This window comes from Nonomuraea terrae (assembly GCF_004348995.1).
Classification (GTDB): domain Bacteria; phylum Actinomycetota; class Actinomycetes; order Streptosporangiales; family Streptosporangiaceae; genus Nonomuraea; species Nonomuraea terrae.
In genome coordinates this window covers 1-41,394 of the sequence record NZ_SMKQ01000064.1, presented here as the reverse complement: position 1 = coordinate 41,394, position 41,394 = coordinate 1, and the positions used below count along the sequence as shown (strand labels likewise).

Here is a 41,394-nt window from a genome sequence, read left to right as displayed (position 1 = left end):
GATCTACACTTATGCGATCGTCGGCAGCGTCAGAGGTGTATAAGTCAAAGGGCTGTTCGCGGACCGGGCGTCCGCCGTGCGGCCGGGCTTCGCGCTCGGCCCGCGCAACCTCGACGCGGTGCTGCGCATCTGCGCGTCGCTCGACGGCCTGCCGCTGGCCATCGAGCTGGCCGCCGCGCGGGTGCGGACGTTCGGGGTGGCGGAGATCGCCGCCCGGCTGGCCGAGCACGGCAGGTTCCGGCTGCTGTCGCGCGGCGACCGTACGGCCGCCGCCCGGCACCGGACGCTGCACGCCGTCGTGGAGTGGAGCTGGGACCTGCTGGACGCGGCGGAGCAGGCGCTGGCCAGGGGGTTCGCGGTGTTCACCGGGGGCGCGAGCCTGGAGGCGGTCGAACGGGTCTGCGGCCCAGGCAGCGCCGAGTCGCTGGTCGGCCTGGTGGACAAGTCGCTGGTGGAGACCGACGGCGAGCGCTACCAGATGCTCGACACCATCCGGCTGTTCTGCCTGGAACGCCTGGCGGAGGCGGGCGAGGAGGAGCGGCTCCGTGCCTCGCACGCCGCCTGGTTCCTGGAGCTCGCGCGGCGCGCCGACGACCACCTCTACCGCGAGGAGCAGCTCACGTGGCTGGCCCGGCTGTCGGCCGACAACGCCAACCTCCAGGCGGCACTGCGCTGGAGCGTCGAGCACGACCGGCCGACGGCGTGGCGGCTGGTGGCGGCGCTGGCGATGTACTGGTGGCTGAGCGGGCGGCGCGGCCAGGCCACCCTCCACACCGTACGTCTCCTCGACGCGACCGGACCCGAGCCGCCCGACGGGCTGGCCGAGGAGTACGTGATGGCCGTGCTGCACGCCGTACCGGACGCGGGATCGCCGCACTGGGAGCGGGCACGGGAGATCATGGCCTCGCTCGACCGGCCGATGCGGTACCGGTTCGGCGTGGCCCTGTGGGGCATGCTCGCCGGGCCGCCCGAGCGATGGCCGTCGTCCGGGCACGAGCCGCCCGTGCTCGGCTCCGAGCCGTGGAGCCGGGCGCTCGGACGGCTCAGCGTCGCCCTGATGCTGCTGCTCGGCGGCTCGGCCGCCGACGGGGAACGGGAGCTGGAGCGGGTGCTCGCCGACTTCGGCGCGGTGGGCGAACGCTGGGGGACGGCCCAGGCGCTCGACTGGCTGGCGCTGGTGGCGAGCTGGCGCGGCGAGTGGGCGCGGGCGTTCCGGCTGTGGGAGGACGCGCTCGGGCTGCTGGAGGAGCTGGGCGCGCTCGACGAGCTGGCCGACGTGCTCGGCAGGCGGGCCGAAGCGCGGCTGCGGGCGGGCGACGTCCGGGCGGCCCGCGCCGACCACGAACGGGTGGGTGAGCTGGAACGGCGGCTGGGGAGACCGGAACTGATGGCGTGGGTACACCTCCAGCTCGGTGAACTGGCCCGGTACGAAGGCGACCTGCCCGAGGCGGACCGGCGGCTGGAGGCGGCGCTGGCCGGGTCCCGGACCGGCGCGTTCACCGCGGGCGGCACCCGTTCGCGGGTGTACACCGCGCTGGGCCGGCTCGCCACGGCGAAGGGCACGATGATGGGCACGGCGCAGGAGCCGGCACAGGAGGCGGAACGCTTTCACGCCATGGCGGTGGCGGCCGCACTGGACTCCCCCATGTCCACCGACCTCGCCGATGCCGCCGAGGGACTGGCCGGCCTCGTCGCGGGAGCACAGGTCGGCTCGGACGCGACACGAACCCGGGACGCGGCCGAGCGGGCGGCGGTGTTGCTCGGTGTCGGGGTGGCGTTGCGCGGGCTGGCCGTGGCCGGTGACCGCGACGTCGCGGCGGTCGCCGCCAAGGCCACGCGGGTGCTGGGGCCGGAGGGCTTCGCGGCCGCGTACGCCAGTGGTGCGGCGATGGACCGCGCCGAGGCGCGGGCCCTGCTGGAGAGTGCGGCCGCCGGGCAGCCGCCCCCGCTGCTCGGGCCCGAGGTCGCGCCGTCACCCGGCGACCGCTGACAGGGCCGGAGCGGTCTGTCAGCCGGTGGTCGCCGGGTTGTCAGCGGTGGTCGCGACGCTGCTGGGCATGCGAAACCGCAACATCCTCATCTCGGGCGCCGGCATCGGCGGCCCGGCACTCGCCCACTGGCTCGTCCGCGCCGGTCGCACCGTCACCGTCGTCGAGAAGGCCCCGGCCCTCCGCCCTGGCGGTCAGGCGGTGGACTTCAAGGGCGAGACCCACCTCACCGTCCTGACGCGCATGGGCATCCTGGACGACGTACGCCGCCTGCAGACCGGCGGACCCGACCAGGAGATCGTGGACGCGCACGGCCGCAGGCTCGCGGTCCTGCCCGGCGCGTTCACCGGCGGCGACCTGGAGATCAGGCGCGGCGACCTGTCCCGCATCCTGTACGAACGCACGTCCTCCCACTGCGAGTACGTCTTCGGCGACTCGATCACCTCGCTCACCGACACCCCGGGCGGCGTCCACGTCACCTTCGAACGCTCCGCGCCCCGCACGTTCGACCTGGTGGTGGGAGCGGACGGCATCCACTCGGCCGTGCGCCGCCTGGCGTTCGGCCCGGAGACGGAGTTCGTCAGGTTCCTCGGCTACTACTACGCCCTGGCCGAGGTCGAGAAGGGCTTGGGGGAGGTGCCGTGGATGTACAACGAGCCGGGGCGGCTGGTCGCCGCGGGCGGCCCGAAGGCGCAGGCGTTCTTCGTCTTCGCCTCAGCAGCGGAGCTCGACTACGACCGCTACGACACCGGACGGCAGAAGGATCTCCTGGCGCGCGCGTACGCGGGCATGGGCTGGCGGACCCCCGAGGTCATCGACGCGGTGCGCCGCTCCGGCGACGTCTACCTCGACTCGATCAGCCAGGTCAGGATCGACCGCTACAGCGCGGGCCGGGTGGTGCTGCTCGGCGACGCCGCGTACGGCAACACGCTGGGCGGATTCGGCACCGGCCTGGCCGTGGTGGGCGCGTACGTGCTGGCGGGCGAGCTGGCCGAGGCGGGCGGCGACCACCGCGCGGCCTTCGCCGCCTACGAACGGCAGATGCGCGCCTACGCCAGGATCGCGAGGAACGGCAACACCGGCCCCTTCCTCGCCCCCGCGACTCCGGCCAGGATCCGCATGCGCAACTGGACCTTCAAGTACGGCTTCCTGCTCGGCCTGATGCTCAAGATGAGCGACAAGTTCGCGACCGACATCGCGCTCAAGGACTACGCGGCTCTGACCGGCCGAGTTCAGAGATAGAGGCCGGCGGCGAACCCGGCCACGCCCTGCCACCGCTCCGCGTACCCGGCCGCCGCCCTCCTCTGGCGCCGCGTCTGAGGAGTCAGGCGGGCAGCCGGCCGACGCCGCCGTCGATGCGGAGCTGCGGCAGGCCGTCCAGCATTGGGACCTCGGGCTCGGCGGGGTCGATGCGCCATTCGTGCACCGGCACCAGGCCGGGGCCGATCAGCTCGAAGCCGTCGAACAGCCGTAGCACCCGCTCCCGCGTGCGGAAGGTGGGCTGCGCGGGCGAGCCGGCCGTCGCCATCGTGAGCTGGGCGATCGCCTGAGGGGAGCTCTCGGCCATCGCGTGGGAGAGCACCAGGTGGCCGCCCGGGGACATGCGTTCCCCGAAGGCGGCCACGATGCCCGCCGGGTCTTCCTCGTCGGTGACGAAGTGGAGCACGCCGACCATCAGCACGCACACCGGCTGGTCGAAGTCGATCAGCCCGGTGACGTGCGGGTCGGCGAGGATGTCCGCGGGACGGCGCAGGTCGGCCTGGATGCTCGCGACGCCCGGGGCATCGGCCAGCAGCACCTGGGCGTGCATCCGGACCACGGGGTCGTAGTCGACGTAGACCACCCGGCACGCGGGGTGCACGGCGCGGGCGGTCTCGTGGACGCTGGGCGAGGTCGGGATGCCGGTGCCGAGATCGATGAACTGCCTGACGCCCTGCTCGGCCAGGTGGCGCACCGCCTCGACCTGGAAGCGGCGGTTGGCCCTGGCCACCCGGCGGGTGTCGGGGGCGACCGCGAGGAGCCGCTCGGCCACCGCACGGTCGACCGCCAGGTGGTCCTTGCCGCCGAGCAGGTAGTCGTACACCCGGGCGGAGCTCGGGACACTCGGGTCGACACCGGGCGGAACGCGTTCTAGTTCGGTCACGGTGGGCCGTCTCCTCCTGCGCGCGCGACGTGGGCCTCATCATAGACGGAGCCCATGGATCACCGCGGGAAGATCACAGAGCCCGAATCAGAACACGTTCCGCCACGCTGTCCCCGGGTGTGTCCGCACGTACGAGCCGCCGTCCTGTCCCAGGACCAGAACAGGGCCAGGAAGACCAGCACCAGCACGCTGCCTCGGCCCGCCCCAGGGGCGGAACGTACGGTTTCCTGCTGCGGCGGGGACAACGTTTCGTCAGTCAATGAGAAAGAAGGCTCGCAGCAACTCCCACGAGTCCGGCTAGAACATGTTCTCGATTACCGGGGTGGCTGGCGCTCACCCTGTGAGTTCGGCGATTATGAGGGCCTTCGAGTTGATGCACCCTCCTCCGGGGGGACCGGAAATACAGCCTCACGACCGATGCGCTCAGGGCGCGAGCCTGTGCATCCTGGTGGGGACGGGTCCGGCGCGGGGGCTCGTACCGGACCTGAGAGGAGCCACGAGGGCATGGACCACACGGAAGACCGGCCGACCGTGATCTTGGACAACGGGGTCGTCGGCAGGGTCATGCTGGCCCACTCGTCCAGGCACGACCTCGTGCTCGTACTCGGCATGGACGGCACCCTGCTCAGCTGCCAGCTCGACGACATCGTCTGCGTGGTCGGCGGCGCCCCGCTCTGCCGCGACGGCTGACCCCCCTGGGTCAGCCCCGGGAGACGATGCCGGCGATCAGCTCGGCAGCGGCGAAGTCGTTGGTCAGCCGGTTCTTGGTGAGCGCGAAGGCGGTGCCGGTGGCGGTGTCGGCCCAGGCGGCGCTGCCGCCGGCGCCCGGCACCCCGAAGACCGTCGGGCTCAGCTCCGCCGTCGAGGTCGGCCCGCCGATGCCGTAGCCGAGCCCCCAGGTCGTCGGCATGCCGAAGACCTCGTCGATCCCGCCCGACACCACGGACGTCGCCTCGCGCAGCCGTTCGGCCGAGATCAGCCGCACGCCGTCGACCTCGCCGAGCAGCGCCGCGTACATCCGGGCGATGGCCCGCGCCGAGGTCTTGCCGCCGGCGGGGATGTCGGCGGCGAGATAGTCGGGCCGGTTGCCGAGGGCGGCGTTCGGCATCAGCGACATCGGCCCGGCCTTGAACATCGGCAGGTCGGCCGGCATCTCGCCGAACGCCGACATGTCCATCGGGGCGTCCTCCAGCCGGGCCAGCCGGTGGTGCTCCTTCTCCGGCATGCCGAAGTAGAGCTCCTCGGCCACGCCCAGCGGCCCCGCGACGTCCTCGCGCAGTACCTGCGAGATCGGCTTGCCGGTGACCCGCCGGACGATCTCACCGACCAGGAAGCCGAACGTGTAGGCGTGGTAGCCCATCTTCGTGCCCGGCTCCCACCAGAGCTCGGCTTCCTCAAGCGCGGCGGTCATCTTCTCCCAGGCGCAGACGTCCTCGGGTGTGGTGTCGAGCGGGACGCCGGGCACGCCCGCCGTGTGCGAGAGCACGTGGCGCACGGTGACGCCCTGCTTGCCGTGCCGGGCGAACTCCGGCCAGAGCTCCGCGACAGGTGTGTCGTAGTCGAACAGGCCGCGCTCGGCCAGCACGTGCGCGACCGTGGCGGTGGCGCCCTTGCCGATCGAGAAGTTGTAGAAGGGCGTGTCGTGAGTGACGGGCCGCCCGGTCTCCGGGTCGGCGACGCCGGCGACCACGTCCACGACCTGCACGCCGCCGCGGTAGACGGCCACCTGGAGCCCGCGCTCCTCGCCTGACTCGACCAGCCCGTCGGCCGCTTCCTGCACCTGCTTCTGGAGGTCGCTCATGACCCGTCCTCTCGTCTGGGGGAACTAGACGGTACAGTACTGACAATAGTACGGAACTGTCTAGTACTGTTCTCCGCAGGGACGACGAGAGGGCGGTCCATGGAAGAGAACGGCCGTACGGCACGCAAGCGCGCGCAGATCCTGGAGGCGGCGCGGCCGGTGTTCCTGCGCAACGGCTACGTCGGCGCCAGCATGGACGAGGTGGCCGCGCTGGCCTCGGTGTCGAAGCAGACGGTCTACAAGCACTTCACCGACAAGGAACAGCTCTTCACCAGCATCATCATGGACACCACCGCCCAGGTGGAGGGCCTGACGAAGATGATCACGGCGACCCTCGACGACGACGGCGACCTGGCCGAAGACCTCCGCGCGCTGGCCCGCGGCTTCCTCGGCGCCATCATGGAGCCCGAGCTGCTGCGCCTGCGCCGGCTGGTCATGGCCGAGGCCGAACGTTTCCCCGACCTCGGCCGCACCTGGTACGAGCAGGGCTTCGAACGCTCGTTGAAGACCCTCACCACGGCCTTCGGCCGGCTCGCCGAACGCGGCGTGCTCCGCCTCGACGACCCCGAGCTCGCCGCCGAGCACTTCGTCGGCCTGCTGCTGTGGATCCCCGTGAACAAGGCCATGTTCCGCGGCGGCAACGACCTCTACGCCGAGGCCGACCTCGACCGCCTGGCCGAGGCCGCGGCCAGGGCGTTCCTGCGCGCGTACGCTAGTCCAGATACCGCCTGAGCCCGTCGGCCAGTGCCTTGGCCATCCGCTCGCGGAAATCGGGGTCGGACATCTTGGCGGCGTCGCCCTTGTTGCGCATGTTGCCCGCCTCCAGGAAGACCGCCGGGCGCTTGGACAGATTGAGCCCGCCCAGGTCCGTACGGCTCTGCAGGCCGTTCGTCGCCGTGTAGTTCGCGTACGGCATCCCCGTGCCGGCGCGGTAGGCCGCGCGGATGTCCCGGCCGAGCCGGCGTGACGGCCCCACCACGTCGTCGTTGTGCCCGGGCAGCAACCCCGGCGTGATCACGTGGAAGCCGTGGCCGCTCGCCCTGGCCCCGTCGGCGTGGATCGACAGCATGGCGTCGGCCTCGGCCTCGTTGCCGATGGCGGCCCGCTCGGTGATGCAGGGCCCGACGCCATTGTCATCGGGGCGGGTGAGCACGACCTTGGCGCCCATGCCCTCCAGGATCGGCTTGAGTCTGCCCGCGACGTCCCAGGTGAAGGCGTGCTCCTGGTAGCCGGAGGCGGTGGAGGTGCCGACGGTGTTGCACGGTTTGCGGCCGGTGATGATGTCGACCTGACGGTTGATCACCTCGGGATGGGCGGCGTTGCGGCCGTTGTGGCCGGGATCGATCACCACGACCTTCCCGTCCAGCGGAAGCGCGGGCGCCGGTGAGGCGGGCAGCGCCATCTCCTGGGCGGCCGATACGCCGCACCCCGCTGTCAGCACCGCCAGCGCGGCGAGCGCCACGGCTCCGGCTCGGTTGGCGGCCATGCCACCGTCCGTACCCGCCACGGCGCGCAAGGAACCGGCTTGACCTGCACTTACGTATCCAGCCGCGGCTCGTCGCGCCTGCGGATCAGGTACGGCGGCATCGCCAGCGCGTGCAGGCCGGTCGTGCGCAGCAGCTCGACTGCGTGCTCCGGCGTCTCGGCCAACGGCTCGCCGGGCCCACTCAGCGAGGTGTTGACCAGCACCGGCACCCCCGTGCGCCGCTGCCAGGCGGCCAGCAGGGCGTACAGGAACGGCGTGGTCCCGCGTTCCGCAGTCTGGAGCGCGGCCGTGCCGTCCGCGTGCGTGACCGCGGGCAGCAACTCCCGGTACGCGGGACGCACCAGCGCGGCGTACTGGCGGAACGGCGCGGGCCTGTCGATCTCGAAGTAGCGCCCGGCCTGGTCGGCCGGCACCACCGGGGCCAGCGGCCGGAACCACTCGCGGCCCTTGACCTCCCGGTTGACGTAGTCGCGCATGCCGGGCCTGCGCGGATCGGCGAGGATGCTGCGGTGGCCCAGCCCGCGCGGCCCCGACTCGCCGCGCCCTTGGTGCAGCCCGACCACGCGCCCGCTCGCCAGCAGCGCCGCCACCTCCTCCACCAGGTCGCCGGGCCGCTCGGCGTACAGGCCGTCCGGCAGGGCGCGTACGGCCGCCTCGACCGCGCCGGCGTCGGGGTCGGGGCCGAGGAAGTCGTCGGTCCACCGGAACCGGCTCTCCACGCCGAGGCACGTGATGAGCCCGTACAGGGCGCAGCCGATGGCCGTGCCGCCCGCGTGCGGGCTGGGCGGGACGAACACCTCGCGGAACGGCGACTCTCGCAGCAGCCGGCCGTTGGCCGGGACGTTGAGCGCCGCGCCGCCCGCGAACACCAGCGCGTCCAGGCCGGTCCTGTCGTGCAGCCACCCGGCCAGGCGGGTCAGGGCCCGCTCGAAGGCGCGCTGGCCGGCCGCGGCCAGGTTCGCCGCCCGCCGGAACTCCTCACCACCCGGCTCGTAGCCGGTCGCGGCGCCGAACGCCTCCATCCAGGCGGCCGGGATGTGCACCTCGTGGCTTCGGACGTCGAGGTCGGGCAGGCCGAGCGCGTCCGCGTCGCCGTACGCGGCGAGGCCCATGACCTTCTCCTCGTCACCCTCGCCGGGCCACAGCGCCGACGTCAGCAGCGCGTAGAAGGCGCCGAGGCCGGCCGGGCGGGCCCAGTCGCCGTCCCAGAGCTGCTTGGCCACGCACTCGATCCGGCCGCGCGCGCACCGGTAGAACGAGGCGACCTCCAGCAGCTCGCCGTCGGTCCCGGGCGGCAGCTCGACGCGCTCGGTGAAGTCCCGCACGCGGCTGCCCTGCGCGTCGATGACCAGGCCCGCCGCGTGCCCGAACGGCGAGGGGTAGAAGGCGCCGTAGAGGTGCGCGAGGTGGTGCGAGATCAGCGCGACCGGGGCCCCGCGCCCGAGGCTGAGCGTCTCGCGCATCTCCCCGTGGTACGCGCTCGCGTGCTCCATCTCGGTGTCGCAGGAGTAGCTCTCCACGACCAGGTCGACGGGCTCCTTGAGCTGCGGGAGAGCCGGCAGGTAGCTGTCGGGCAGGTCGCCGAGCCGCCCCCAGTGACCCTTACGGCGGGTGACGCGGTCCTTCTGCAGGCCGTACATGCCCGACTCGCCCACGGCGACGGCGAGCGAGCCGTCCTGGGTGCGATTGATACCGACAACGATGGGAACGTCCGCCATCTTCGGTGCCTCCTGGTCGCGATCATGGGCACCATTACCCCTGGCTGGCGAAAGACGATCTCCCAACCGCGTAAGGGACCCGTCAGCAGCTCTCCACGCGGCGGCCTTACGCTCGGAAGACGGATGGAGGCTGCGGCGTCCATCCGCCCAGGACACCGCACCGACGAGAGGAGACCTGGGCCATGGGGGAACGATTCACGATGAGACCGGCCGTCCGCCACGCGACGGCCGACGACGCCAAGCGGGTGGCGGAGCTGGTCGCCACCGCGTTCTCGGGGTTGCGGGCCGTGGCGTACCTGGTGCCGGAGCGCCGGGAGCGGCAGCGGGTCCTGACGGCCGCCTTCCTGATCACGGTGGAGCACGCGCTGGAGCACGGTGAGGTCCACGTGTTCGACGACGGGCAGGCGGCCGCCGTGTGGATGCCGCACACGGCGCCGCAGCCGCGTGACTACGAGCTGCGGATGGCCGACGCCACGGGCGAGTGGGCCGACCGGTTCCGGCTGTTGGACGAGCTGTTCGAGGCGAACCGGCCGGAGCCGCCGTACCACAGCCTGGCGTTCCTCGCCGTCCGTCCCGACCGGCAGAACCAGGGGCTCGGCACGGCGCTGCTGCGGTACGGGCACGACCGGCTGGCGGGCGCGCCCGCGTACCTGGAGGCCAGCGACCCGCGCAACCGCGACCTGTACGCCCGGCACGGCTACCGGCAGCGCGAGCCGTTCGCGCTGCCGGACGGCGCGCTGTTCTGGCCGATGTTGCGGACGGCGTGAAAGTCCCACCGCGCCGTTGACGTGACGTTCGGCTTCACCGCCGCCACCACGGCGGGGCCCAACCTCGCTCCGGAGGTCTTCCACCTGAACGGTGACCGCTGCCGTTAGCCTCGGCCCACGGCCGGCGCTCGCCGCGCCGGCCCCGGGCTGCCGCGCGGGTCTCCATCAAGTGATTGACCGGCGACCACTGACCGAATTATCTTCGGTGCCATGGCTTCCGCCGACGGCACGCAGGCCGACCTCATTCTCAAGGTCGCGACGCAGCTCTTCGCCGCTCTCGGCTACGACGGCACCTCGACGCGCCAGATCGCCGACGCCGCCGGGCTGAACATCGCCACCGTCAACTACCACGTGGGCGGCAAGCGCGAGCTGTACCTCGCGGTCATGGCGCGCGCCCACCTGGCAGAGAAGGCCGCCCTCGACGCGGCGCTCGCCCGGCTGCCCGGCGACGACCCCGTGGCCGCCATCCACCGGCTGATCGACGACTACCTCGGCTTCTGCGTGGACAACCCCGAGGTGCCCGCCCTGTGGATGCACCGCTGGCTCTCCGACGCCCGCGACATCACCGAGCTGGAACGAGAGTACGTCCAGCCGCTGGTCACCGCGGTCGGCGCCGCGCTGCGGCCGACCGTCGAGTCGGGCCTGATCGACGAGCAGGCCGACCTCGAATACACCATGTGGACGGTCATCTGGTCGGTGCACGGCTTCGCCAAGGGCGGCGTGCTCGACTCCGACGGCCGGCGCAGGGCCGCCGGCGACCGGGCCGCGCTGCGCCGCTTCCGCGCCCACCTCCACCTGTCGACCCACCGCGCCCTCGGCCTGCCCGGCGATCCCCCTTGAGGAGTTCCGCGTGACCCTTCCCCCGGCCGGAGAGACGACCGGCGACCTGCTTGCGGAGCTGTCCCGGCTCAAGCGGCACGACCTGCCCGTCCGCGGCGGCCAGGTGACCGCGTACGTCTACGACACCGGCAGACCCGAGGTCAACGACGCGGCGACTCGGGCGTACCTGGAGATGCTGGAGGTCAACTGCCTCGACCCGACCGCGTTCCCCAGCGTGGTGGAGATGGAGCGGCAGGTCGTCGGCGCGGTCGCCGACGTGCTCGGCGGCGGCCACGGCATCTTCACCAGCGGCGGCACCGAGTCGATCATGCTGGCCGTCAAGGCCGCCCGCGACGCGGCGTCGGCGGCCCGGCCGAAGCTGGTGCTGCCGGTGACCGCGCACCCCGCCTTCCACAAGGCCGCCCACTACCTCGGGGTGGAGGTCGTGGCGGTGCCGGTGGACCTGAAGACGTACAAGGTGCGGCCGGGCGACGTCGAGGCGGCCCTCGACGCGGACACGATCCTGGTCGCCGTCTCCGCGCCGTCCTACCCGCAAGGGGTCGTCGACCCGGTCGCGGAGGTGGCGGCCGTGGCCGCGGGGGCGGGCGTGCCCTGCCACGTGGACGCGTGCGTGGGCGGGTGGCTGCTGCCGTGGCTGCGCGAGGCGGGCGCGGCGATCCCGCCGTTCGACCTGTCGGTGCCCGGGGTGACCTCGATCTCCTGCGACCTGCACAAGTTCGGCTATGCGCCCAAGGGCGCCTCCGTCGTGCTCTTCGCCGATCCCGCGATGCGGCGGGCGGCGTACTTCGCCTCGGCGGCCTGGCCCGGCTACACGATCATCAACGCGACCGTGCAGAGCTCCAGGTCGGCGGGCCCGCTCGGCGGCGCCTGGGCGACCTTACGGGCGCTCGGCCGCGAGGGGTACGTCGAGCTCGGCCGCGCCACGCTGGCGGCCACGGCGCGGTTACGCGAGGGCATCGCCGCGATCCCCGGCCTGCGGGTGCTCGGGGAGCCTGAGTCGTCGCTGGTGGCGTTCACCGGGGCCGGGATCGACGTGTTCGTGCTGGCCGACGAGGCGCGGGCCAGGGGCTGGTTCCTGCAGCCGCAGCTCTCCTACGCCGGCATCCCGGCCAACCTGCACATCACGGTCACGGGGGTCACGCTTGCCGGGGTCGAGGCCATGCTGAAGGTCATCGCCGAGTCGGCTGCCACCGCCCGCGCCCGCGGCCCCGTCGAACTGCCGGAGGGACTGGTCGACCTGGTGGCGGGCCTGGACCTCGACACGATGGACGACACGAGCTTCGCCGAACTCGCCGCCGCGGTAGGTGTGGACCTGCGCCCGGGCACGGGCCAGCCGGAGATGGCCGCGGTCAACACCATCCTGGACGCTCTGCCCGCACCGACGAGAGAAGCGGTCCTCCTGCGCTTCCTGTCCGTCATCTACGGCCCCTGAGCGGAGGCCGGCACGGCCGGAAGCCGATCGTCCCCGGCGGCCCGGTGGATCCCACCACGGGCGAGCAGCGCTGCCAGGCAGACCGGGCTCTCGTACCAGGACCGCGCGTCATCAACGCTCGCGAAGCGGTGGATCAGCACAACCGTCGGACGCCGCGCCCTCCAGGGTAATCCGACGACCGGTGTCACCCTCGTGGCCTACCGGGCCGCCCGGGCCGGCGTGGAGAGCCGGCTCGGCCCGGGCGGTCACGCGCTCACATGCTGCCCTTGTTGACCAGCTCGATCAGGGCGTCGGCCGCGGGGGCCGAGGAGGCCGGGTTCTGCCCGGTGATCAGCAGGCCGTCCCGCAGGACGTAGGGCTGCCAGTCGCCGGCCTTGGAGTAGACGCCTCCGAGCTTGACGAGCTCGTCCTCCACCAGGAAGGGGACGACGTCGGTGAGCTGGACGGCGTCCTCCTCGGAGTTGGCGAATCCGGTGACCTTCCTGCCGGAGACCAGCGGGGTGCCGTCCTCGTTGACGGTGTGCCGCAGCACGCCGGGGGCATGGCACACCGGTGCCACCGGCTTGCCGGAGCGCAGGGTCGACTCGATCAGCCGCGCGGAGACGGTGTCCTCGGCCAGGTCCCGCATCGGTCCGTGCCCGCCGGGGTAGAAGACCGTGTCGAAGTCGTCGGCCGAGACCGAGTCCAGGCGCACGGTGTTCGCCAGTGCCTCGGTGGCCTCGGGGTCTTGCGGCCGGTGTCGCCCAGACGTCACGAGAAAGTGCTGGAGTCGGCCGGGGATCCGGCGTTCGCGTTCGATCCGCTCGGCGCGTTCGACCGGCTCGCTCCGGAGCGGTTCCCCTGACTGCCATGCGGCGGCCGTACACGGCGAACGCGACCGAGGCTCATGCCACTTTGCTGATCCGGACGGCGTCGGCGACCACGTATCCGGCGGTGGAGGTCCAGCGGCTCACGCCGACCACGTCGTACGTGCCGGCGGCGAGGGTGAACGTGCCGAGGGCGCGCCAGGCCCCGCCGCCGGTGCGCTGGTCGACGGTCACCGTCCGGTTGCCGCCGGAGGCCGCCACGACGTACGGCGTCGCGCTGTTGTAGCCCGCGTCGGCCGGATGCCAGACCTCCACGCGGTAGCTGCCCGCGCTCGGGATGGCCGCGCGGTACCAGGCCGGGTCGCTGGCCGCGACCGGGTCGGCGAAGCGGTAGTCGGCGCCGTGGCGCTGCCCGGAGAAGGCGGAGGTGCCCCAGTTCGCACCCGCGGTGAACCCGGCGTCGGCGTTGTCGACCACCACACTGAAACCGCCGGAGCCTTCGGCGGCCCGGCCCGCGCTCGGCGGGCCCTCCTGGTGGGTGCGGGACAGCGCGCTCACGTAGTAGGTGTACGCGGTCCCGGCGGCGGCCGAGGTGTCGGTGAACGTGGTCTGGCGGGTCGTCCCGACGAGGTTGCGGGCGTCGGCGAAGAAGCACGGGTCGGCCGCCGACGGCGAACCGGTCACCCGGTAGACGGCGTACGAGGTGCCCGAGCCCGTCCATGCGAGCTGGACGCCGTTCGACGCGCGGGCGGCCGAGGTGATCGAGGGGGCGGCCGGCGCGGCGCCGGAGCCACGGGCGGGCAACAGCGCGGGACGGGTGTAGTGGGTGTTCGCCAGGCGGGTGATGGCGCCGATGCGATCGGCCCTGACGTCCTTGGCGCTGAAGAACACGTCGCCGACGATCTCGGGGTGACGGCGGTTGTCCGTCAGGTGGTCGCTCAGCTCGGCCGCGTCCCGCCAGGCGGCGTCCTCGCCGGAGGCGCCCGCGCGATAGGCGGCCTGGCCGATGACGAGCTGCACGCCGGTGCCTCTGACCTGGTCGGACCACCAGGCCGTGAGCACCTCGTACGCCGCCGTGGAGAAGCCGATGTGCCAGTAGACCTGCGGCGCGAGGTAGTCGACCCAGCCCTCCTTCACCCACCGCCGGCTGTCGGCGTAGATCGCGTCGTACGACTGCAGCCCCGAGGTGCGCGAGCCGAGCGGGTCGGTGCCGGCGTTGCGCCAGATGCCGAACGGGCTGATCCCGAACGACACGTGCGGCTTGGCGGCGTGGATGCGCTGGTCGAGCTCGCGGACGAGCAGGTTGACGTTCTCGCGCCGCCAGTCGCCGATGGTGTCGAACGCGCCGCCGTAACGCTCGTACGTGGCCGCGTCGGGGATGGTCTGGCCGCTGACCGGATACGGGTAGAAGTAGTCGTCCAGGTGGACGCCGTCCAGGTCGTAGCGGGTGACCGCGTCCATGATCGCGTCCTCGATGAAGTCGCGGACCTCCGGGATGCCCGGGTCGTAGTAGAGCTTGCCGCCGTAGGCGAAGCGCCAGCCGGGGTTGCGCCGCGCGGGGTGCGAGGACAACAGCCGCGACGCGTCGTCGTGGTTGGCGATCCGGTACGGGTTGAACCAGGCGTGGAACTCCAGGTTGCGGGCGTGGGCCTCCCTGACCATGAACGCCAGCGGGTCGTACCCCGGATTGCCGCCCTGGGTGCCGGTCAGCCACTGCGACCACGGCTCGTACGTCGAGGGCCAGAACGCGTCCGCCGTCGGCCTGACCTGCACGACCACCGCGTTCATCCGCCTGGAGACGGCGAGGTCGAGCCAGGCGCGGAACTCGGCCTGCTGGGCCGACGCGCTCAGCCCGGTGCGGCTGGGCCAGTCGATGTTGGCGACCGAGGAGATCCACATGGCCCGCAGCTGGCGCTTGGGGGTGGCCGGATCGACGACGCAGGCGGTCGCGGAGGAGGACGAGACGGGGACCAGGACGATGGCGGCCGTGAGCGCCGCGAGGACGGTACGCAGAAGCGCGGTCACGAAGGGAAGTTTCAGCGGATTCACGGGAGGGCGCAATAGTTTTCACAACTTCGAGGGGGCCCAAATCTCACCGGTCCCAGAAGGCGAGGAGTTTCACCTAACTCACGAGTAATGTCAATTGTCGACATCCAGTCAGGAGCTGCCGTAGCGTGCTCCCCGTCCACTCGTGAACGAGGAGCCCCCATGACTCTCGTCCGCACGCGATTAGCAGCCCTCGCCACCTCCCTCCTGGCCGTCCTCCTCATCGCCGCAGGTCAGCCTGCCTGGTCCGAGGCCAAGGACGCGCCACTGCCCGCCGCCTTCGCCAAGGCAGCCGCCGCGTACGACGTGCCCCGCGACCTGCTGGTCGCGCTCGCGTACGCCGAGACCCGCCTCGACGGGCACGGCGGCGAGCCCAGCGCCAGCAACGGCTACGGCGTCATGCATCTGGTCAGCAACCCGGCCAACCGTTCCCTGGAGAAGGCCGCCGAGCTGACCGAATTGCCGGCCGACAAGCTCAAGACCGACGACGAGGCCAACATCCTCGGCGGCGCGGCCGTCCTGCGCTCCCACGCCGACGCCCTCGGCCTGGACGAGACCGCCAGGAAGGACCCCGGCCGCTGGTACCAGGCGGTCGCGAAGTACGGCAACGCCTCCTCGCCCGAGCTGGCCCGCCTGTACGCCGACGCGGTCTACGAGGGCCTCGGCCTCGGCATCAACGCCCGTGGCCTGCAGGTCAAGCCGCAGGAGGTGACCGCCGACCGCGGCGAGTACGCCAAGACCCGCGACCTGACCTCCAGGGCGGGCGACGCCGGGATCCTCAGCACCGACTACGGGCCCGCGGCGTGGGTGCCGGCCAACTCCGGCAACTACCGCGTCTCCAGTCGCGAGACCAGCTACAACATCGACCGGGTCGTCATGCACGTCGCCCAAGGCTCGTACGCGGGCACGATCTCCTGGTTCCAGAATCCCAGCGCCAACGTCTCGGCGCACTACGTGATCAAGTCGTCCAACGGCGCCGTCACCCAGATGGTGCGCGACAAGGACGTCGCCTGGCACGCGGGGAACTCCACCTACAACAACCGTTCCATCGGCATCGAGCTCGAGGGCTACGTCTCCGACGCCTCGTGGTTCACCGACGCGATGTACCGGTCCGCCGCGGCCCTGGTCAGGCATCTGTGCGACAAGTACGCCATCCCGAAGACCAGGACCGGAATCATGGGCCACAACGAGGTCCCCGGCGCCACCCACACCGACCCGGGGCCGCACTTCAACTGGACCACGTTCATGAACCACGTGACCGGTGGCGGCACCACCCCGCCCACGTTCACGACGACCGTGGACAACACCACGGCCGGCCAGTTCACCGCCAGCGCCGACTGGGGCACCTCGACCTACTCCAGCCAGCGCCACGGCGCCGACTACCGCTTCGCCGAGCCCGTCTCGGCCAGCGACCCCGCCTGGTTCTCGGCCACCATCCCGAGCGCCGGCACGTACCGGGTCGAGGTCTGGTATCCGGGCGATCCCGGATACAACAGCTCGGCGCCGTACATCGTGGCGACGTCGAGCGGCAACCAGACCGTCTTCGTCGACCAGCGATCAGGCGGCGGAGCCTGGCGCACGATCGGCACGTTCTCCCTCAACGCCGGCACGTACAACGTGGTCGGCGTGAGCCGCTGGACCTCCGGCACCGGCCTGGTGATCGCCGACGCCGTCCGCATCAGCCGCTGACCTCCTCCTGAGCGAGACCCGCGCCCTCTTCCGGGTGCGGGTCTTCTCTTTTCCCTGCGAGATACGAGGGGTAGACGTAGCATCTCATCCATCCGGACAAGCAGAGGAGGAGCCCCATGGCCCGTCACGAAGACCCCAAGAGCCCGAAGGCCGAGGACTTCGACCCCAAGAAGCACGGAGGTGTAGGGAGCAACGGTGACCAGCAGAAAACGGCGTCCGGCAAGCACGCCGACAAGGGCAAGGGCGACAAGAAGTAATGGACGTCAATGCCCGGATGGATCGCCTCGTCTCAGAACTCGATCCCTGCGGGGAGATCGGGAACGCGGTCAAGAAGGCGGTCCGCGCGGTGCCCCGCCACCAGTTCATCCCAACGGTCGGCCTTGTCGTGCCGACCAAGGCCCCCCCGTACATGATCAACCGTGACGACGACCCAGTCACCTGGTGGGACACCGTCTATTCGGACAGCATCGTCGTCACCCAGCTCATGGACGGCGCCGTCCCGCTGTACGAGACCATCAGCGGGTATACATCGTCGGCCTCAGCCCCCAGTACGGTCGCCGATCTGTTGAACCTGCTGGACCCCGATCCCGGCCAGCGGGTGCTCGAAATCGCCACCGGAACGGGCTGGACCGGCGCCCTGCTGTGTCATCTGGTCGGCGAGCGAGGACAGGTCACCTCGATCGAGATCGACCCGGCCATCGCCGACCAGGCCGCCAAGAACCTCGCGGGCGCGGGCGCCACCCCGACCCTGATCGTCGGTGACGGCGCTCTCGGGTGGCCGCCGGGCGCGCCGTACGACCGGGTGCACGTCACGTGCGGGGTCCGGACCCTGCCGTACACGTGGATCGAGCAGTGCCGGCCCGGCGCGACGATCGTGTTGCCGTACTGTCCCAACTTCGGTGCCAACCATTCGCTGCGGCTCGTGGTCCTCCCGGACGGGGCCGCGGTCGGGCGCTTCCCCGGCTTCGCGTCGTACATGATGCTGCGCTCGCAGCGGCCCGTCTCCCCGCTCGACGCGCGCGGTCCGGAGGAGCGGCACCTGCTGCGGACCCGCGTCGACCCGCGCACGATCGCGTACGCACCGGCCGGCGCCGACCTGGCCATGGCGGCGCTGACCGGCCTCGAAGCGAGTCACAGCAGCGAGTCCGACGAGGACGGCGAGCTGTTCAAGCTGTGGATCTGCGACCCCCGCGACCCGTACTCGTGGGCGACGGCGGTCTGGCGGCCGAACAGCGTCGAGTACGACGTCTACCAGGTCGGTCATCGACCCGTCTGGGACGAGGTCCTGAACGCCTACTTCCAGTGGGTGAGCTGGGGCCGTCCGGGACGCGACCGCTTCGGCATGACGGTCACCCCGCACGGCCAGCGCATCTGGCTCGACTCCCCCGACCGCATCGTGGGCTGACGGTCGGATAGGGTCGCCCGAGAACGGAGTCGATCTTGTCGCGAGCAGCCCTGGCCGCGTGGGTGGCCGCCTTGTGCGCCGCCCTCCTCCCGACGTGGGAGCACTGGAGGCCGTACGTCGGGGAGCTCAGGGGGCACATCTGCTTCGGCTCGTACTTTTCGGACCGAAGCGCATGGCAGGAGGCGGTCGAGGCACTCGTCATGCCCCTTCGCGCGGATGCCGGCATGCTGGTGGGGCTCGGGGTCGCCTGGGGAGTTCCCGCGGTCGTCGTGCTGGCGGCGTTCGGCCGGTGGCAGTCGGCGGTGGCCGGGCGGCGGGCGGCGGCGTTCCTCGCGCTGACCGCGGTGCTCAACCCGCTGGTCGTGCCGTATTTCGACTCCGATGCCTGCGCCGTCGTCCCGCTGTTCAGCGGTCAGTGGTTCGCGGAGGTGGCCGGCCAGGTGGGCAGTGGCCCGGTCCTCGCCCTCCTGGTGGCCGCCGTGCTGGTCCTGCTCGCCACGCAGCTGCGCGACGATCCGCCGGCTGGGCCCGCCGTCCGTCGCGGGCGGGCCGTGCGCCGGGCGGCGGCGGTTCTGATCGACTACTGGGTCATCGCCCTGCCCGTCACCCTGGTCTCCGACCCATGGGAGATGTCCTTCGGGGGGACCGGGCTCCTGGAGCGGGTCCAGCTCTTCGAGCTCGTGAACGAGCCCGCCCAGCTCCTCGTCCCCGTGGTGGCGCTCCTCTACGTGCTGCCCCGGCGGACGCTCGGGATCTGGGTCATGGGGCTGCGCCGGGACAGGACGCTGTGACAGGTCAGGCGGTGGCGCCGCCGTCCACCACGTGGTCCGTGCCGACGACGAAGCTCGACTCCGGCGACGACAACCACAAGGCGGCCGCGGCGATCTCCTCCGGGGCGGCCACGCGGCCGATCGGCAGGCCGGTCTTCATGCGTTCGTCCCGCTCGGCGCGGGTCTCGCCAGGGCGCGTCGACATGGGCGAGTCGATCGGGCCGGGGCTGACGGCGTTGACGCGGACACCGTCGGCGATGTGGTCGCGCGCCGCCGCCCGCGTCAGGTAGCTGACGGCGGCCTTCGAGGCGGCGTACGCGCTCGCCCCGGCCAGGCGCCAGTGCGCGCCCATGTTGGAGGCCACGTTGACGATCGTGCCGCCGCCGTGCGCCCGCATGTGGGCGATCTCGTGCTTCATCGACAGGTAGACGCCCGTGAGGTTGACGGCGAGCACGTCGTCCCAGGTGTCCTCGTCGTAGTCGGCCAGCGGCGCGAGCTTGCCGAAGATCCCGGCGGCGTTGAGGGCGACGTCGAGCCGGCCGTACCGGGAGACGGCGGCCGTCACCATGGCGGCCACGTCGGCCGAGCTGGTGACGTCGACGATGAACGCGCTCGCCTTCCCGCCGCCGTCCTCGATCAGCTTCACCACCTCGGCCAGCCGCGCGGCGTCGCGGCCCGCGACCAGCACGGCGGCGCCCTCCCGCGCGTACGCGAGCGCCGCCGCCCGCCCCACGACCCCGCTCGCACCCGTCACCAGTGCGACCTTGTCGGCAAAACGACCTGTCATAATTCCATACCAATCGTTCTCATATTTGGACGGCATTCATGGCTTGGTCCACGGCGTCGCGCAGCCGGCGGGCGTCGGGGTCGGCCCGGCCGAGCACCCGGACGCCCTGCACCAGCACGAGCAGGAACCTGGCCAGCGCGTGCGGATCCTTGCCCGCCGGGATCTCCCCCTGGGCGCGCGCCCTGACCAGGGCCCCGGCCAGCACGGCCTCCATCTCGGCCCAGCTCGCCACGACCTTGCGTGACACGACGGGGTCGCGCGAGCCGAACTCCACCGCCGTGTTGACCACCATGCAGCCCCGCCGCAGCTCGTCGGCCAGGCATTCGGCGACGTACGCGTCGAGGAAGGCGCGGATCGCGGGCAGCGCGGGCCCCGGCTGGGACAGCGGCTCCACCACGTCGCCCTGCTCCACATAACGCTCCAGCGCCTTCAGGTAAAGGTCGCGCTTGCCGCCGAAGGTCGCGTAGATGCTGGCCCGCGCGATCCCGAGCCGCTCCACGAGATCGGCCATCGAGGTCGCTTCGTACCCGCGCTCCCAGAACAGCTCCAGCGCCTTCTGCAGCGCGGCGTCGGGATCGAACTCCTTGGTCCTTGGCACGCCGCAGACGCTAACACTATCGAGATCGATCGGTCAAAAAAGCTAGCGCGGAGTCAGGATCCAGTGCCAGGAGCCTCCCTTGTTGGTGTCGCGGTTGCGCCCGAGCTGGGTCATCCGCTCGCCGTCCACGCTCACCAGGACAAGACCGTTGTTGAACTCGTTCTCGCACGATCCCGCGCAGCCGAGCGCGATGACGTTGTCGTCGTCGGCCCAGGCGTGCAGTTGCAGCACGTTCTGGCGGCCGGCGATCTCACCGGTCGCGGCATCGGTGATCTTCGTGGGCAGCCCGTCCGGGCCGAGCAGGAGGCGGCCGTCCGGGGAGAGGGCCGAGTGGCGCGAATACCCGACGTAGCGGTCCGCTTCTGGGGCCTCCGCCTGCCGGCCGTCGAGGGTGTAGAACAGCCGGTCCGGACGTGTTCTCGTGGGAGACCAGAGCAAGCTGCCGTCCAGGCTCCAGCCGAGGTCCTGGCGCGGGTTGCCGGTGATCCGCTCTGAGCTGTCGAAGCCGGGCAGCGGCGGCAGCTCGTGGTAGTCGGCGGTGCCGCCCGGCACGTCGATGACGTAGTAGCCGGTACGCGGGTTCTCGCCGAATCGCAGGTGCGCCTGGTCGCCTTCGCCCTGCCTGATCTCCGGGTAGCTGGAGTAGGCGGTGGCCAGGATCTTGGTGCCGTCCGGCGACCAGACGACGGACCCGACGGGGTGCGCGAGGTCGATCCACGTGAGCATCTCGCGGGTGTTCATGTCGAGCACGCCCACCCGCGTGCCGAGCCCGTCGCCGTCCAGCACGGCGGCGACCTGGAGCCCGGGAGCCACATCCACCCACGCGTACGGGGTCCGCTCGTAGCCGCCGGTGCGCGGGTCGTACAACGACCAGCTCCGCAGGACCCGCTGCCCGCTCTTCGCCGGCTGGTACACGTAGTACGCCGAGACGGCCAGGCGCCCCGCGGCGATCAGCTTGGCCGGCGGGCTGTTCCCGGTGTCGGTCCGCACGTCCGTCGGCGCGGGCGACGGCCTGGCCGGCAGGGTGATGCCGGTGGCCGGGAGCACGACCGGCTCGGGCTCACGCTGACCGGCGACGAAGACGGCGATCGCCGCGACCATGGCCGCCGCCAGCATCGCGGCCCCCACGGGCTTCCAGACGCGCCTGCGCAGCGCCCGGTCGGCCAGGTCGTGGGGCACCTGGGCCTGCCCGGCCCATTCCTCCAGTGTGTCGCGCAGCAGGCGGGTCACCTGGCCACCTCCAGTTCCCGTGCCAGTTCGGGGGCGACCTCGCGCAGCCGGGCCAGCGACCGGTGCGCGGTGCTCCTGACCGTGCCGACGGAGCAGCCGAGCACGCTCGCGATCTCCTTCTCCGGCAGGTCCTCGAAATACCGCAGCACCAGCACCGCGCGCTGCCGGGCGGTGAGCCGGGCGAGGGCGGCGCGCAGCAGCATGCGCAGCTCGCTCTGGTGGTGCGCGTCGCGTTCCTCCCGCTCGGGCGGGCTGGCCTGAACCACCTCGCCGCGGCGCACGCTCGTCCGCCACCAGCTCACCTGCTGGCGGTACATGATCTGCCTCGCGTACGCCTCGGGGGCCTCCACGCGCCGCCACCGGCCCGCCAGCCGCGCCAGGGCAGTTTGCACCAGGTCCTCGGCCGCGTGCTGGTCACCGCCGGTGAGCAGGAATCCGAGCCGCATGAGAGCTGGGGAACGCGCGGCCACGAACTCGCGGAACCGTTGCTCGTCCGCGGCGTCCACGGTCACCTCCAGGGGATCGACGTCACCCTTTCAGACGCCGGCGACGCCCCCTGCTATGCGACCTTTCACCGCATGATGTCGGGATCCTCGTCGTCCGGCGGGAGCGAGGCCGGGTTGAGCTGTTCGAGCGGGGCCTCGTCCCGCACCGCCCGCTCGGCCTCGGTCGTCTCCTCCACGGGCCGCGCCTGGCGCGGCACCCGCAGCAGCCCCAGGCTCTCCTGCTCACCCCGCCGCACGATCACCTCGTTGATCGCCTCGATCACCTCCGGTCTGCTGTAGGCGCCTTCGGGCAGCTCATTGAGGTGCGCGAGCAGGTCGGCCGGCAGGTTCACGTGCTCGGACGCGTGCGCGTACACCTCCCGCATCGCCACCCGGTCGCGTCCGCTGAAGGCCTCCTCGATGGCCTGCTGCAGTTGGTCGATCACGGCTCGGTCGGTCATCGTCATCCCCCCAAGGGTCCGGCGAGCAGGTCCAGAGCCTGCTCCGCCACCATCTCCACCGACACGTCGCGCACCCACGACTCCTCATGGGCGCAGCGCACGGCGCCCGGCTCCACGCCGCGGGCGCCGCAGCGCGGGCAGGCCGTGGTCCACGACGTCAGCGGCCGGTGCGCCGTCCTGCTGAGCGGGCCGTAGGTGACCAGGTTGCCGCACCAGTACACGGCCACGGTGGGCGTGCCGACGGCCGCGGCGAGGTGCCGCGGTCCTGTGTCGTTGGCGATCAGCAGGTCGCACCGCTCGTGGAGCGCGGCCAGGCCGCCGAGGCCGAGCGCGCCCACGACCGGCGTGGCGGGCCGGCGCATCGACTCGACCACGCCCATCACCAGGTCCTTCTCCTCCTGCCGCCCGGTCACGACGACGGGACGGCCGGTCATGTCGGCCACCTCGGCGAAGCGCTCCACCGGCCAGCGCCGGCGGGGGTCGTTCGCGCCCGGGTGCACGGCGACGAGCCCCGCGGGCACCTCGCCGAGGACGCGGGCCAGCTCGGCCCGGTCCGCCCCGGTGATCGCGATCCGGGCCTCCAGCCCGTCCGCGACCCCGCCGACCAGCGCGGCGACCTGCAGGAAGCGCAGCGTCTCGTGGTGGTAGTCCGTGTACGGCACCCAGCGGTCGAGTTCCTCGGCCCCCGGCGCGCGCAACCCGGCGGTCACCCCGGCGCCCAGGCCGCGTACGAACGGATTGGAGTAGCGTCCGCCGCCGTGGATCTGCACGGCCAGGTCGAACCCGCGCGCCCGCAGCTCCTCCATGAGCCCGGCGGGCACCGGATGCCCCGGCTCGGACGTGGAGACGCCGGTGATCAGCGGCAGCGCCACCACGTCGTCCACCGGTCCCGGCCGCCCGGTCAGGAAAGCGGCGTGCCAGGCGGTGCCGAGCAGCGTCAGGCGCGCGCCGGGGTAGGCCCGCTTGATCGCGTCCAGCGCGGGGACGGACAGCAGGTAGTCGCCGATCGCGTTGGCCCGCAGCACCGCGATCCTGCGCACCCCGCCGACCAGCCCTCCGGCCGCGTCCCGTCCTGACATAACGGGTTCTGCTACCCCAGAACCCGGCCGCCATAACTTGGACAAAACTGGTTTGATCAGGTCTTTCTCCGGTACTCGCTTCTCATGGGCACAGACAAGATCATCAGCGCCGTGGTCATCGGCGACGTCATGCTCGACTCATGGCTGCGCGGCCCGGCCAAGCGTCTCGCCCAAGAGGCGCCGGTGCCCGTGATGAGCCTGGAGGCGACCGAGGACGCCCCGGGCGGCGCCGCCAACACCGCCGCGAACCTGGTGGCGCTCGGCGCGCGCGTCCGCCTGGTCGGGGTCGTGGGCGACGACGAGTGCGGCGAGAAGCTGGTGCAGTCGCTGCGCCTGCTGGGCGTCCAGGTCGACCTGGTGACCGTGCCGGGACGGCGTACGGCGCACAAGCGGCGGCTGGTCACCAGCGGCCAGCTCACCGCGCGCTACGACGAGGAGGACCGGGACGCGCTGCCCGAGACGGCAGAGCGGGAGCTGCTGCGGCGGCTCGCCGACGCCGGGGCGGGCGCGGACGTGGTGGTCGCCTGCGACTACGGCGGCGGGGTCTGCACGCCCGCCGTGCGCCGCGCGCTGACCGAGGCGCCGCTGCTGGTGGTGGACGCGCACGCGGTGGCGCCGTGGCGGGAGTGCGCGCCGGCCGCGGTGCTGCCCAACTACCTCGAGGTCGTACGCCTGCTCGACGGCGACGGCAGCGGCGGCGGCGACACCGACGACCGGCCCGCGTACCTGATGGCCCGCTCGGGCCGGCTGCTGGAGCTGACCGGGGCCGGGATGGTGGTGACCACCCTCGACGGCGAGGGCACGCTGCTGCACCGGGACGGGCATCCGCCGTACCGGACGTACGCCGAGCCGGCGCCGCAGCACATGGCCACGGGCGCGGGCGACACCTACACGGCGGCGTTCGCGCTCTGGCTGGCGGGCGGCGCGACACCGGAGGAGGCGGCGGAGGCGGGCCAGGCGGCGGCCGGCGTCGTGGTGCGCCGCCCCGGCACCGCGATCTGCACCCGGTACGAGCTGCTGCGCGCCCTGCGCCGCCACGAGGGCACGGTGCAGACGCCCGAGCGGCTGGCCCAGCTGCTGGACGCGCACCGGCGCAGGGGCGAGCGGGTGGTGTTCACCAACGGCTGCTTCGACGTGCTGCACCGGGGCCACGTGACGTACCTGGAGGAGGCGGCGCGGCTGGGCGACGTGCTCGTGGTGGCGGTCAACAGCGACGCGAGCGTGGCCCGGCTGAAGGGCCCAGGCCGGCCGGTGAACCCGTGCGAGGACCGGATGTCGGTGATCGCGGCGCTGAACGACGTGGACTACGTGGCCGAGTTCGACGAGGACACGCCCGAGCGGCTGCTCCGGATGATCCGCCCGGAGATCTACGTCAAGGGCGGCGACTACACCCCCGAGATGTTGCCGGAGGCCCCGCTGGTGCGGGCGCTGGGCGGCGAGGTGCGGGTGCTCGGCTACGTGCCGGACCGCTCGACCACCGCGATCATCGGCCGCATGCGCGCGCTGCCGTGAGGTTTACCGAGGCGCCGTCCGGTAAGCGGCACCGCATGGCACACCAGTACAAGGAGCCCGCCGGTCGCCGGGAAGGCTCGCCTCTCGTACATGCCGCCGCCGGCGGCGTGGTCGCGTCCATGGCGATGTCGGGGATGCGACGGCTCACCACGGCCCTCGGGCTGGTGCCGAAGACGCCGCCGGAGTCGGTGCTGGAGAAGACCGCGCCCCGGGCCTTCTCCCGCGTGCCGGTCGAGCGCCGCCCCGCCGTGGTGGAGCTCGTCCACTGGCTCTACGGCTCCACCGGCGGCGCCGCCTTCGGCCTGCTGCCGCGCGGGGTGCGCGAGCGCCGGTGGGCGGGCCCCGTCTACGGCGTGCTGGCCTGGGCCGCGTTCGAGACCGCCATCGCGCCCGCGCTCGGCCTGCAGCGTAAGCGCAACACCACCGCCGAACGGCTGGCGCTGCTGGCCGACCATCTGCTCTACGGGGCCGTGGTGGCCTCGTCCTGCTGGCGCGCGCGGGAGCGCTGACCGGCCGGCTCATGGAGTGAAGAGCCTCAACGGATTGGGGACGGGCACCCAGCGCATGGCCGCGCCGTCCGCCTCCAGCCAGCGCAGCAGCAGATTGGCCTTGGCCGGGATGTGCGTGGCCGCCAGCAGCTCGCGCAGTTCCGCCGGATCGCCGTGGTCCTTCGCCGCGACGGCGAACACGGCTCTGGCCCGCGCCCACAGCTCGTCGCCCAGCTTCGGGTGGCGCTCCGCGACCGCGCCCGCGATCTCACACAGGTTGTTGGTCACCAGGCAGTAGACCAGCCGCTCCCACGCCTGCGCGCCGCCCAGCACCGGCGCCTCCAGCCCCGGGTGCCGTTCGGCGACGAGCTTGACGCCCTCGTGGTCGCGGAACAGGGCCTGCGCGGGCATGCCGCCCGCGTCCACGCCGACCAGCACGTTCTGCAGGTGGCACTCCAGCACGACGCCGTGCCGCAGGTACGCGTGCAGGACCGGCGGCACCACATGCTCCAGGTAGCGCTCCCACCACAGCAGCGAGCGGTCCTCGTCCAGGTCGTCGAGCGGGTTGCCGGCGAAGCCCTCCCCGATCCCGGCCGCGAGCAGCGCGGTCAGCCCCGGGTGCAGGTGCGCGCGGAGCCCGTCACGGACGATCACCGCGAGCGCCTCCCCGCCGTCGGCGCCGAGGCGAGCGCTGCGGTAGCCGCGGTCGCGCAGCACGGCCGGGCGCGGCACCTGCTCGGGCAGCCCGTCGAAGGCCCGGTCCACCAGGGCGGCGACCAGCGGCAGCCGGCGCAGGTCGTGCAGCCACAGGCGGCGCACGTCGTTCGTGATCCGCACGTCCAGGCTGAACTTGCAGAACAGGTCGGCCTCCGGCACGTACACCGTCCGGACGGACGACGTCGGCACCACCGGCCCCGCCGTGACGCCCAGCCGGCGCAGGTGCCGCAGGCCGCCGAGCAGCCGCACCTGCCAGGGATGGGCGGGCAGCGGGACCAGGCCGCCGTCCGCCGTCCCGCCGAGCCGGTCGAGCCCGCCCGTGTCCCCCACCTCGACCAGATCCTCCACGGGGACGCCGAGCAGCGGCAGCCGGAAGCTCGCGTACGCCTCCGGCGCGTACGCCAGCCACTCCTGCGGCCCCGCTCCCCCACGGGCCTTGGGCGCCGGGTGGAAGCGGTGCCCCGCGAGCAGCGCCTGCTCGGAGCGCAGATAGGGGTCCGCGGGCGGCGTCGCGGATCGCCGGGCGGTCAGCAACGCGGCCGTGACATCCCTGCTGTGCCGGATTTCCGCGGCCAGCACCCGGTTGTCGGCACCCGTGGCCGCGCGCAGTTCGTCCGCCGCGATCGCGATGAGCTCGTCCAGGCTCAGCGGGCGCCGGCCGCCGGGGGTGCACAGCGCGGGCCGGACGGGGTGGCGCGTGCCCGCGGCGCTCACCACGCGCCCGGTCGCGGGCAGCAGGAAGCCGCCGGTCTCGGCGGGCCTGGCCACCTCGCGGATCAGGCAGTTGAGCAGCGCCGTCTGCGCGAGCGCGTCCGCCTGGTGCTCGGGGCCGGGCACGAGATCGTCGGTGGATGCCATGGCGAGCTACTCCCCCCGTGGGTAGCTAGCAGGCATGTTGCCGGAAAAGGTGGGAAATATGCGGCCGGTGGAGGAGGCATTCGCGGCCGAGCTGGCCCGCGTACGTCCCGGTCTGTCCACCCGGTACGCCGAGGCGCTGCCCGGCGCGCGGGCCGCCGTGCTGGGCCGGCTGTGGCGCGGGCTGCTCCACGAGCCGCTGCCCGGCCTGACCGTGACCGGCACCGGCGTCGTCACGACGGCCGGCGGGCGCCTGCTGACGGGCTCGCCGCGGCGCCCGTACGACCTCGGGGAGGAGCCCGCGCTCCGGCTGGACGGACGCCCCCGTTCGCACCCGGCCGAGCTGCTCGCCGCCCTCGGCCTGCCCGGCAGCGACCGGCTGGTCGAGGACCTGGACAACAGCGTCGCCTCGCTGGCGCTCTCCCGCGCCGCGGCCCCGCCCGCGTACGCCGCCAAGACCCTCGAAGACCACGAGCAGAGCGTGGTGGACGGACATCCCTACCATCCGGGGTGCCGCAACCGGCCCGGGGTGTCGGTGGCGGAGCAGCTGGCGTACATGCCGGAGCACCGGCCCACGGTCGCCCTCGACCTGGTGGCGCTGCCGGCCGGAGAATGCCTGGTCACGGGGCCGTGGCCGTTCAGGGAGGGGGACCGGCTGCTGCTGCCCGTCCATCCGTGGCAGACCCGGCACGTCCTGCCCGGTCTGGGGTCGCGCCCGTACGCCGTGGCCGCCGTCCCGGCGCGGCCGCTCATGTCCGTACGGACCCTGGCCCCGCTCGACGGCGGCCCGCACGTCAAGACGGCGTTCAGCACGCGGATGACCTCCGGCGTGCGCGACATCTCGCCCGGCACCGTCCGCGACTGCGTCGCCCTGTCGGACCTGCTTGTTTCCCTCGCGGCGCGGGCCGGGGGCGGTCTGCGGGTGTCCCGCTACCTCGCCGGAGCGGCGGCCCTGGTGAACGGCGAGCCCACCGCCGACCTGTCGGCCCTCCTGCGCGAGCCCGTCACGGGCAACGTGCTGCCCGTCGCCGCGGTCACCCGGGCCACAGCGAACGACCCCGAGGCGTGGCTGGCCGCGTTCGCACGGTCGGCCATGACCGGGACGCTCGGACTGCTGGCACTCGGCGCGGCCCTGGAGGCGCACGGGCAGAACCTGCTGGTCGAGCTCGACGCCGACGGCATGCCGTGCCGGTTGATCTACCGGGACCTGGCCGACGTCCGGCTCAGCCCGGCGCGGCTGGCCCGCCACGGCGTCGAGACGCCGCCGGTCAGCGCCCGGCTGCTCGGCGACGACCCGTCGGTGCTGCACGCCAAGCTGTACGGCTCGCTCGTCGGCACGACGTTCGGCAGCCTGGTCGCGCTGTTCGGCCAGGGCGACCGGGAGGCGGAGGCGCGCCTGTGGCGGCTGGTCGCCGCCGCCGCCCGCGAGGCGTTCGACGCGCTGCCCGAAGGGCCGGACGTGCGGGCGGACCGCGCCGCGCTGTTCGCAGCGCGCCTGCCGGCCAAGGCCCACCTGCTCGCCCGGCTGGACGGTGCCCCGCCCGGCGACAGCTGGACCACCCTGCCGAACCCGCTCCTCACCCGGTGAGCTCGGCGATCGGGACACGCCGGAAGGCGATGCTCTCGTACGGCCCGAAGTCGCCGGTCTCGAACAGCAGGCCGACCGTGCCGGCGTCCAGCCGTACCAGGTCGGAGTAGGCCGCGGGCAGGCCGGACACCGTGTGGGCGACCCGCCAGGTCACCCCGTGGTCGTCGCTGGCGCGCACGGTCATCAGCGCCCGCGCGTCGGGCGCCGCCGGGCCGGAGAACAGCAGCACGTCCGGCGACGCGCACCACAACACGCTGCCCTCCACGACCGGCCCGACCAGCCCGGCCTGCGGGCGGAACGGCAGCTCCAGCGTCTCGCCGCCGTCGGCGGAGTAGGCGTCGGCCCGCGTGCCGGGGGCGGTCGAGTCGGTGCGGGTGTTGAGGTAGAGGCGCCCGCCGGGCAGCTCCGTCGCGGTGGTCTCGTTGACATTGACGTAACCGTCGGGTCTGTCGTCGACGTAGCCGATGCGCCAGGTCTCGCCGCCGTCGTCGCTCAGCAACGCGTGGCCGCCGTTGTACGTGCCCTCGGTGCCGGCGTCCTTGCCCTCAGGCGGCAGGGAGTGGTTGGCGGGCACGACGATCCGGCCCGCGTGCGGGCCCTCGCGGAGCACGACCGCGTGGCCGGGCGTGGTCGCGTACCAGCGCCAGCCTGACCGCTTCACGTCAGTGGTGATCTCACGCGGCTGCGACCAGGTGACCCCGTCGTCCGTGCTGACCTGGACGAACACCCGCCGCCCGTCCTCCTCGGCCACCTGACCGCGGCGGATCTTCTCCTCGGTCGCGGACGGCCCCTGCCGGACGAACACCAGCACGATCCGGCCGTCGTCCAGCACCACCGGGGCGGGGTTGCCCGCCGTGCCCCGGCGCGGCTCCGTCGCCACGACCTCCAGCCCGCCCCATGTCCGCCCGCCGTCGGACGACCGCCTGAGCACCAGGTCGATGTGCCCGGAGTCGGACGCCGACCCGCGCCGCCCCTCCGCGAAGGCCAGCACGGTGCCTGCCGGGGTCAGCACGACCGCCGGGATCCGGAACGTGTGATAGCCGTCCGTCGCCTTCCGGAACGGCACCGACGTCGGGTGATCCGCCATGCGCGCACGTTACGACGCCCAGGTGAACGCAGACCGACGCCGGCCGTACGTGAAGACGAATGCGATCAGCGGTGGAGCAGGGATGCAAGCCACAGAAGGGACAGACCGCACCGCCTACCTGGACCATGACCATCGAGTCGGGCCGGACGAACCGCGAACCCGCCATCCCCAGCGTGCCCTGACCCGGACATGGTTGTGCCGCCGAGGAGGGAAGGAACTCCTCGGCGGCACGTCTATGGGGTGCTTGCCGGTGTGGCCGGGGGTCAACGGGCGAAGACGATCACGTTGTCGCGGTAGCTGTTACGTGATCGGTCGAACGTCCCGCCGCAGGTGATCAGTCGGAGCTCGGCGCCCTTGGCGGTGCCGTAGACCTGCTTGTCGGGGATGCGGCTCTTCGGGTAGCGGGCCAGCCGGCCCACCACGAACGTGACCGTGCTGCCGTCGGCCCGGTCGACGTGGATCTTGGCGCCCTTGCGCAGCTCGCGCAGGCGGTAGAAGACGGCGGGGCCGGTCTTGGAGTCGACGTGGCCCGCGATCACGGCCACGCCCTTCTCGCCCGGCTCCGGGCCCGCCTTGTTCCAGCCCACCCGGGTGAAGCTGGTGGGTGCGACGAGTTGGCCCTTGGCGTCGAGCCGGAGCGCGGACACCCCGGTCGAGACGCCGATGGCCGGGATGCGTAACCGCACCGGGTTGGCCACGTCCGCCGCCGCCCGGCCCCCGCTCTCGGCCGCCGCCGGCTGCGCGACCCCGCCGGCGCCCGCCACGTCGCGGGCTACCGGCCGTGCGATCTCGCCCGTCACCGGACCCGGCGCCTCGGGGGCGGCAGGTCCGGTTCCGGAGGCGCTGGTGGTCTCCGCGTTCATGACGTTCCCGGGGACGCAGGCAGTGGTCGCGGCCAGTGCGCACGCGGCGGCGGCCGCCAGCCTGAGGCGCATGGTCAGCTCTCCGTGAAGAACGTGCGCCGGAGCCAGTACGCCGCCACCGCGAGAATCCCGAGGAAACCCAGGGTCAGCGACACCGCGGACGACGTCCAGGAGGTACCGCTGCTCACGGCGGACTCGTCACTCACCGTGGCCACAGCGGGGCTCCCGTTACCGGCGGTCCCGCCCATGCCGGTCTCCACCCCGCCCCGGGGCGCGTCGTCATCGTCGTCGTCGAGCACCGCGCTGCCACCAGCGCCCGTGTCCACCCCGCCACGCGGAGCGTCGTCGTCGTCATCCCGGGTCACGGCCCCACCCGCACCCGTCTCCACCCCGCCACGCGGAGCGTCGTCATCATCTTCATCCCGGGTCACGGCCCCACCCGCACCCGTCTCCACCCCGCCACGCGGGCCGTCGTCATCGTCGGCGGCGACGGCCGTGAGGTGGATGGACGGCAGGGCGGCGGCCTGGGCGGTCGTCGTGGTGAGGGCGGTCGTGGCGCCCCCCATTCCGAGGGAGATCGCGGTGGCGAGCAGCGCCCGCCGTAGTGCCTGACTCATGTCTGGCCCTTCTGGTGTCGCCGCGGCCCTTCCGCGGCTGTTCCCCAGCGTGTCGACAGGCGGTTGGACCACCATGAGCCCGAGATGAAAGGACTCTCACCCTGCCCACACGCGCAGACGGGGACCCGGCCCACCGGGTGCCCACCCCCGGCGTGAAAGCATCGGAACCGTAGCCGGACATGTGGGGAGGCAGGGGTGGCTGACGAGTTCGACGTCATCGTGATCGGTGGCGGTCCCACAGGTGAGAACGTCGTCGACCGGGCCGTACGCGGCGGCCTGACCGCGGCGATCGTCGAGGAGCGGCTGGCCGGCGGCGAGTGCTCCTACTGGGCGTGCGTGCCGAGCAAGGCGCTGCTGCGCCCGATCGACCTGGCAGGCGAGGTCCGCAGGGTGCCCGGCCTCTCGCTCGGCCCGATCGACGTGGCCGCCGTGCTGGCCAGGCGCGACGAGGCCGTGGCGAACTACGACGACTCCGGCCAGGCGCGCTGGATCGAAAGCGTCCCGGCCGAGCTCGTACGCGGCCACGGCCGCCTCGACGGCCCCCGGCGCGTGCGCGTCACGACCCCGGAGGGCGAGCGGGTGCTGACCGCCCACCACGCGGTCGTGCTGGCGACGGGCAGCGTCCCCGTGGTGCCGCCCGTGCCGGGCCTGACTGAGGCGAACCCGTGGACCAGCCACGAGGTGACCGCCGCCAAGGAGATCCCTGAGCGGCTGGCGGTGGTGGGCGGCGGCGTGGTCGCCTGCGAGATGGCCCAGGCCATGCACGGCCTGGGCGCCCAGACCACCGTCCTGGTACGCGGCGACGGCCTGCTCGGCCGGATGGAGCCGTTCGCGGGCGAGCTGCTCGCCGAGTCGTTCGCCGAGGCCGGCATCGACGTACGCACCCGCACCGGCGTCGTCGGGGTCGAGCGCCCCGAGCCGGGCGGCAAGGTGACGCTGCACCTGTCCGACGGCGTGCCGCTGGAGGCCGACGAGGTGCTGATCGCGACCGGCCGCCGGGCCGCCACGTACGACCTCGGGCTCGACACCGTCGGTCTGCCGCCGGACGCGCCTGTCGAGGTGGACGACAGCCTGCGCGCCACGGCGGTGGCCGATGGCTGGTTGTACGCGGTGGGCGACGTCAACGGCCGCGTGCTCCTCACCCACATGGGCAAGTACCAGGCCCGGGTGTGCGGTGATGTGATCGCGGCCCGCGCCCGCGGCGACGAGCTGCCCGGGATGCGCGACCTGGCGGGCGGCTACGGCTCGCCGCAGGTGGTCTTCACCGACCCGCAGGTCTGCGCGGTCGGCCGCACCGAGCGGGCGGCCCGCGACGACGGCTTCAACGTCCGCGTGGTCGACTACGACATGGGCGCGGTCACCGGGGCCTACCTGATGGGCGACGGCTACCGCGGCAAGGCCAGGGCGGTCGTCGACGAGGACAGGAAGGTGCTGCTCGGCGTCACGTTCGCCGGTCCTGGCGCGGCCGAGCTGCTGCACGCCGCGACGATCGCGGTGACCGCGGAGGTGCCGCTCGACCGGCTGTGGCACGCGGTCCCGTCGTTCCCGACCGTGAGCGAGGTGTGGCTGCGACTGCTGGAGACGTACGGGCTCTGAGGCGCGCTCAGCCGAGGCCGCCCGCGGGCGTGACGGCGCGGACGATGTCCGCGTCGGGCGCCGCCTCCACCATCAGCTCCGCCACCGTCTCCTCGACGCTGTCGCGCAGCTCCACGTGGGACAGCAGGTCGGTGAGGCGGAGCACGGTCATCAGGTGAGAGGAGGGACGCACCAGGATGATCCGCCCGTGGTCGCCCTCCTCCTCCATCCGCTGCAGGGCCATCGCCAGCACGCCGATGACCGACGAGTCGTAGAAGTCGAGGTCGGCGAGGTCGAAGACGAGGACGGGCCCGTCCGACCAGTCCCATACGGCATTGACGCACGCGCTGAACCGGACCCGGCCCGCGTGGTCGAGCTCCCCGCTGGCGCGCAGGACCGTACACGGGAGGTGCCGGGTCGTCTGGATCAGCAATGCGTTCCGGCCCACACAGGGAACCTGCCCCCTGTGCGGGGTTATCACAGTTGATCCCGGTTTTTCCCGGACCCTTACGCTCCCTGGACGCCGCGCCGACCCGGTCAGCCCTGGATGCCGCACTCCAGAGTCGGCACCGCTCCCGGCACGGGCGCCAGCATCACGAGCAGTGGCGAGCTGGTCGGGCTGGGCACCGTCAGCTCGGTGACGTTGCCGCGCACGCTCACCTCGGGCGTGCCCAGGTCGCCGTCCCGCAGGCTGAACACCCGCTCCACCGACGGCGCGGCGGCGTGCACCATCTTCTTGGCGGCGTGGCGCAGCCAGCGCAGCTCGCTGTTGACCCGCCGCCACGTCGCGGGGATGAGGCTGGCCGGCTCGGCCTTGGTGCCCAGCCGGAACGTGATACGCCCGCTCGACCCGAACCGGTCCTTGAGCGCCGGGTTGACCAGGAACATGCCGGCCCGGATCTGCCGGGTGCCCTGCCGGTTGAGGTTGGCCAGGCCGCCCGCGCTGATCAGCGTGTAGAACTCGCAGCGGATGCCGTCGAGCGTGTCGGGGTCGTAGTCGACGGCCGGCGGCTCCTCGAACACGACCTTGTTCAGCCGCACCCCGGCCACCCCGTCGGGGGTGACGCGTCCCTTCAGCGCCTCGCGCAGGTCCTCACTGACGTCGTCGCCCTCGGTGACGTCCAGCGCCTCGATGCAGACCAGGCCGTCGTCCGGGATCTCCTCCGGCGTCAGGTCGAAGGCCACCCGGGCGTGCGACTTCTTGCCCCGCAGCAGGACGCACTGGCGCAGACGCCCCTGCGAGCGGATCTGCAGGAAGCGCGGCCCCGGGCCGGCGGGCTCCGTACGCCCGGTGTGCCAGCCGCTCACCGAGCGGTCGTCCGTGGACAGCCCCAGCGTCACCCGCAGCGGGCGCCCCTGCGCCGAGATCTTGAAGCCCACCATGCCGGACGTCTCGAAGCGGCCGATGATCTGGCTGCCACGGTGCAGCCGGTCGGTCACCTGCAGCGCCGGCACGTCGCCGGTGAGCAGGTGGACGGGCGGGACGGCGGGAACGATCACCTGGTCGAGGTCGGTCGCGGGTCCCGTGCTGCTGCTCATCTCGTACTCCTCGAGGGGGTCAGTGTCGTGGCCAGAGCGGCCGGGTCATGGAAGTCGAACCGGGTCAGCAGCGGTTCGCGTCGCTTCCACATGCGGGCGACCGCGGCGTAGAGCGGATCGCCGTCGCGTTCGGCGTGCCGCAGGTTGACGGTGAGCACGCGGGTGTAGTCGTCACCGTGCTCCCAGTGGGGCAGGAGCTGGCTCGGCACGTCCGCGCCGCAACTGCGCAACCAGAGCCAGAGCCGGGCGCGTTCGCGCTGCTCAGGGCCGAGGATGGTGTCGCCCTTGGCGTGTCGGGCGATGGCCTCCTGCAACAGCGAGCGCAGCTCGTACGGCGTGCGCGGCACGTGCGTGGCGCCGCAGGCGCCGCCCTCGGACCACCCGGCCTGGATCAATGGGATGCCGAAGGCGGGCAGGTCGCTGTCGCCGAAGGTGACGCCCACGTCCGTCACGCTCCACAGCACGTTCGCGGACAGGGCGCCGGTGACGCCTCTGATCCGCGGGTTCCCGGTGTCGGGAACGGGGTCGAGGAACAGCCAGTTGGCGTCGTCGTCGCGGGCGGCGAACTCCGCCGTCGCCTCGAACAGCTCCTCGTCCAGGCCTGGCGAGTGGCCGAACACGGCGATGGTGGGCCGGTCGGCGTCGATGCCCAGGCGGGCGCAGCCGTAGTGTCGCAGCTGGCGGCGCTCGGTCTCCGTACGGATCTGGTAGCCGCCGCTCTTGGCCCGCCAGGCGACGCGCTCGGCGCTGGGCCTGATCGTCTCCCGGTACGGCCACACGTGCCGTTCGAAGAACGCCCCGATCCGGGCGGGCAGCTCCTCCCGCAGCGAGCAGGGCCCCTGGTCGGGGAAGAGCGCGTACGCCTTGAGCGTCCCGCCGCCGTGCACCAGCACGACGGGGACCTCCCGCTCCACGGCGCGGTCGGCCCGGCTGGTGACCAGCGCGGCGGGCGGCACCTCGGGCCGGCCGTCCGGCGCGGCGCCGAACGCCTCGGCCAGCGGCGCCCATTCCGGCGCCGCGAGCACGACGAGCCGCGCCGAGACCAGACCGCAGATCGCCTTCGCCACCAGCAGCGTACGGACCACGACCCGCGGGTCATCGTCGTCGTACGCCTCCGCCACGACGCACCTGTCGCCGCCGGGGCTGTCTCCCCAATATGTCCTGGCGGCGGCGAGCAGGCGATCGGCGTGCTCGCCCTCCCCGACACGACGCATAGCAGCCCTCCACCAAGGCCTGGAAGAAATGCCCCGGTAGACGTTGCCAGACCGGTGGACAACCGCCACGCGGGCAACACGGTTCTTTGCCGCCGCCTGGACGAAACTCGGCCACCGCAGAAGGAGCGCTTGATCCCACTCGCCACAGAGACCACGAGCCGCCCGAACCATCCGCATGTGGTCCGAACCCGTGCAAAAAACCTGGCCCCGGGACGAACATTCGCCTCTCACGGGGCATCCAAGGTTTTACCTGGAGCATGTCATGCCCGGGTTTAAGATGCACCGTATTGCCACGAGGGGGAGGGTTATCCAGCATGGGTTCCCGTATGTCGAGTATGGCGCGGCTGGCGGCGGCCGCGACGGCGGCCGGCGTGGTGGCCGCCGCGATCGCGTTGCCCGCTGTCGGAGGCACCGGAGCGGTGTTCGTCTCGGCGTCGGAAGAGCTCGGCATCAAGCCTGAGGAGCTGAAGGAACCCCCGCTGGCCGAACGCACGACCGTGCTCGACGCCGAGGGCAACCCGATCGCCTGGTTCTACGAGGAGTACCGCGAGAACGTCAAGCTCGACCAGATGGCCGACATCATGAAGACGGCCATCATCTCGATCGAGGACTACCGCTTCTACGAGCACGGCGCGATCGACATCGAGGGCACCATGCGCGCCCTGGCGAAGAACCTCGCCACGGGCCGCGTCGCCCAGGGCGGCTCGTCCATCACCCAGCAGTACGTCAAGCAGGTGCTGCTCAACTCGGCGACCACCGAGAAGGAGAAGAACGCCGCCCTGGAGGCCAGCTACGGCCGCAAGCTCAAGGAGCTGCGGTACGCGATGGCGGTCGAGGAGAAGTACACCAAGGACCAGATCCTGGAGAAGTACCTCAACATCGCCTACTTCGGCGCTGGCGCGTACGGCGTCGAGGCGGCGGCCAAGCGCTTCTTCGGGGTCACCGCGTCGGAGCTGAGCCTGCCGCAGGCGGCGACGCTGGCCGGCGCCGTGCAGGACCCGAACGCGACCGACCCCAACCTCAGCAAGGACCATCGCGACCGGCTGCTGAACCGGCGCAACGTGGTGCTCGACCGGATGGCCGAGCTGAAGAAGATCACCCCGGAGCAGGCCGCCGAGGCGAAGAAGACGAAGCTCGGCTTCAAGGGCACCCCGATCCCGGGCGGCTGCGGCTCCAGCGACTACCCGTACTTCTGCATGTACGTGCGCAACGAGGTGCTCAGCAACCCGGCGTTCGGCAAGACCAAGACGGCGCGCGAGCAGTTCCTCAACCGGGGCGGCCTGAACATCCAGACCACGCTCGACCCGAAGATGCAGAAGGCCGCCGAGCAGGCCATCAAGAAGCACGTCTTCGCCGGCGACAACCCGGTGGCCTCCGAGGCGCTGGTGGAGCCGGGCACGGGCGCGATCAAGGCCATGGCCGCCAGCCGCGAGTACGGCACCAACAAGCGCAAGAAGGAGATGTCGTACAACGTCGTGGCCGACGCGGTGCACGGCGGCGGCGTGGGCTTCCAGGCGGGCTCGACGTTCAAGACGTTCACGCTGCTCACAGCCCTCAAGGAGGGCATGAAGATCAACGACGGGCTCTCCGTCGGCAGCGGCTACCGCGCGCCCTACTACTCCTCGTTCAAGAACTGCAAGGGCGAGAACATCGGCGACCCGACCCACACGGTCACCAACGACGAGGGCGGCGGCGGCTTCAAGACGCTGGCCACCGGCACCTGGGAGTCGGTCAACACCTTCTTCGTGGCGCTGGAGCAGAAGGTCGGCCTGTGCGACACGGTCAAGACCGCCAAGTCGCTCGGCATCAAGCGCTCCGACGGCCTGCCGCTGCAGGAGTACGAGACGTTCACGCTCGGCATCAACGAGATGGACCCGGTGACCGTGGCCAACGCGTACGCCGCGATCGGGGCGCGTGGCAAGTACTGCAGGCCAATGGTCATCACCAAGATCACCGACCGCGACGGCAAGGTGACGAACTACCAGCCCAAGTGCAAGCAGGCGATCGACCCCGGGGTCGCCGACGCCGCGGCCGACATCCTGTCCGGCGTCTTCACCAAGGGCACGATGAGCGGCGTGGGCGGCATCGGGCGGCCGGCGGCCGGCAAGACGGGCACCACCGACGCGCAGGCCACGGCCTGGTTCGCCGGGTTCACCCCCGACCTGGCCGGGGCGGTCAGCATCGGTGACCCGCGCGGCTCGCAGAACTACAAGCTGAACAACATCACCATCGGCGGACAGTACTACTCCTCGGTCTTCGGCTCCTCCATCCCGGGCCCGATCTGGAAGGACACCATGATCAACGCCCTGAAGGGCGTGCCGGCGACCGACTTCCACCCCGTCGACACCGCGCGCTTCGGCGGCTGCGGCTCCAGTTGCCGGCCGGCGCCGCCGGAGCGGGACCAGGAAGAGCCCACGGGGCCGCTCGACGAGGCGGACGTGACCACCGTCCTCGAATGAGGATTTTTCCTGATTGTCGGATATGGAGAATCGGGCGCGGAAATAACCCGTGATCCACAACCCCGGCCGATCTAGCTGAGCGAATTCGGAGTGCGTCCGCACAAGCGGGCGCACTCCCAGCAAAGGCCCTATTAACAACGGCGAAACATTGCTAACGTGGGAGCGCTCCCAGGATCTTTTCCCGCGAGGTGATCCATGACCGAGCAGCCCACACTGGCACAGGTCGCGGCCGCTGCCGGGGTCTCCCCCGCGACCGCGTCGCGCGTTCTCACGGGCTCGGTGCGGGTCAGTACGTCGACCCGCCGCCAAGTGTACGACGCAGTGTCCCGGATGGGATACGTCCGACATCGCGCACCCCGGGGAACGGCCGCCGCGACCATGGCCGGCGGCGTCACGGCGGTGGTCTGCGACCACCTCCCCCGGCTCTTCTCCGAGCCGTACTACGCCAGGCTGCTCTCCGCCGCCGGCAACGTGATCGCCGAGCACGGCACCCACCTCATGGTGACCACCGTCAGCCCGGCCTCCGCCACGCTGCCCGCGCTGTCCGGCTCGGTGCTGATCGTCGGCGCGCGCGAACGCCATCCGCTGGCGATCAAGTTGTCCGCCTCCGGCGTGCCCGTGCGCAACATCGGCCGGCCGCCGCACGACCTCAAGCTTCCGTTCGCCGACGTGGACAACCGCGACGGAGGCCGCCAGGCGGCCGAGCACTTCCTGCTCACCGGCCGCCGCGACATCGCCGCCATCGGCGGGCCGCCGTCCCTGCCCGCGGCCCGCGACCGGCTGGAGGGCCTGGTCCGCGCCCTGCAGGCGGCCGGCCTGCGCGACGTGCCGGTGGCCTACGGCGACTTCACCGCCGCCTCGGGCACCCACGCCATGCAGTGGCTGCTGCGTCATGCGCCCGGCATCGACGCCGTCTTCGCCGCCTCCGACCTGATGGCGGCGGGCGCGATCCAGGCGCTGCGCCGGGCGGGGCGCAAGGTGCCGACCGACGTCGCGGTGATCGGGTTCGACGACGCCCCGGTCGCCCGGCACACCGTTCCCACGCTGACCACCGTCCGCCAGCCCGTCGAGGAGCTCGCCACCGTCGCCACCCGGCTGCTCCTGACGGGAGCGGCGGGCGTCGATCCCGTGCTCCCCACGGAACTGGTGGTCCGTGAGTCGGCTTGAGCCGGGGGACGTGCTGGCCCGGCGGTATCTGCTCCTGGATCCGCTGGCCCACGGGGGGATGTCGGTCATCTGGCGTGCCTTCGACCAGTCGCTGCACCGGATGATCGCCGTCAAGGTGCTCACCGCCTCGCTGCACACCGACCCCGGCCAGCGGGTCAGCGTGCGCAGCGAGGCCAGGGCCGCCGCCCGCTTCATCCACCCCGACGCGATCGACATCTACGACTACGGGGAGACCGTCACCTCCTACGGCGGGGTGGCGGCGTACGTGGTGATGCCGCTGCTCGACGGCACGCCGCTGGCCGAACGCGTCGAGCACGGGGCGCTGCCGTGGCAGGAGGCGGCCTCCATCGCGCTGCGGCTGGCGCGGGTGCTGACGGCCGGGCACGCGCGCGGCCTGGTGCACCGCGACGTCACGGCCGAGAACGTGCTGCTCACCGCCGACGGCCCCAAGCTGCTCGACTTCGGCATCGCGGCCTGGGCGGGCGATCCCGACGACGACCGCGGCACGCCGCCGTACGTGGCGCCGGAGCGGCTGCTCGGCGCGCCGACCCATCCTGCGATCGACGTGTACGCGCTCGGCGTGCTGCTGCACACCATGCTCACGGGGCGGACGCCGTACCCGGAGACGACGTGGGAGGAGATCGAGGCGGCCCGCAGGACGTCACCGCCTCCCCGCGTGCCCGGCGTACCCAAGGCGATCGCCGCCCTCTGCCGGCGCTGCCTCGCGCAGGACCCCAGACAGCGGCCCACGGCGGCCGAGGTCGCCGCGGCCCTGACATCCGCACTCAGCACGGCCACACTGACGCGAAACGTCCGACGCGGCGTCACGGTAACCGGCTCGGCCCTGCTCGCCCTGTCGGCTCTTCTGTGGTTCCAGCACCAAACGCCGCCCCGCCATCCACACCAGGCCGCCCTACCCCCGCCCACGCTGCTCGAAAGCGCACCCCCCTCGCCGACCGGCCGCGCCTGGACCTCTCCCGAGGAACGGACGGTCGAGCGTCCGCCGACATCGGCAGGCGCCGTCGAACAGGCGGTGGCGGGGTTCCGTACCGTGCTGGAGGACAGAACGGCCTGCGGCGGGACGGACACCGACGTCGTGCTGGACCTGCGCCAGGTGCTCCAGCACGCCGTGCTGCCCCACGGCCCGGCGGAGGCCCGCACCGAAAGCGTGCGCAGAAAACTCTCCGACCGCTCCCGCGAAGGGCGCCTCGCCCCAGCCTGCGCCAACGCCCTGCGACTCCACCTCGACGCCCTCGACGCCGCCCTCCGGTCCGAGTGACAACCGGCTACGCCTCGTAGGCATCGTCCTGGGACGCGCCGGGACTCTTGGAGATCGGCGCCGGCGCACCGGCCCTGTCGTACGAGCGCGGCGAGCAGCGCCGGCCGCGGCCGGCCGCCAAGGGACTCCAGGATGTCGGCCGCCCCGTGCCCGATCGGCCGACAACAACCCGGCGAGCGGGAGCCGCCTGTCCCAGGGGCTCTCGTCAACCGGGCGGCTCCGGCCGGCGGCCCGCGAACGAGACGTCTGCGGGCAGGCTGCCGGCGGAAACCATGACCATGATCGGCTGAAAGTTTCACCGCGCGTTGTCGGAACGCCGGCGGCCGTGTTTCAATGCGTTCGCCGGGCGGGCAGGTCGGGTTTCCTCTGTCGTCAGCGCAAGGGAATCCCCCATGAGGTCAATCAAATCAGCGGTCATCGCCGCCGTCCTCGTCCTCGTCACCGCACTCCTGATGGCGCCCACGCCGGCGCAGGCCCACGGCGTCACCATGTTCCCCGGCAGCCGTACGTTCCTGTGCTGGCAGGACGGCCTGCGGGACAACGGCCAGATCCAGCCCTACAACCCCGCGTGCGCGGCCGCCGTCCAGCAGGGCGGCGCGACCCCGCTGTACAACTGGTTCGCGGTGCTGCGCTCCGACGCGGCCGGCCGCACCAGCGGCTTCATCCCCGACGGCCAGATCTGCAGCGCCGGCACCGGCGGGCCGTACGACTTCACCGCCTACAACGCGGTCCGCTCCGACTGGCCGGTGACGCACCTGACGTCGGGCGCGACGATCCAGATGCGGCACAGCAACTGGGCCGAGCACCCCGGCACGTTCAGGTACTCCATCACCAAGAACGGCTGGAACCCGGACGCCCCGCTGAAGTGGTCGGACCTGGAGCCGTTCGGCAGTGTCACCGACC

38 protein-coding genes are annotated in these 41,394 nt (G+C 72.3%); 19 read left to right on the top strand and 19 right to left on the bottom strand.

Going from position 1 to position 41,394, the window contains the following annotated elements:
• Window positions 1-76: 76 nt before the first annotated feature.
• Complete coding sequence (locus tag E1286_RS21540) at window positions 77-1,990, top strand: ATP-binding protein (protein ID WP_246075024.1); 1,914 nt, start codon at window positions 77-79, stop codon at window positions 1,988-1,990.
• 67 nt (window positions 1,991-2,057) lie between these two features.
• The gene (locus tag E1286_RS21535) at window positions 2,058-3,230 is read left to right on the top strand and encodes an FAD-dependent monooxygenase (RefSeq protein ID WP_132615244.1); all 1,173 of its coding nucleotides are present in this window, start codon (window positions 2,058-2,060) and stop codon (window positions 3,228-3,230) included.
• An 82-nt stretch (window positions 3,231-3,312) separates the two neighbouring features.
• Here the strand turns inward: E1286_RS21535 and E1286_RS21530 are convergent, their stop codons facing one another.
• Window positions 3,313-4,131 carry an SAM-dependent methyltransferase gene (locus E1286_RS21530; protein ID WP_132615243.1) on the bottom strand — a complete coding sequence of 273 codons (819 nt, stop codon included), beginning with the start codon at window positions 4,129-4,131 and terminating at the stop codon, window positions 3,313-3,315.
• A gap of 504 nt (window positions 4,132-4,635) precedes the next feature.
• On the opposite strand from E1286_RS21530, the gene E1286_RS21525 reads away from it, so the two are divergent.
• Window positions 4,636-4,821: a hypothetical protein gene (locus E1286_RS21525; protein WP_132615242.1), complete on the top strand. Its 186-nt coding sequence runs from the start codon at window positions 4,636-4,638 to the stop codon at window positions 4,819-4,821.
• A 10-nt stretch (window positions 4,822-4,831) separates the two neighbouring features.
• Here the strand turns inward: E1286_RS21525 and E1286_RS21520 are convergent, their stop codons facing one another.
• On the bottom strand, window positions 4,832-5,932 hold the full coding sequence (locus E1286_RS21520; protein WP_132615241.1) for a serine hydrolase domain-containing protein: 1,101 nt from the start codon (window positions 5,930-5,932) through the stop codon (window positions 4,832-4,834).
• Between the two features lie 99 nt (window positions 5,933-6,031).
• On the opposite strand from E1286_RS21520, the gene E1286_RS21515 reads away from it, so the two are divergent.
• Window positions 6,032-6,664, top strand: a complete 633-nt coding sequence (locus E1286_RS21515; RefSeq protein WP_132615240.1) for a TetR/AcrR family transcriptional regulator — start codon at window positions 6,032-6,034, stop codon at window positions 6,662-6,664.
• Here E1286_RS21515 and E1286_RS21510 read toward each other — a convergent pair.
• On the bottom strand, window positions 6,645-7,418 hold the full coding sequence (locus E1286_RS21510; protein WP_132615239.1) for an N-acetylmuramoyl-L-alanine amidase: 774 nt from the start codon (window positions 7,416-7,418) through the stop codon (window positions 6,645-6,647). The genes E1286_RS21515 and E1286_RS21510 overlap by 20 nt on opposite strands.
• A gap of 50 nt (window positions 7,419-7,468) precedes the next feature.
• Entirely contained in the window at window positions 7,469-9,136 is a 1,668-nt protein-coding gene (locus E1286_RS21505; RefSeq protein ID WP_132615238.1) for a carbamoyltransferase C-terminal domain-containing protein, read from the bottom strand.
• A gap of 182 nt (window positions 9,137-9,318) precedes the next feature.
• Between E1286_RS21505 and E1286_RS21500 the strand changes: the two genes are divergently transcribed.
• The 3 genes from E1286_RS21500 (at window position 9,319) to E1286_RS21490 (ending at window position 12,175) form a co-directional block, all read left to right on the top strand.
• Complete coding sequence (locus tag E1286_RS21500; RefSeq protein ID WP_223190194.1) at window positions 9,319-9,903, top strand: GNAT family N-acetyltransferase; 585 nt, start codon at window positions 9,319-9,321, stop codon at window positions 9,901-9,903.
• 210 nt (window positions 9,904-10,113) lie between these two features.
• A complete protein-coding gene (locus E1286_RS21495; RefSeq protein ID WP_132615237.1) occupies window positions 10,114-10,743 on the top strand; it encodes a TetR/AcrR family transcriptional regulator in 630 nt (209 codons plus the stop codon).
• Between the two features lie 10 nt (window positions 10,744-10,753).
• The gene (locus tag E1286_RS21490; protein WP_132615236.1) at window positions 10,754-12,175 is read left to right on the top strand and encodes a pyridoxal phosphate-dependent decarboxylase family protein; all 1,422 of its coding nucleotides are present in this window, start codon (window positions 10,754-10,756) and stop codon (window positions 12,173-12,175) included.
• A 253-nt stretch (window positions 12,176-12,428) separates the two neighbouring features.
• On the opposite strand, the gene E1286_RS21485 is transcribed toward E1286_RS21490, so the two are convergent.
• Window positions 12,429-12,929 (bottom strand): type 1 glutamine amidotransferase domain-containing protein, encoded by a 501-nt coding sequence (locus E1286_RS21485; RefSeq protein ID WP_246075023.1) that lies wholly within the window; start codon window positions 12,927-12,929, stop codon window positions 12,429-12,431.
• A gap of 130 nt (window positions 12,930-13,059) precedes the next feature.
• Window positions 13,060-15,006, bottom strand: coding sequence for a family 10 glycosylhydrolase (locus E1286_RS21480; RefSeq protein ID WP_132615234.1), 1,947 nt, complete (start codon window positions 15,004-15,006; stop codon window positions 13,060-13,062).
• 183 nt (window positions 15,007-15,189) lie between these two features.
• Here E1286_RS21480 and E1286_RS21475 point away from each other — a divergent pair, with 183 nt between their 5' ends.
• From E1286_RS21475 to E1286_RS21465, 4 genes are all read left to right on the top strand, one after another.
• Window positions 15,190-16,716: a golvesin C-terminal-like domain-containing protein gene (locus E1286_RS21475; protein ID WP_132615233.1), complete on the top strand. Its 1,527-nt coding sequence runs from the start codon at window positions 15,190-15,192 to the stop codon at window positions 16,714-16,716.
• 116 nt (window positions 16,717-16,832) lie between these two features.
• Window positions 16,833-16,973, top strand: a complete 141-nt coding sequence (locus tag E1286_RS47970) for a hypothetical protein (RefSeq protein ID WP_165969834.1) — start codon at window positions 16,833-16,835, stop codon at window positions 16,971-16,973.
• Between the two features lie 17 nt (window positions 16,974-16,990).
• Window positions 16,991-18,121 carry a methyltransferase domain-containing protein gene (locus tag E1286_RS21470; RefSeq protein WP_132615232.1) on the top strand — a complete coding sequence of 377 codons (1,131 nt, stop codon included), beginning with the start codon at window positions 16,991-16,993 and terminating at the stop codon, window positions 18,119-18,121.
• Between the two features lie 35 nt (window positions 18,122-18,156).
• Window positions 18,157-18,912 (top strand): hypothetical protein, encoded by a 756-nt coding sequence (locus E1286_RS21465; protein ID WP_132615231.1) that lies wholly within the window; start codon window positions 18,157-18,159, stop codon window positions 18,910-18,912.
• Between the two features lie 4 nt (window positions 18,913-18,916).
• On the opposite strand, the gene E1286_RS21460 is transcribed toward E1286_RS21465, so the two are convergent.
• The 6 genes from E1286_RS21460 to E1286_RS21435 all read right to left on the bottom strand — a co-directional run bounded on the left by E1286_RS21460 (window position 18,917) and on the right by E1286_RS21435 (window position 23,531).
• Window positions 18,917-19,678, bottom strand: a complete 762-nt coding sequence (locus E1286_RS21460) for an SDR family NAD(P)-dependent oxidoreductase (RefSeq protein ID WP_132615230.1) — start codon at window positions 19,676-19,678, stop codon at window positions 18,917-18,919.
• Between the two features lie 19 nt (window positions 19,679-19,697).
• Window positions 19,698-20,276 (bottom strand): TetR/AcrR family transcriptional regulator, encoded by a 579-nt coding sequence (locus E1286_RS21455; RefSeq protein WP_132615229.1) that lies wholly within the window; start codon window positions 20,274-20,276, stop codon window positions 19,698-19,700.
• A 42-nt stretch (window positions 20,277-20,318) separates the two neighbouring features.
• Window positions 20,319-21,506 (bottom strand): hypothetical protein, encoded by a 1,188-nt coding sequence (locus E1286_RS21450; RefSeq protein ID WP_132615228.1) that lies wholly within the window; start codon window positions 21,504-21,506, stop codon window positions 20,319-20,321.
• Window positions 21,503-22,012 (bottom strand): SigE family RNA polymerase sigma factor, encoded by a 510-nt coding sequence (locus E1286_RS21445; protein ID WP_132615227.1) that lies wholly within the window; start codon window positions 22,010-22,012, stop codon window positions 21,503-21,505. The genes E1286_RS21450 and E1286_RS21445 overlap by 4 nt, the downstream gene beginning before the upstream one ends.
• Before the next feature lie 65 nt (window positions 22,013-22,077).
• On the bottom strand, window positions 22,078-22,458 hold the full coding sequence (locus E1286_RS47965; RefSeq protein WP_165969833.1) for a hypothetical protein: 381 nt from the start codon (window positions 22,456-22,458) through the stop codon (window positions 22,078-22,080).
• Window positions 22,455-23,531 carry a glycosyltransferase family 9 protein gene (locus E1286_RS21435; protein ID WP_132615226.1) on the bottom strand — a complete coding sequence of 359 codons (1,077 nt, stop codon included), beginning with the start codon at window positions 23,529-23,531 and terminating at the stop codon, window positions 22,455-22,457. Before E1286_RS21435 ends, E1286_RS47965 begins: the two co-directional genes overlap by 4 nt.
• Before the next feature lie 84 nt (window positions 23,532-23,615).
• Between E1286_RS21435 and rfaE2 the strand changes: the two genes are divergently transcribed.
• Both rfaE2 and E1286_RS21425 read left to right on the top strand, forming a co-directional pair.
• On the top strand, window positions 23,616-25,043 hold the full coding sequence (gene rfaE2, locus E1286_RS21430) for a D-glycero-beta-D-manno-heptose 1-phosphate adenylyltransferase (protein WP_132615225.1): 1,428 nt from the start codon (window positions 23,616-23,618) through the stop codon (window positions 25,041-25,043).
• Between the two features lie 35 nt (window positions 25,044-25,078).
• Window positions 25,079-25,552, top strand: coding sequence for a DUF1440 domain-containing protein (locus E1286_RS21425; RefSeq protein ID WP_246075022.1), 474 nt, complete (start codon window positions 25,079-25,081; stop codon window positions 25,550-25,552).
• 9 nt (window positions 25,553-25,561) lie between these two features.
• On the opposite strand, the gene E1286_RS21420 is transcribed toward E1286_RS21425, so the two are convergent.
• Window positions 25,562-27,106, bottom strand: coding sequence for an IucA/IucC family protein (locus tag E1286_RS21420; RefSeq protein ID WP_132615224.1), 1,545 nt, complete (start codon window positions 27,104-27,106; stop codon window positions 25,562-25,564).
• A 58-nt stretch (window positions 27,107-27,164) separates the two neighbouring features.
• Here E1286_RS21420 and E1286_RS21415 point away from each other — a divergent pair, with 58 nt between their 5' ends.
• Window positions 27,165-28,691, top strand: a complete 1,527-nt coding sequence (locus E1286_RS21415; protein ID WP_132615223.1) for an IucA/IucC family protein — start codon at window positions 27,165-27,167, stop codon at window positions 28,689-28,691.
• Here E1286_RS21415 and E1286_RS21410 read toward each other — a convergent pair.
• From E1286_RS21410 to E1286_RS21400, 3 genes are all read right to left on the bottom strand, one after another.
• On the bottom strand, window positions 28,681-29,778 hold the full coding sequence (locus E1286_RS21410; RefSeq protein ID WP_132615222.1) for a sialidase family protein: 1,098 nt from the start codon (window positions 29,776-29,778) through the stop codon (window positions 28,681-28,683). The genes E1286_RS21415 and E1286_RS21410 overlap by 11 nt on opposite strands.
• A gap of 263 nt (window positions 29,779-30,041) precedes the next feature.
• Window positions 30,042-30,713, bottom strand: coding sequence for a class F sortase (locus E1286_RS21405; protein WP_223190192.1), 672 nt, complete (start codon window positions 30,711-30,713; stop codon window positions 30,042-30,044).
• A 2-nt stretch (window positions 30,714-30,715) separates the two neighbouring features.
• Entirely contained in the window at window positions 30,716-31,258 is a 543-nt protein-coding gene (locus E1286_RS21400; RefSeq protein ID WP_132615221.1) for a hypothetical protein, read from the bottom strand.
• Between the two features lie 195 nt (window positions 31,259-31,453).
• Here E1286_RS21400 and E1286_RS21395 point away from each other — a divergent pair, with 195 nt between their 5' ends.
• On the top strand, window positions 31,454-32,854 hold the full coding sequence (locus tag E1286_RS21395) for a dihydrolipoyl dehydrogenase family protein (RefSeq protein WP_132615220.1): 1,401 nt from the start codon (window positions 31,454-31,456) through the stop codon (window positions 32,852-32,854).
• Between the two features lie 7 nt (window positions 32,855-32,861).
• On the opposite strand, the gene E1286_RS47960 is transcribed toward E1286_RS21395, so the two are convergent.
• The 3 genes from E1286_RS47960 to E1286_RS21385 form a co-directional block, all read right to left on the bottom strand.
• The gene (locus E1286_RS47960) at window positions 32,862-33,281 is read right to left on the bottom strand and encodes an STAS domain-containing protein (protein WP_165969832.1); all 420 of its coding nucleotides are present in this window, start codon (window positions 33,279-33,281) and stop codon (window positions 32,862-32,864) included.
• Between the two features lie 89 nt (window positions 33,282-33,370).
• Window positions 33,371-34,372 (bottom strand): hypothetical protein, encoded by a 1,002-nt coding sequence (locus E1286_RS47955; protein WP_165969831.1) that lies wholly within the window; start codon window positions 34,370-34,372, stop codon window positions 33,371-33,373.
• Entirely contained in the window at window positions 34,369-35,586 is a 1,218-nt protein-coding gene (locus E1286_RS21385; RefSeq protein ID WP_132615216.1) for a hypothetical protein, read from the bottom strand. The genes E1286_RS47955 and E1286_RS21385 overlap by 4 nt, the downstream gene beginning before the upstream one ends.
• Before the next feature lie 326 nt (window positions 35,587-35,912).
• On the opposite strand from E1286_RS21385, the gene E1286_RS21380 reads away from it, so the two are divergent.
• From E1286_RS21380 to E1286_RS21365, 4 genes are all read left to right on the top strand, one after another.
• On the top strand, window positions 35,913-38,045 hold the full coding sequence (locus E1286_RS21380; RefSeq protein ID WP_132615214.1) for a transglycosylase domain-containing protein: 2,133 nt from the start codon (window positions 35,913-35,915) through the stop codon (window positions 38,043-38,045).
• 195 nt (window positions 38,046-38,240) lie between these two features.
• On the top strand, window positions 38,241-39,212 hold the full coding sequence (locus E1286_RS21375) for a LacI family DNA-binding transcriptional regulator (RefSeq protein WP_132615212.1): 972 nt from the start codon (window positions 38,241-38,243) through the stop codon (window positions 39,210-39,212).
• The gene (locus E1286_RS21370) at window positions 39,199-40,491 is read left to right on the top strand and encodes a serine/threonine-protein kinase (RefSeq protein WP_132615210.1); all 1,293 of its coding nucleotides are present in this window, start codon (window positions 39,199-39,201) and stop codon (window positions 40,489-40,491) included. The genes E1286_RS21375 and E1286_RS21370 overlap by 14 nt, the downstream gene beginning before the upstream one ends.
• Window positions 40,492-40,883: 392 nt before the next feature.
• Window positions 40,884-41,394 (top strand): lytic polysaccharide monooxygenase (locus tag E1286_RS21365; protein ID WP_165969830.1); only part of this gene is annotated, 511 nt, incomplete at its 3' end.

Bases quoted from the DNA above. Each gene is read 5' to 3' on its own strand.
- E1286_RS21535 (WP_132615244.1), top strand. From the start codon at position 2,058: ATGCGAAACCGCAACATCCTCATCTCGGGCGCCGGCATCGGCGGCCCG.
- E1286_RS21525 (WP_132615242.1), top strand. From the start codon at position 4,636: ATGGACCACACGGAAGACCGGCCGACCGTGATCTTGGACAACGGGGTC.
- E1286_RS21520 (WP_132615241.1), bottom strand. From the start codon at position 5,932: ATGAGCGACCTCCAGAAGCAGGTGCAGGAAGCGGCCGACGGGCTGGTC.
- E1286_RS21515 (WP_132615240.1), top strand. From the start codon at position 6,032: ATGGAAGAGAACGGCCGTACGGCACGCAAGCGCGCGCAGATCCTGGAG.
- E1286_RS21510 (WP_132615239.1), bottom strand. From the start codon at position 7,418: ATGGCCGCCAACCGAGCCGGAGCCGTGGCGCTCGCCGCGCTGGCGGTG.
- E1286_RS21505 (WP_132615238.1), bottom strand. From the start codon at position 9,136: ATGGCGGACGTTCCCATCGTTGTCGGTATCAATCGCACCCAGGACGGC.
- E1286_RS21500 (WP_223190194.1), top strand. From the start codon at position 9,319: ATGGGGGAACGATTCACGATGAGACCGGCCGTCCGCCACGCGACGGCC.
- E1286_RS21495 (WP_132615237.1), top strand. From the start codon at position 10,114: ATGGCTTCCGCCGACGGCACGCAGGCCGACCTCATTCTCAAGGTCGCG.
- E1286_RS21475 (WP_132615233.1), top strand. From the start codon at position 15,190: ATGACTCTCGTCCGCACGCGATTAGCAGCCCTCGCCACCTCCCTCCTG.
- E1286_RS47970 (WP_165969834.1), top strand. From the start codon at position 16,833: ATGGCCCGTCACGAAGACCCCAAGAGCCCGAAGGCCGAGGACTTCGAC.
- E1286_RS21470 (WP_132615232.1), top strand. From the start codon at position 16,991: ATGGATCGCCTCGTCTCAGAACTCGATCCCTGCGGGGAGATCGGGAAC.
- E1286_RS21460 (WP_132615230.1), bottom strand. From the start codon at position 19,678: ATGACAGGTCGTTTTGCCGACAAGGTCGCACTGGTGACGGGTGCGAGC.
- E1286_RS47965 (WP_165969833.1), bottom strand. From the start codon at position 22,458: ATGACGATGACCGACCGAGCCGTGATCGACCAACTGCAGCAGGCCATC.
- E1286_RS21435 (WP_132615226.1), bottom strand. From the start codon at position 23,531: ATGTCAGGACGGGACGCGGCCGGAGGGCTGGTCGGCGGGGTGCGCAGG.
- rfaE2 (WP_132615225.1), top strand. From the start codon at position 23,616: ATGGGCACAGACAAGATCATCAGCGCCGTGGTCATCGGCGACGTCATG.
- E1286_RS21425 (WP_246075022.1), top strand. From the start codon at position 25,079: ATGGCACACCAGTACAAGGAGCCCGCCGGTCGCCGGGAAGGCTCGCCT.
- E1286_RS21420 (WP_132615224.1), bottom strand. From the start codon at position 27,106: ATGGCATCCACCGACGATCTCGTGCCCGGCCCCGAGCACCAGGCGGAC.
- E1286_RS21415 (WP_132615223.1), top strand. From the start codon at position 27,165: ATGCGGCCGGTGGAGGAGGCATTCGCGGCCGAGCTGGCCCGCGTACGT.
- E1286_RS21410 (WP_132615222.1), bottom strand. From the start codon at position 29,778: ATGGCGGATCACCCGACGTCGGTGCCGTTCCGGAAGGCGACGGACGGC.
- E1286_RS21405 (WP_223190192.1), bottom strand. From the start codon at position 30,713: ATGCGCCTCAGGCTGGCGGCCGCCGCCGCGTGCGCACTGGCCGCGACC.
- E1286_RS21400 (WP_132615221.1), bottom strand. From the start codon at position 31,258: ATGAGTCAGGCACTACGGCGGGCGCTGCTCGCCACCGCGATCTCCCTC.
- E1286_RS47955 (WP_165969831.1), bottom strand. From the start codon at position 34,372: ATGAGCAGCAGCACGGGACCCGCGACCGACCTCGACCAGGTGATCGTT.
- E1286_RS21385 (WP_132615216.1), bottom strand. From the start codon at position 35,586: ATGCGTCGTGTCGGGGAGGGCGAGCACGCCGATCGCCTGCTCGCCGCC.
- E1286_RS21380 (WP_132615214.1), top strand. From the start codon at position 35,913: ATGTCGAGTATGGCGCGGCTGGCGGCGGCCGCGACGGCGGCCGGCGTG.
- E1286_RS21375 (WP_132615212.1), top strand. From the start codon at position 38,241: ATGACCGAGCAGCCCACACTGGCACAGGTCGCGGCCGCTGCCGGGGTC.